The organism is Myxococcales bacterium, from assembly GCA_022184915.1.
Lineage (GTDB): Bacteria > Myxococcota_A > Polyangia > Fen-1088 > Fen-1088 > JAGTJU01.
In genome coordinates this window covers 1-56948 of sequence record JAGTJU010000008.1, presented here as the reverse complement: position 1 = coordinate 56948, position 56948 = coordinate 1, and the positions used below count along the sequence as shown (strand labels likewise).

At 63.2% G+C, this 56948-nt stretch carries 55 protein-coding genes and 4 pseudogenes (1 of these 59 running past the window's edge); 37 read left to right on the top strand and 22 right to left on the bottom strand.

The features are described from left to right. The 6 genes in view from KA712_23815 to KA712_23790 are tightly spaced (at most 23 nt apart) and all read right to left on the bottom strand, a layout consistent with a single transcriptional unit that may run on beyond the window. Nucleotides 1-703 carry the 5' portion of a MotA/TolQ/ExbB proton channel family protein gene (locus KA712_23815; GenBank protein ID MCG5055993.1) on the bottom strand. The gene continues 32 nt to the left of window position 1, outside the view, so only the first 703 of its 735 coding nucleotides appear in the window; the start codon lies at nt 701-703; the stop codon falls past the left edge of the window. Nucleotides 704-711: 8 nt separating this feature from the next. Further along, nucleotides 712-1347 (bottom strand): tetratricopeptide repeat protein, encoded by a 636-nt coding sequence (locus KA712_23810; protein ID MCG5055992.1) that lies wholly within the window; start codon nt 1345-1347, stop codon nt 712-714. Further along, complete coding sequence (locus KA712_23805; GenBank protein MCG5055991.1) at nt 1344-2300, bottom strand: hypothetical protein; 957 nt, start codon at nt 2298-2300, stop codon at nt 1344-1346. Before KA712_23805 ends, KA712_23810 begins: the two co-directional genes overlap by 4 nt. A gap of 23 nt (nt 2301-2323) precedes the next feature. Then, nucleotides 2324-3520, bottom strand: a complete 1197-nt coding sequence (locus KA712_23800) for a hypothetical protein (protein ID MCG5055990.1) — start codon at nt 3518-3520, stop codon at nt 2324-2326. Further along, nucleotides 3517-4155: a hypothetical protein gene (locus KA712_23795; GenBank protein ID MCG5055989.1), complete on the bottom strand. Its 639-nt coding sequence runs from the start codon at nt 4153-4155 to the stop codon at nt 3517-3519. The genes KA712_23800 and KA712_23795 overlap by 4 nt, the downstream gene beginning before the upstream one ends. Next, nucleotides 4152-4904 (bottom strand): hypothetical protein, encoded by a 753-nt coding sequence (locus tag KA712_23790; protein MCG5055988.1) that lies wholly within the window; start codon nt 4902-4904, stop codon nt 4152-4154. Before KA712_23790 ends, KA712_23795 begins: the two co-directional genes overlap by 4 nt. A 174-nt stretch (nt 4905-5078) precedes the next feature. Between KA712_23790 and KA712_23785 the strand changes: the two genes are divergently transcribed. Then, nucleotides 5079-6581 carry a transposase gene (locus KA712_23785; GenBank protein MCG5055987.1) on the top strand — a complete coding sequence of 501 codons (1503 nt, stop codon included), beginning with the start codon at nt 5079-5081 and terminating at the stop codon, nt 6579-6581. 264 nt (nt 6582-6845) lie between these two features. Here KA712_23785 and KA712_23780 read toward each other — a convergent pair. The 3 genes and pseudogenes from KA712_23780 to KA712_23770 all read right to left on the bottom strand — a co-directional run bounded on the left by KA712_23780 (nt 6846) and on the right by KA712_23770 (nt 9220). After that, nucleotides 6846-7037: pseudogene (locus KA712_23780) on the bottom strand (LuxR C-terminal-related transcriptional regulator). Nucleotides 7038-7076: 39 nt separating this feature from the next. Further along, nucleotides 7077-8315 carry an ISAzo13 family transposase gene (locus KA712_23775; GenBank protein ID MCG5055986.1) on the bottom strand — a complete coding sequence of 413 codons (1239 nt, stop codon included), beginning with the start codon at nt 8313-8315 and terminating at the stop codon, nt 7077-7079. 689 nt (nt 8316-9004) lie between these two features. Continuing rightward, nucleotides 9005-9220 carry a DUF4266 domain-containing protein gene (locus tag KA712_23770; protein MCG5055985.1) on the bottom strand — a complete coding sequence of 72 codons (216 nt, stop codon included), beginning with the start codon at nt 9218-9220 and terminating at the stop codon, nt 9005-9007. A 13-nt stretch (nt 9221-9233) separates the two neighbouring features. Here KA712_23770 and KA712_23765 point away from each other — a divergent pair, with 13 nt between their 5' ends. From KA712_23765 to KA712_23750, 4 genes are read left to right on the top strand one after another with little or no spacing between them, the layout of a single operon-like run. After that, the gene (locus KA712_23765) at nt 9234-10178 is read left to right on the top strand and encodes a DUF692 domain-containing protein (protein MCG5055984.1); all 945 of its coding nucleotides are present in this window, start codon (nt 9234-9236) and stop codon (nt 10176-10178) included. Beyond that, nucleotides 10175-11059, top strand: coding sequence for a DNA-binding domain-containing protein (locus KA712_23760; protein ID MCG5055983.1), 885 nt, complete (start codon nt 10175-10177; stop codon nt 11057-11059). The genes KA712_23765 and KA712_23760 overlap by 4 nt, the downstream gene beginning before the upstream one ends. Then, nucleotides 11053-11514, top strand: a complete 462-nt coding sequence (locus tag KA712_23755) for a hypothetical protein (protein MCG5055982.1) — start codon at nt 11053-11055, stop codon at nt 11512-11514. The genes KA712_23760 and KA712_23755 overlap by 7 nt, the downstream gene beginning before the upstream one ends. Further along, nucleotides 11511-12311, top strand: coding sequence for a hypothetical protein (locus KA712_23750; GenBank protein ID MCG5055981.1), 801 nt, complete (start codon nt 11511-11513; stop codon nt 12309-12311). The genes KA712_23755 and KA712_23750 overlap by 4 nt, the downstream gene beginning before the upstream one ends. Here the strand turns inward: KA712_23750 and KA712_23745 are convergent. Further along, complete coding sequence (locus KA712_23745) at nt 12236-13267, bottom strand: DUF3570 domain-containing protein (GenBank protein MCG5055980.1); 1032 nt, start codon at nt 13265-13267, stop codon at nt 12236-12238. The genes KA712_23750 and KA712_23745 overlap by 76 nt on opposite strands. Nucleotides 13268-13579: 312 nt before the next feature. Here KA712_23745 and KA712_23740 point away from each other — a divergent pair, with 312 nt between their 5' ends. The 3 genes from KA712_23740 to KA712_23730 all read left to right on the top strand — a co-directional run bounded on the left by KA712_23740 (nt 13580) and on the right by KA712_23730 (nt 15567). After that, the gene (locus KA712_23740; GenBank protein MCG5055979.1) at nt 13580-13936 is read left to right on the top strand and encodes a DUF2271 domain-containing protein; all 357 of its coding nucleotides are present in this window, start codon (nt 13580-13582) and stop codon (nt 13934-13936) included. 131 nt (nt 13937-14067) lie between these two features. After that, complete coding sequence (locus KA712_23735; GenBank protein MCG5055978.1) at nt 14068-14946, top strand: hypothetical protein; 879 nt, start codon at nt 14068-14070, stop codon at nt 14944-14946. 108 nt (nt 14947-15054) lie between these two features. Next, on the top strand, nt 15055-15567 hold the full coding sequence (locus tag KA712_23730; GenBank protein ID MCG5055977.1) for a FixH family protein: 513 nt from the start codon (nt 15055-15057) through the stop codon (nt 15565-15567). Nucleotides 15568-15859: 292 nt separating this feature from the next. Here KA712_23730 and KA712_23725 read toward each other — a convergent pair whose 3' ends face one another. Further along, entirely contained in the window at nt 15860-18382 is a 2523-nt protein-coding gene (locus KA712_23725; protein ID MCG5055976.1) for a fused MFS/spermidine synthase, read from the bottom strand. Between the two features lie 255 nt (nt 18383-18637). On the opposite strand from KA712_23725, the pseudogene KA712_23720 reads away from it, so the two are divergent. The 4 genes and pseudogenes from KA712_23720 to KA712_23705 all read left to right on the top strand — a co-directional run bounded on the left by KA712_23720 (nt 18638) and on the right by KA712_23705 (nt 22782). Further along, nucleotides 18638-19906, top strand: a pseudogene (locus tag KA712_23720) (ISNCY family transposase). Between the two features lie 526 nt (nt 19907-20432). Next, entirely contained in the window at nt 20433-20693 is a 261-nt protein-coding gene (locus KA712_23715; GenBank protein ID MCG5055975.1) for an AbrB/MazE/SpoVT family DNA-binding domain-containing protein, read from the top strand. Between the two features lie 41 nt (nt 20694-20734). After that, nucleotides 20735-21061 carry a type II toxin-antitoxin system PemK/MazF family toxin gene (locus KA712_23710; GenBank protein ID MCG5055974.1) on the top strand — a complete coding sequence of 109 codons (327 nt, stop codon included), beginning with the start codon at nt 20735-20737 and terminating at the stop codon, nt 21059-21061. Nucleotides 21062-21543: 482 nt separating this feature from the next. Continuing rightward, nucleotides 21544-22782, top strand: a complete 1239-nt coding sequence (locus KA712_23705) for an ISAzo13 family transposase (protein MCG5055973.1) — start codon at nt 21544-21546, stop codon at nt 22780-22782. A gap of 30 nt (nt 22783-22812) precedes the next feature. Here the strand turns inward: KA712_23705 and KA712_23700 are convergent, their stop codons facing one another. Further along, nucleotides 22813-22950 (bottom strand): hypothetical protein, encoded by a 138-nt coding sequence (locus tag KA712_23700; protein MCG5055972.1) that lies wholly within the window; start codon nt 22948-22950, stop codon nt 22813-22815. Nucleotides 22951-23239: 289 nt separating this feature from the next. Here KA712_23700 and KA712_23695 point away from each other — a divergent pair, with 289 nt between their 5' ends. The 12 genes from KA712_23695 to KA712_23640 all read left to right on the top strand — a co-directional run bounded on the left by KA712_23695 (nt 23240) and on the right by KA712_23640 (nt 36036). Beyond that, entirely contained in the window at nt 23240-25840 is a 2601-nt protein-coding gene (locus tag KA712_23695; protein MCG5055971.1) for an esterase-like activity of phytase family protein, read from the top strand. Nucleotides 25841-26290: 450 nt separating this feature from the next. Next, nucleotides 26291-27169, top strand: a complete 879-nt coding sequence (locus KA712_23690) for a DUF692 family protein (protein ID MCG5055970.1) — start codon at nt 26291-26293, stop codon at nt 27167-27169. 807 nt (nt 27170-27976) lie between these two features. Further along, entirely contained in the window at nt 27977-28180 is a 204-nt protein-coding gene (locus KA712_23685; protein ID MCG5055969.1) for a pentapeptide repeat-containing protein, read from the top strand. A gap of 1 nt (nt 28181) precedes the next feature. Then, on the top strand, nt 28182-28883 hold the full coding sequence (locus KA712_23680; GenBank protein MCG5055968.1) for a hypothetical protein: 702 nt from the start codon (nt 28182-28184) through the stop codon (nt 28881-28883). A 36-nt stretch (nt 28884-28919) separates the two neighbouring features. Further along, nucleotides 28920-30815 carry a B12-binding domain-containing radical SAM protein gene (locus tag KA712_23675; protein ID MCG5055967.1) on the top strand — a complete coding sequence of 632 codons (1896 nt, stop codon included), beginning with the start codon at nt 28920-28922 and terminating at the stop codon, nt 30813-30815. Between the two features lie 22 nt (nt 30816-30837). Beyond that, nucleotides 30838-31656, top strand: a complete 819-nt coding sequence (locus KA712_23670; GenBank protein ID MCG5055966.1) for a hypothetical protein — start codon at nt 30838-30840, stop codon at nt 31654-31656. A gap of 4 nt (nt 31657-31660) precedes the next feature. Then, nucleotides 31661-32452: an aspartyl/asparaginyl beta-hydroxylase domain-containing protein gene (locus KA712_23665; GenBank protein ID MCG5055965.1), complete on the top strand. Its 792-nt coding sequence runs from the start codon at nt 31661-31663 to the stop codon at nt 32450-32452. Beyond that, nucleotides 32449-33054 (top strand): chloramphenicol phosphotransferase CPT family protein, encoded by a 606-nt coding sequence (locus KA712_23660; GenBank protein MCG5055964.1) that lies wholly within the window; start codon nt 32449-32451, stop codon nt 33052-33054. Before KA712_23665 ends, KA712_23660 begins: the two co-directional genes overlap by 4 nt. Then, nucleotides 33054-33992, top strand: coding sequence for a 50S ribosomal protein L11 methyltransferase (locus KA712_23655; protein MCG5055963.1), 939 nt, complete (start codon nt 33054-33056; stop codon nt 33990-33992). The genes KA712_23660 and KA712_23655 overlap by 1 nt, the downstream gene beginning before the upstream one ends. Before the next feature lie 288 nt (nt 33993-34280). After that, nucleotides 34281-34991 carry a hypothetical protein gene (locus KA712_23650; GenBank protein ID MCG5055962.1) on the top strand — a complete coding sequence of 237 codons (711 nt, stop codon included), beginning with the start codon at nt 34281-34283 and terminating at the stop codon, nt 34989-34991. A 242-nt stretch (nt 34992-35233) separates the two neighbouring features. Then, nucleotides 35234-35482: a hypothetical protein gene (locus KA712_23645; GenBank protein ID MCG5055961.1), complete on the top strand. Its 249-nt coding sequence runs from the start codon at nt 35234-35236 to the stop codon at nt 35480-35482. 20 nt (nt 35483-35502) lie between these two features. Beyond that, nucleotides 35503-36036: a DinB family protein gene (locus tag KA712_23640; GenBank protein ID MCG5055960.1), complete on the top strand. Its 534-nt coding sequence runs from the start codon at nt 35503-35505 to the stop codon at nt 36034-36036. 331 nt (nt 36037-36367) lie between these two features. Here the strand turns inward: KA712_23640 and KA712_23635 are convergent, their stop codons facing one another. Both KA712_23635 and KA712_23630 read right to left on the bottom strand, forming a co-directional pair. Continuing rightward, nucleotides 36368-36865, bottom strand: coding sequence for an aminotransferase class I/II-fold pyridoxal phosphate-dependent enzyme (locus tag KA712_23635; protein ID MCG5055959.1), 498 nt, complete (start codon nt 36863-36865; stop codon nt 36368-36370). 63 nt (nt 36866-36928) lie between these two features. Continuing rightward, nucleotides 36929-37207 carry a hypothetical protein gene (locus KA712_23630; protein MCG5055958.1) on the bottom strand — a complete coding sequence of 93 codons (279 nt, stop codon included), beginning with the start codon at nt 37205-37207 and terminating at the stop codon, nt 36929-36931. A gap of 883 nt (nt 37208-38090) precedes the next feature. On the opposite strand from KA712_23630, the gene KA712_23625 reads away from it, so the two are divergent. The 7 genes and pseudogenes from KA712_23625 (at nt 38091) to KA712_23595 (ending at nt 43597) form a co-directional block, all read left to right on the top strand. Then, nucleotides 38091-38375, top strand: a complete 285-nt coding sequence (locus KA712_23625; GenBank protein MCG5055957.1) for a type II toxin-antitoxin system prevent-host-death family antitoxin — start codon at nt 38091-38093, stop codon at nt 38373-38375. Next, the gene (locus tag KA712_23620; GenBank protein ID MCG5055956.1) at nt 38372-38776 is read left to right on the top strand and encodes a type II toxin-antitoxin system VapC family toxin; all 405 of its coding nucleotides are present in this window, start codon (nt 38372-38374) and stop codon (nt 38774-38776) included. Before KA712_23625 ends, KA712_23620 begins: the two co-directional genes overlap by 4 nt. A 313-nt stretch (nt 38777-39089) precedes the next feature. Next, on the top strand, nt 39090-40640 hold the full coding sequence (locus KA712_23615) for an ISNCY family transposase (GenBank protein MCG5055955.1): 1551 nt from the start codon (nt 39090-39092) through the stop codon (nt 40638-40640). 331 nt (nt 40641-40971) lie between these two features. Then, nucleotides 40972-41229: pseudogene (locus KA712_23610) on the top strand (dihydrofolate reductase family protein). A 234-nt stretch (nt 41230-41463) separates the two neighbouring features. Next, nucleotides 41464-41796, top strand: a complete 333-nt coding sequence (locus KA712_23605; protein ID MCG5055954.1) for a helix-turn-helix domain-containing protein — start codon at nt 41464-41466, stop codon at nt 41794-41796. After that, a complete protein-coding gene (locus tag KA712_23600; GenBank protein ID MCG5055953.1) occupies nt 41793-43088 on the top strand; it encodes a type II toxin-antitoxin system HipA family toxin in 1296 nt (431 codons plus the stop codon). Before KA712_23605 ends, KA712_23600 begins: the two co-directional genes overlap by 4 nt. 290 nt (nt 43089-43378) lie before the next feature. Further along, nucleotides 43379-43597: pseudogene (locus tag KA712_23595) on the top strand (transposase). Here KA712_23595 and KA712_23590 read toward each other — a convergent pair. Both KA712_23590 and KA712_23585 read right to left on the bottom strand, forming a co-directional pair. Next, a complete protein-coding gene (locus KA712_23590; GenBank protein ID MCG5055952.1) occupies nt 43510-43761 on the bottom strand; it encodes a class I SAM-dependent methyltransferase in 252 nt (83 codons plus the stop codon). The pseudogene KA712_23595 and the gene KA712_23590 overlap by 88 nt on opposite strands. A gap of 321 nt (nt 43762-44082) precedes the next feature. After that, complete coding sequence (locus KA712_23585) at nt 44083-45144, bottom strand: TIGR04222 domain-containing membrane protein (GenBank protein MCG5055951.1); 1062 nt, start codon at nt 45142-45144, stop codon at nt 44083-44085. 176 nt (nt 45145-45320) lie between these two features. Between KA712_23585 and KA712_23580 the strand changes: the two genes are divergently transcribed. Together KA712_23580 and KA712_23575 are read left to right on the top strand one after the other, a co-directional pair. Further along, the gene (locus tag KA712_23580) at nt 45321-46736 is read left to right on the top strand and encodes a DUF692 domain-containing protein (protein MCG5055950.1); all 1416 of its coding nucleotides are present in this window, start codon (nt 45321-45323) and stop codon (nt 46734-46736) included. Beyond that, the gene (locus KA712_23575) at nt 46733-47464 is read left to right on the top strand and encodes a nucleotidyltransferase domain-containing protein (GenBank protein ID MCG5055949.1); all 732 of its coding nucleotides are present in this window, start codon (nt 46733-46735) and stop codon (nt 47462-47464) included. The genes KA712_23580 and KA712_23575 overlap by 4 nt, the downstream gene beginning before the upstream one ends. A gap of 475 nt (nt 47465-47939) precedes the next feature. Here KA712_23575 and KA712_23570 read toward each other — a convergent pair whose 3' ends face one another. Together KA712_23570 and KA712_23565 are read right to left on the bottom strand one after the other, a co-directional pair. After that, the gene (locus KA712_23570) at nt 47940-48344 is read right to left on the bottom strand and encodes a VOC family protein (protein MCG5055948.1); all 405 of its coding nucleotides are present in this window, start codon (nt 48342-48344) and stop codon (nt 47940-47942) included. Nucleotides 48345-48378: 34 nt separating this feature from the next. After that, the gene (locus tag KA712_23565) at nt 48379-48798 is read right to left on the bottom strand and encodes a hypothetical protein (protein ID MCG5055947.1); all 420 of its coding nucleotides are present in this window, start codon (nt 48796-48798) and stop codon (nt 48379-48381) included. Nucleotides 48799-49028: 230 nt separating this feature from the next. On the opposite strand from KA712_23565, the gene KA712_23560 reads away from it, so the two are divergent. Together KA712_23560 and KA712_23555 are read left to right on the top strand one after the other, a co-directional pair. Next, nucleotides 49029-49748 carry a hypothetical protein gene (locus tag KA712_23560; GenBank protein MCG5055946.1) on the top strand — a complete coding sequence of 240 codons (720 nt, stop codon included), beginning with the start codon at nt 49029-49031 and terminating at the stop codon, nt 49746-49748. A gap of 42 nt (nt 49749-49790) precedes the next feature. Further along, the gene (locus KA712_23555) at nt 49791-50960 is read left to right on the top strand and encodes a superoxide dismutase family protein (protein MCG5055945.1); all 1170 of its coding nucleotides are present in this window, start codon (nt 49791-49793) and stop codon (nt 50958-50960) included. Nucleotides 50961-51760: 800 nt separating this feature from the next. On the opposite strand, the gene KA712_23550 is transcribed toward KA712_23555, so the two are convergent. From KA712_23550 to KA712_23535, 4 genes are all read right to left on the bottom strand, one after another. After that, entirely contained in the window at nt 51761-53044 is a 1284-nt protein-coding gene (locus tag KA712_23550) for an IS4 family transposase (GenBank protein MCG5055944.1), read from the bottom strand. 73 nt (nt 53045-53117) lie between these two features. After that, entirely contained in the window at nt 53118-53525 is a 408-nt protein-coding gene (locus tag KA712_23545; protein MCG5055943.1) for an SGNH/GDSL hydrolase family protein, read from the bottom strand. Between the two features lie 481 nt (nt 53526-54006). Next, the gene (locus tag KA712_23540) at nt 54007-54342 is read right to left on the bottom strand and encodes a DEAD/DEAH box helicase family protein (GenBank protein ID MCG5055942.1); all 336 of its coding nucleotides are present in this window, start codon (nt 54340-54342) and stop codon (nt 54007-54009) included. Between the two features lie 97 nt (nt 54343-54439). Further along, nucleotides 54440-54754 carry a hypothetical protein gene (locus KA712_23535; GenBank protein MCG5055941.1) on the bottom strand — a complete coding sequence of 105 codons (315 nt, stop codon included), beginning with the start codon at nt 54752-54754 and terminating at the stop codon, nt 54440-54442. A gap of 238 nt (nt 54755-54992) precedes the next feature. On the opposite strand from KA712_23535, the gene KA712_23530 reads away from it, so the two are divergent. Next, a complete protein-coding gene (locus KA712_23530; GenBank protein MCG5055940.1) occupies nt 54993-56159 on the top strand; it encodes a hypothetical protein in 1167 nt (388 codons plus the stop codon). Nucleotides 56160-56211: 52 nt separating this feature from the next. Further along, a complete protein-coding gene (locus KA712_23525) occupies nt 56212-56718 on the top strand; it encodes a hypothetical protein (protein MCG5055939.1) in 507 nt (168 codons plus the stop codon). The last annotated feature ends 230 nt before the right edge of the window (nt 56719-56948 follow it).

Genomic DNA, 56948 nt, shown 5'->3' with positions numbered 1-56948 from the left:
TGGCCCGAGAACCCGAGTCGATGGCGCTTTTTTCACAACGCTCGAGAACCCCCAGCCGCTCGTCGAGCAGCCGGTTCAGGTGCTGCGCGATGGGCCCCGCCACGCCGGCGCCGAAGGCCACTCCGTACAGCGTGGCCAGAAGCGCCAGGGACATCGCGGCGCCGATGTTCAGGTTCTCGGCGCTCATGTTCTGAAACAGACGGATCATGCCCGTGATGGTGCCCACCATGCCGAAGGCGGGGCCGAGCTTCGACAACATCTCCCAGTTGTTGATGGCCGGTTGCAGCCGCGCGATCTCGGCGTGCCGCAGCTCCATGAAGGTCTTGGTGGCCTCGCCTTCCGAGGCCCGGCCGATGAGCAGCTCGATCATCCGCTTGACCGGTGCAAAGCGGGTGCGCTCGGCCAGGGCCAGCGCCTCGCGCCGCCGCGCTCCCTCCCACGCAGCGCTCGCTTCGCTGCGTTCCGCTTCCATGGCGGCGCTCGCGGCGCCGTAGCCGCGGAGCCCGGGCACCAATTCGCGCAGCGACGTGAGCGTGCTCAGCGCATCGCGCCCCCGCGAGCTGACGAGCACCGCGGCGCCCGAGCCCACGAGGACCATGACCAGCGCGTGTGCGTCGAAGGCCGAGATCGCCTGGTCGCTGCTGCGATCCCGAAACCCGAACCAAACGATGAAACCCAAAAGGGCCAATCCAAGAAGCTGCATGTCTCTTCCTATCTTTGTTGACGTTGAAGCTCTTCCAGCTTCCTGCGGACCGCCGGGTCGCTTTCGATCGCTTCGACCTGCTCGTAAATCTCGATGGCCTTGTCACGTTCGCCCATCATCAGCAGCAAGGAGGCCTTGGCGCGGAGAAACTCGGGGTGCAATTTATACCGTGCGAGCACCGTTTCGCACCACTCGAGCGCCACGTGATAGTTGCCGCCCTTGATCGCATCCTGCATCAAGGCGCGGGCGCGCACGATGCTGACCTCGGGCGCGTCCTCGTCCACCCGCAGGCCGCGGGCGCGGTACGCCTCCACGAGCGCTTCGTCCGCACGCGTGGGCGGCGGCGGGACCACGCGGGTCGCGGGGATGGTCTTGACGTCCGGGCTGCCGGCGCCGTGTTCGATCACGATGCGCTGGCCGGTGGCGAGCACCGGAACGTCCACCTCCGTGATGACGTTGCCGTCATTCCACCGCACCTTCATCACGGTGGTGCTTCCGAATCCCAGGGGACGCGTCAGCACGCCGCCCTCGGTCAGCGCCGGATGCGTGGCGGGCGGGGGATCGAGCAGATAGTAGGTGTAGTTGCGCCCCGCGCAGCCGCACAGGACAAAGACAACGAGCAAGGCGATACGCGCGTTGGTCATGGCACGAAGGGGAGCAGCGAGGTGTTCATGAGTGAGATTCCGATGCCGATGCGTCCGTTGGTGGAGGCCGACAAAATGACGCCGTAGTTGGAACGTCCGAAGGGCACGCGGGCGAGGAACACGCCCGTCAACAGGGGATCGACGACGTCGTCTTCGCCCCCGAAGGCGCGCACCAGGGCGGTGGGAAAGGCCATGAGAACTTTGGCGCCCACGGAGATGTTCATCGCATCCGGCAGGGCGCGGTAGTAAGCGCCACCCAGTCCCAAAACCGGATCGAAAAAAGAGAGAGAAAACCCGGACAGGTTGCTGTTGGTGGTGCCCCACTGCTCCGCCCAATCGAGCGACAGGTGTTGGCCGGGGTAAACGGCGAGGTCGACAAAGGTGTGGGTGATGCTGTCGCCGCGCGATCGGCGGTCGAGCTCCTGGGCCAGCGTGAACGAGCGCCGCGTGCGGGCGGTGCGCGTCAGCAGGGGGTCGATGTTCGCGGCCAGGATGATGCGCCCGTTTGCGAGGTTCACGATCCGCAGGGACACACCCTCGGGCGTTTCATCGAGCCAAATCGCCGTGCGGGCCGGGGCCGCCTGCCCGCGGCTGCCTTCATCGAGGCGCACGATCTCGTCCAGGCTGGGCGCGGTGGACACTTGCTCCACCCGGCCCGGCTCCACGTAGGTGCGCGGGGACATGCAAGCCTCGCAGGCGCGCAACGCCGCGCTGCCGAACACACGCGCCAGCGACGAAAGCGCCGCGTTGGGATACCAGGTGGCGCTGGCCTCCCACGCGGGGGTCACGCTCACGACGATGGCGGGCGTCAGCTCCTGTGGGGCGAGCCCCTCATCCGTGAACTTCATGACCAGTGTCTCTTCCATGCGCGCCAACGCCTCGCGCGTGGTCTCGGTGGCGGCGGACGCGGCCTTCGGACACAGCGCCGCCAGCAGCGTGAGCACGTACGCCACGCGGCCCGGGGCTCGGCCCCGCCTCAGAAGCAAAAGGACACCTCCACGCCGTACGACTGAAACGCCACGATGCCGAGATCCAGATACGTTCCGATCGCGTCGGCGTCACTCAACGCGGGCGCCGACTCGAGATACACGCCCACGCCGATGCGGTTTTTGACCCGCAGCTCGAGCCCCAGCGGGAACGCAGCGAACGTTTCCTTGGGTTCGACCCGGTTGACTTGTCCCAGCAGGGTTTCCAGCGAGGGAACGCGGTTGCGAAAGATCGAGGAGCCATCGCCGTGAACGGAGATGATCGAAGCGCCCACGAACGCGTAAAGGTCAGGGCGCGTGAGCGACGTGGCGGCGCCGCTCAAAAGCCGTGAGATCCGCGCCTGCGCCAACCACCCCCAGTGGGACTCCGGCGCCCACGAAAAGCCAAGCGCAAAGCCCGCCGTCCACAAACGGGCCTGGCTGAGCGCGCCCTCCACCCCCATCTGGATCCAACCGAAGGGTTGTGCCACCACGGGCACGTCCTCTGCCGCGGCATAAGCGCGCAGACCCATGCGCAACGGCACCAGGTACCAGCTGCGGCCTCGCAGGGCATCGTCGAACTCCTGGCGCGCTTCCCGGGCGCTCTTGAGGCGTTCGCCCGTCCGGAGGAGCGCCGGGGCGGAGGTGGTGGTGGAGAGGGTCTTCGCGTAAACGATGGGCAGGGTCGGCTCGAGCCGCGTGATGCGTGCGCGCAGGACCAGCGCCGTGCCCTCGGCCTCGAAGTCCACGAAGAGCGCGTGGTGGCTGCCCAGCGAAGCTCCCGCCTCGGCGAGGGCCGCTGGATTGTCCACACCGCGGGAGATGACGGTGCCTTGGGCGCCCGAGTGAATCACGACCGCCGTGCAGCGTGGGCAGTGCACGAGCACGGCGTTCGTGCGCGGGTTGTCCACCAAAAGGCCCGCGAGATGGGTCTCGACGAGCGCCTTCATGCCGCTGCCGAAGCCCACGGGCACCCCAATGTCTCCCAGCACGACGGGCGTCTGCTGGTCGAACACGGGGCGCTGGAGCCAGCCGTGGACCAGTTCGTCGAGCAGGTCGTAGGCTTGCAGCTGGATTCCGGCGGCAATCTCTCCGCGCAACGCCTCCATCTCCGTCCGCTGCGCCGGCGAGAGCTCCGCGTCGTTGGCGTGCGCGGTGGATGCCACGAAGGCGAGCGCCCAGGCTGCGAGGAGACGAGGGCGTTTCACCTCAGCCACCTCCAGGTGCCTTGCTGGCAAAGGCCACCGTGGAGCTGCGTCTCCTGCTCGTCCAGCAAGGCGATCGCAAGCAGCACGTCCCGCGGACCCAGGGAGCCCTCCGCAAAGTAGCGGACGCACGCCATCGGCAAGGACCGCACGGGGGACAGCTTGCCGAACACCGCCAAGTCGCCCGCGGCGAGCAGGGGCACCCGGTCCGACACCGAACGGCCGGTCTCGACGAGGTTCGTTTTTGCGGCCACCGCTATCTTCGCCGAGACCAACAGGTCCGGGTAAAAGGCGTCGACGTGCCAAACGACGTCACCCGCCACGGCGGCGCTGGCTTCGCGGGTGATGTCACCCACGTGGCGCCCGAGCGAAGACAGCACCGCTTCGTCGCGCGGGTCCCGCTCGCCAAGGCGCACGTAGCGCTGCCGGCAGACGAGCGCCGAGCCCCGGTCCCAGGTGACCCGGGGTGAGGGCTCTGCCACTTCGCCAGGCCGGCGGTCGTGCGCCACGGCCTGACTGAGCCGCGTGCATTCGAGGTTCCTGACATCCGCCTTGCCATGGACCACCCCGGGCGAGGGATCGGCGTGGCGGCCCGACAGAAAGTGATCGAGCAGGAACAACAAAAAGTACGTGGTCATCGTGGTGCCGCCGATGACAGGGGGGGCCGGGGAGGGGCGTTCGGCCGCGGGGGTTCGTCGAACGCACGCATCACCCGGGCGCGCAGGTGCGCGTTCAGCGCGATTTGACTCAACTGCCGATAAAAATCCTTCGAGAAGTCAGTCTTGGCCGTGTCGCCTGTGAGGTGTTCGTCCTCTTCGCGGACCAGCAGGTCCAGCACTTTGTTGACGCTCCACACGCCCGCCCCGAAGTACGTGACGAAGCGTCCCTCGAGGGTCTCCGAAGCCAGTTGAAAGCCATCCGCGTCGAGCACGACCACGTCCTGCGCGAACGAAAAGCTGCTGATCGCGGGAATCAGCGTGAGCGAGAGGCCGGACAGGATGCTCAGCCAGACGTTGCTTTCTTTGTGAATCAAGTGGCTCCGCAGCTCGAGCACGAGGTCGACCGCCCCCGCCTGCGCGGGCGGCCCACCAAGCTGGGTGCCGGCGCGGGTGAGCGCCATCTGCACCTCGGCGCCTTGCCCCGCAAACAACGCTTGCACGCGCGCGCAGAGGCGCTGGGTGTCGCGCGGGTCGAGGTAGCCGCCGGGCAAGCAGCGCAGCACCATCCGCCGGCCCTCGAAGTTTCTCCGCTCGGCGCTGATGGCCGTGGGGCGTGAAAGGCCCGAAACAGGCTGGTAGGTCACGACCGAGCAGGCCGCCACGCTCATCGCGAACGCGGTTGCCCACCCACCTCGGCAGAGGACTTGGGCAAGCGTCTGCGTCCACATGGCGGCCTTTCTATCAGGTGCCGGCCGGTCCTGGAAACAGGCGTTCTCCTGTTGGGGGGCCAGAGGCTTCGTTTGGCCGCCCGGCAGACCGGGTACACCCTTCCGTCTCCTGTCAGGCTAGCCTCTTCGGGGCTCCAGGGGGGCGGGTCTCGTTTGCGGGCGCGATAAGCCCGGGTGGTCGACAGAGCCGCAGGGAAAGTCTCGGGGTATCGGCGCCGGGAGCCTGAAAAGACGCAGCTTCACCGCGTGGTGCAGGACACCTGGCTCACGTTCCGCGACAATCTGCAAGGCGAGGGTGGTTTTCTGCCCGCCTTCGTGGCGGCGGAGTTCGAGGCGTATCTGGGTTGCGGGATTCTGGGCAAGGGGTTCGTCAACGTTCGTTGCGAAGCCTGCGCCGAGACGCGGCTCGTGGCGTTTTCGTGCAAACGAAGAGGCTTTTGCCCCAGCTGCCTTGGGCGGCGCATGGCCGAGACGGCCGCGCACGTGGTGGACAACGTGTTTCCGGCGGTCCCAGCACGCCAGTGGGTGCTGACGGTGCCGCACGCGCTTCGCTACCGCATGGCGCGCGAGCCACACCTGGCCAGCGTGGTGCTGAGGGTCTTTCTGCGCGAGGTGAGCCGGTGGTACCGAAAGCGTGCGCGCAAGGCCGGAGTGCGCGGCGCGCTCGCCACGGGCGCCGTGACGGTGATTCAGCGCTTCGGCTCGGGCCTTGCGCTGAACGTTCACTTTCATTCCGTTGTGACCGACGGCGTGTTCCGTGTCGACACGCCCGGGCGGCCCGCGTTCTTCGCCACGCCACCTCCGCGCGATGAGGAGGTGGCCGAGGTGACCGCGCGGATCTGGGAGGGTGTAACGCGGGCGCTTGCCTCGTCAGAGGAACGAGACGCTGCCGACGCCGAGGCGCTCTCCGTGATCGCAGGCGCTTCGGTCAAAGCCCTCATCGCCACGGGAAGGCGCCGAGGACAAGCGGTCATGCGGCTCGGCAACGATCCGATCGCGTCGTGGGAACCCTACGTGTTGGGGAAGCAGTGCGCGTTCGTGGAGGGCTTCAACCTGCACGCCAGCACGCGCATCGCAGCCAACGACAGGGACGGCCTGGAGCGGCTGATTCGCTACATCGCACGGCCACCGCTGAGCGAAGATAGGCTTTCGGAGTTGCCCGACGGGCGAGTGGCCGTCAGGCTCAAACGGCCGTGGCGCGACGGCACCACGCACGTTGCGTTTACGCCCGAGGAGTTCATCGAGAAGCTGGTTGCGTTGGTGCCACGTCCGCGCGCCCAACTGGTTCGCTACCACGGGGTGTTCGCGCCTGCGGCGGCGGATCGGGCCCGCATCGTGCCGGGAGGGGCAGGGCGCAAGGCGCGACGAGGGTGTGGCAAGCGCGAGGGCGAAGGTGATGGGGGTGAGGACCACGTCACGGAGCTACGGGAGCGAGGCGACGCAGCGGCGATGAGCTGGGCCGAGCTCATGCGGCGCGTGTTCGCTCACGAGGTGCTGGTGTGCCCGCGCTGCGCGGGGCCGATGAAGGTGCTGGGCCCTGTGCAAGAGCGGGGGGCTATCGAGACGATCCTGGCCTACAAGGGCCTCTCAGCGGAGGTGCCCACGTGGTCACCGGCGAGGGGACCGCCCGGAGGCACGGGCGAGACGGGATGTGATTCGGATCTGTGGCCGGCTTGAGGTTCTGTAGGGAGCCGAGGGTGGGGCTGGAGGGGGGAGATCTGACCGCGCCATGCAAATGTATTGTGAAATACTGATTCAATACGGCTTGATTCTCGCGTGGTCCTTGTTTTCGCCCGGCAGTAAGGCTAAGGACGCAAGGCGGCTTACGTTAGTTGATAGAACATGTTTTATCAGACAAATTTGCCGCGGAGGGACGTGGCGCTTGTAGTTCCTGTACGCACGCCAAAATAGGACACATGGACGTCTCGCGCTTGGAACGTCCTAGGCACGGCCGCTTGTGCGTGGGTCTGATAAATAGTTATCTGGGCTTTCAGTCATCATTTCAACAAGCTGGCCTACAACAGCTTCCCGGCTATTGCAGCCAATCTTGACGTAGATCCGCGCCCAATACTGCTCAACTGTTTTCACGCTTATGTCAAGAGTGGCCGCGGCCTCCTTGAGTGCTTTACCCCTGAGACTAAGGGGCTGCCGCGAAAAAAGTCGATCGTCTCGTCATGTCGGTACGGTCGGGTGGATGGTGTAGTTCCACTCGCCGTGGAAGACGTTGGGATCGAGATTCACGAGTGCGAGGTCCTTGTCCGAGACGCGGCGACCCTTGGCGTAAGTGCGACTGTCGACTCGGCTCTTCACGAGCAGTCCGGTCGTCGTCGTCGTCGCTGCGATTAGATTGACGATGACTTGATGGGTGACCAGAGGCTTTCCGCGCCAGTTCTGGGTGATGAAGGAAAACAAGCGGTGCTCGATCTTGTTCCACTTGCTCGTTCCCGGAGGCAGATGACAGACGGTGATGGGGAAGCGCAGGTCGTCGACGAGCTTTTGTAGCTCGAGCTTCCATAGGCGCAGCCTATAGCCGTTGCTTCCACCTCCGTCCGCCGTGATCACGAGCGAGGTCGCGTTTGGATACCTCGAGGCGCCCATCTCGCTCCACCAGGTGCGGATGCTCTGCACCGCGAATTCCCCCGTGTCGTGGCTCACGCCAACGCTGACCCACGCCTCGTTCTTCTGGAGGTCGTAGATGCCGTACGGTGTGGCGCGTCCCTTTTCGTCGTCGACGAAGTCGTGCACGTTGACATCGACCGGATCTTCCTTCCCGCTGAGCTCGCGGCCGCCGTTCTTGTACGGTCCGACAAGCTCTCGTTTCTTCGTGTCCACAGAGATCGCCGGCTCGTTCGTTTCGAGCTGTCGACGGAGTGTCTCGTTGATGTGCTCAAACTGAGCGTTTCGATCTGGATGCTGCGCGCCCTCAAGCCGCTTGCGATTCGCCTGGAGACTGTAGCCGAGCTCCTTGAGCAGTCTTGAGACCATCTTCATGCTCGTTTGGTGCCCCTGCTTCTTGAGCGCCTCCACGAGATTGCGCTGGCTACGAGCTGTCCACAGAAGCGGCGACTCGGGATCTCCGCGTGTCGTCGATTCTACAAGCTTCTTCAGATCCGGAATCAATCTCGGATCCTTCTCGGTTGCCTTCTTGCGCCCGGCGCCTGGTCGACGGCTTCGCGTTGGCGGTAAATGCCTCGCCGTCCCGTTTTCGATCGCCCGTACTTCGGCGATCCCGCGCCCCACCACGCTCGGTGCCATACCCGTCGCACGAGATGCAGCGACAATGCCGCCGTAGCCAAAAGCGATCGCCTCGTTCGCCACGAATAGCCGCCGAGCTCTCTCTGTCAGACTCCCCTTTATCTTGCCGTAGCGATCCCGTATCTCGGATTCACGCCGCGATCGTTCCTTGGTCATGCACCTCCAATGGAGATCCTCCTCGCAGATAAAGTCAACCTATTTATTTCGCGGCAGGCCCTTTCTGACGATTCCTTTGCCCGGCAGCCAGCTTAGGGCGCAAGGCGGCTTACGTTAGTTGACAGAACATATTTTATCGGGCTTTCTGACTCGACGCGTTGTCTCCTTTAAACTTCCTATCCACCCCCCTGCGCATCGGTGACGTGGAAACGCAGGGAAACCACGCGTTGCATGAGCTCCACGAACCTCTGCAGGCGCTCTCGGATGATCGGCTCGCCACTCATCGACACGTCCACACCACGCAGTTCCCTCGGAACCCGAGCGTCGCCCGAAACGGACGGATTCACAAGCACACTTGGAGGCCAAACGCCTTTGCGACGGCGTGTGGGCGGCCTGGTGCTGAACACCATTTCACGTTGGCGCGAGCCCCGTGGCATGGCCATCACCAGATAGAGGTGACGTCAGCGAACCCGTGGATCCTCTCATCTTTGGTCAACAAGGGGAGGCCCTTTCCCAGAGCGGTGGCAACGATCACACGGTCGGCACATGACCATGACCATGGTCATCGTAGTCTCCGCGGAGACGGTATCGAAGAGCGCCCTCAGGTCAAGCTGAACACTGTTGACGTCTCCGCCCAGCGTGACGCATGCGGCCGTGAGACCGCTCGAACGTGCGATGCGCCCGGCGCGTCAGTTGCACCCGCAACCTCCACTTCGGACCTCTCCTCCCCCACTCGCACCTTCTCGGTAGGCCTGCGCGTGGCGTTCCCCCGCTCGAAGGGCGGCCTCCCGCCCCAGGGTCATGTCGCGTCGGGCCAGGGTCTCTCGCAGGTAGGGCGGAACACGCAGGCAGCCCGTGAGGAACGAAAGAAGCGCGCAGGCAAGAAGGCCGAGACGTGTGCGCAAACTGCGATCCTGCATGCCACGAGGGTGCCGCCAGCCAGCCCCGGGGGCAAGGTCAGGGGGTGCGACCTATTGCCGCAGGGGAGGCAGAACGATCCTGAGGTACCCTCCCGGGCTCGTGTCTCCAAAGGCCAAAGACACCGCCAGGCCTGCCCTCGCCCGCGACGCCCTGGGCGTTGGGCTCCGGCCCCCGTTTTACGACGCACTCCAGACGACCAAACCACCCGTTGATTACGTCGAGATCATTACGGAGAACTATCTTCGTCCAGACTCACCACCCAACCGGCATCTGGCACGGATTCGTGCCCTCTATCCCGTGGTCATGCACGGGGTGACGCTGAACCTCCTGGGACACGCGCCTCTCGACGAAGAGTACCTGCAGAAGGTCACCGATCTGGCCAATGCTCTCGCGGTGCCTTTCGTCACCGATCACCTGTGCTGGTCGGGGGCCGAAGGCGTCTCGCACCACGACCTGCTGCCCACCCCTTATGTCCCCGAGCTCGTCGAGCTGGCTGCAGAGCGTGCTTGTGAAGTGCAGCGCCGGCTTGACCGGCCCTTTGGCATCGAGAACCTGTCCACCTACGTCGCATTCGAGCGCTCCTCCATGCCGGAGTGGGAGTTTTACTCCCGCGTCGTCAAAGACTCAGGCTGCTGGTTCATGTTGGACATCAACAACGTGTACGTTTCGAGCGTCAACCACGGCTTCGACCCACGGGTGTACCTCGAGGCGATCGACTACTCGCGCGTGCTGCAGGTGCACCTCGCTGGCCACACGAAACAGCCGGATGGAACGATCATCGACACCCACGACCAACCCATCATTCGGGAGGTTTGGGAGCTCTATCGCTTCGCCTGGGCTTTGGGGGGGCCCTTTCCTACGCTCGTCGAGTGGGACGCAGCGATACCACCCCTCGAGGTCGTCATCGAGGAACTCGCCGAGGCACGAAAGGTCCGCGCATGACCCTGGCAGGCCCTGCCTGGCTCGCGCAGTTTCAGAGAGACTTCTCTGACGTCCTGAGAACGCCCCTGGACCGCAGGTCGCGGACGCTGCGAGCCCGTCCTGAAGACTATCCTCGTCGACTGTTGAACGAGGCCAAAGCGGGCCATGGGCTCAGTCCCGGCGAAAGGCTGGCGGTCTACCAGCGACAGTACTGGTTTCGTTTGTTCGCGGTCATGCAAAACGAGTATCGCCTGGTCGCGGCACTGGCGGGGGCTTGGGGCTTCAACGGTTTGGTCGCAGGCTTCCTGGAAAAGCACCCACCCCGGGGGCACGACCTCGGGGAGGTTGCCCTCGGCTTCGACGATTGGCTCGCGCAAGGTCACAACGCAGGACTCCCGCCGTTCGAGGGTGCGGCCGTATCCGCCACGGCGCTCGTCCAGGCCGCTCGCATCGATGCTGCGTACCGTGCAGCTTTTTGGGCCCCGGAACCCCGGGCGGAGACGTCGCGTGCGTTTCAGCGAGTCGGCACGGACCAGCTGGCCACGGGCCGCCTTCGTCCCTCGGGTCGGTTCTTTTTGGTCGAGGAAGACTGGCCCCTGCTCGCGTTGCGCAGCCGCTTGACCTCACTCCCTCCAGAAGCCCCCGTGCCCCTACCCCCGCAACACCCCCGGCGGGTTCACGCCGCCCTCGTAAGGGGCGAAACCGGGCCTCGCCTGTGGCTGATCGACGAATTGCAGGCACGTCTCTACGAACGCTTGTCGGAATTGCCGCTGGCCGAGGCCCTGGCGGCTCTCGAGCGTGAAGCCATCGCTTTGCCCCCCACTCGTCTTTCGCACCTTGTGAAGGCCTGGCTTGCCGAGTCGGTGAAGTTCGGCTTCTGGGAGGGCGTAGACCCATGCTGAGGCGATGGGGCGCGTGCTTCGTCGGCTCGATCCTGTGGGCCTGCGCACCCCCTCCCGAGGAGGCGTCCCCCCCCCGCCCCGACCCTGCGGCGTTTGCGTCCACCGTCTATCCGATTCTGCTCGCCGACTGCGCGTTCTCGGGTTGTCACGGAAACGAACAGCGCTTCTTTCGCGTGCACGGCCCCGGGCGCACCCGGCTCGACCCAGCGACGGCCCTCTTCGATCCTCCCACGGCTGAGGAGCTGGCCCTCGCGTATACACGAGCGGCCTCCATGCTGGCGGGCGAATCCGGCGTCCGGCGCGGCCCCCTCCTTCGAAAACCGTTGGCCGTGGAGGCAGGCGGTGCAGGTCACGCGGGTGACGACCCCTGGGGCCAAAGCATCTATCTGACAAAGAGGGATCCCCGATGGGAGGCGCTCTTTTTCTGGGCCGTGACCGCGGAGACTCTTCGATGAAGCCACTGATGGCCGCGTTCTGCCTCGCAGGTCTTGCAGCTCCTTCATCTGCGCAGGCGTTCTCGGACCCCGGGCGCTTCGCGCTGCCGGCGCTGGAGGGCGGTGGCGGGGGCAGACAATTCACGGGAGCGCCAGGTGATGGGTTTGGCTGCGGTGTATGCCACGAGGGAGGCCCCGAGCCGGTCGTGGCCATCGCCTGGCGGAACCTCACGAACGACGCCCCCGTCGAGAGCGCCCTGCCCCGCACCTTCATTCCCGGCGCCACCTACAATCTCACTCTGAGCTGGCCACCGGATCGGGGCTCTCACGCACTGCAAATGGAACTGATGGATGACCTCGGCCGTTCACCTCCCGTGACATTGCCCCCTGCTGCCGAGGCGAACCCAGCATCCCGCTGCGACGAAGTCGGTAGCGCGCCACCTGCGTTTTACGCGCATGACCTTGGTTTCCGGCGCGTGGTGGGTGTTCTCGACTGCGGCGCCAGCGAGGTCTCGCTCTCCTTTACAGCGCCCCCGACGAAGTCGCTGACCTTCGCACTCGGGGTGGTGCTTTCAAACAGCGCAGGCGACAGCCAAGGTGACGGTGTGCTCGAAGTTCGTCACGAACTGCGCGCCGAAGGCACACCCCTGGCGGGCTGTTCACTGTCCGCCGCCGGGGGGAGCATCCCGTCTGTGCCATGGGCTTGTCTCGCCCTCGTTGCGGGTCGTCACCTGCGCCGACGTCACTCGAAGCGCAAGGCGACGTACGCCGTGGTCTCGAGCACCGATACCCGTTCAAGCCCAAGGAACTCCAGATAATGAAATCGTGTAAAGGCGGCACGAGCCCCCAGTTGCAGGACCGTACCCTCGTCGCGAAGCCTCAGATCGTGAACGTAGGAGAGTCCCACACCATGGTACGAGAACGTCGAGAGCTTGCGATCACGCGTAAAAAATCCTTCACTGCCGTCGAGACCAAGGTAACGAGCGCGGTAAAAGTCAGCCCGTCCTTGCGTGTGATGGCGAAAGCTTACGCTCAACGTTCCCGACCGCCCCATCAGCCAGGCAAGGTCAGGTTCGATGGTGTGGGACTGCAAGCCCCAAGAATCGAAGTAGAAGCGATAATCGCAACCCAAAGAGGCGCGGGTGGAGAGCGCCTGGCGCAACCGGATCGAGGGTGCGTTGCGCAGACGACCGTCCGGTACATGTTCGGGCAGACAGAACACCGCTCGCCCCCCACACACGCCATCGCCACCAACGCCCACGAAGCGATAGGGACTCGCTTGATATCCTTCGAGGCGAACGCTCTCCCACTGCAACTCGGCCAGCGTCGAACGCGTCAACACCTGCGTGACGGAGACACGCCCCCCCAGCTGCACGACCCCGCGGCGGAAGCCTGGATCTCCCGCACGTCCCACTGCATCCGTGCTTCCAAAACCCACCAAAGCCAAGGTGGTGTTGCGCTGGAAGACGTCAGCCGCCAGCCGCAGCGAGCCCCCCAAAGACCCGTAGTCGTTCTCGAAAGAGTGCCGAAGCCCCAGGGCGAACGCCCAGAGGTCACCCCTGTAGCCCACCTGGGCGTTCGTCTCGAAGCGCCGCTCGCGGATGGTGCCGGTGGCAGCCGTGATGACGTCGATCGAGGCGCCCGTCCACGCATCCACGACCTCGGAGGCCTCGACGGTGACCCTCTCTCCCACCGCGGCCGCGGCGCGAATCTCCGGGGAGACGACGGTGGTGCGGTCGGTATCCGCCCGCACGTAGACGGAGGACGAGGCCAACGTGGTCCGAGCAGGCCCCCCGCAGGAGAACGCCCCCACGACGAACGAACCCAGAAACAGGGCGCACCCGCTCGCGCGTCGTGGCTTTCGGCTCTCGTCCTGGTTTGCCTCACGGCCTGCTACCCGACAGACCCAGCCAAAGACTTCCTTGACACCGACGCGCTTACCCTGCCTACCGAGCTGTTCGTCCGAGATGCAGGGTCTGCGGACGCTCCGGACAACAATCCGGCGTGCGCGGTTCCACGATCTGAACGCACGCTCACCTTCACGGTCCGCACGGCTCCCCTGGGAGGCCGCTTCGCACCCAAGAACGTGGGCGCCATTTGGATGGAGACGAGCCAAGGGCAGTTCGTCCGTACGCTCGCTTCGTGGGGCAACGTGCGCGCCAAGTGGCTCTCGGCCTGGCTCGCCGTCTCGGGGGGCAACGAGGTGGATGCCATCACGGGTGCTACCTTGACGGGACACACGGTTCACGAGGTTGTTTGGGACCTTCGGGATTTGCACGGGTGTGAGATCGCTGCAGGGGGTTACGCACTGAGAATGGAGCTCACCGATCGCAACGGCGCGGGGGCTAACCACACGGTTTCGGTCGATATCGGGACCGAGGGGTTCGATGTGTCTCCGCCCGATACGGCGGGTTTTCGAGACATGCGCGCCATCTTGAAGTGAGTTCCTACGATCCGCAGCGGAAAAAGCTCCCTGCGACAAAGTGTCGCATTCCCACGAACCGCCATCGCGGAGAGGATGCGCACTTCACGTAACTTGGGCCTTCCGGGCCGTCAACGACTACAGAGGAAACCATGTCCCGTAGAGCTCGCCTCTTCAGCCTCATCGCACCGGCCCTTCCCTCGAACGTCGCGAGCACGCCCACGCGTGCCCTGATGACCAGCGCCCTGACCGGCTTGCTGGGCGTCGGGGCTCTGGGATGCAGTGACGATGCGACCATGGAACCCGACCCCGTGGTCCTCGACGCGTCGTCGATGTGCTCCTGCCCTCCCCCGCAAGCCGATGCCGGGCCAAGCGATGGGGGAGTTTGTTCGCTTCCCGACGCGGCCCCTGCCCCTGCGGACGCGGCAGCTCCCGTGGGACCCATGGTCACTCTGGAAACGGAAGGCACCCGCACCTTCGCGGAGATCAAGCAAGCCTGTGATCAGCGCGCAGGCTACACGCAGGTGCACGCCGCCTGCGCGGGCGTCAACAGCTGCGCGGGCTTTTCCTACGGGGACTGGGATCCCGGCGTCACGACCGAACACACCTGTGCGGGAACGAATGGCTGCAACGGGATTAGCTGCGTCGTGTTGCCTGCCGACGCGGGAAAAACGGGTAAAGAGGTCTACGAGGCGATGCTGCCCGAGACCGGGCCCCGCGCCTGCACGAATTGCCATGCGGATTGGTCTGGCCAAGCTGTCGACCTGACCAAGTTCAAAGTCTACTTCATGCCCGGCGAGCAGGAGCAGGCCGGCGGTCGCACCATCGCGAACTGGCTCGAAAAGCGTTCTGCCGCGGAACAGGCGCGCATGGTAGCCTTCGGGTCCATCGGTCGCCTGCCCGATGGTTCAGCTTTCTCCCACATGTCGCCGTACCACAAGGTGTTTTCGCGGGCGGAGATCGAGCGGGCGGTCCAGTATGTGCGGACCCAGTTGCAACCCGTAGCCGCGACCATCAAGGTCTCGGATTGATGTTGCTGCGCGCCTTGATTCGCAGAGGAAGGCCCGGAAGCCGCATCCGCCGGGGGGAGTTCCTCGCTCTGGCGCCGCTCTGGGCCCTGCTCGTCCTGGCCGGCTGCGATGACCCGGCCCCCTCCCCGACGGATGCGGCTGGCCCTGCGCCTCTCGGCCAAGGACCAACCGAGGACGCAGGGGAAAGGAACGACGAAGGCCTGGGGCAAAGTCCGCCGGGGGACGCGGCCCCCCCCGCTTCAGGTGGACCCACGCGACGCGCGGGCGCTGGTCTTCGTTCCCGGCATGGTGGCAACAGGTGAAAGAGGCCTCATTGAGGTCACCCTTCTCGAGGCGACGCCTCCGCCACCCCTGAAGGGACAAAGCCAGTGGTCGTTGCTCGTGAGGCCAATCGACGGCACGCGGCCCGAGGGGGCGAGAGTTACGGTGGTGCCTCGCATGCCGGACCATGGACATGGGTCCGGAACGACGGTCGTCGTGACGTCGGGGCCTCAGTCAGGTCAGTATCAGGCCGCGCCCGTGAATTTGTTCATGCCAGGGTACTGGCTTACGACCGTGAACGTGGAGTTGGCCGATGGCCGCACTGATCAGGCGCGGTTCGGCTTTGTAATCGGTGGCTAGCCGCCATCACGGCCATGGGCGGCGCCGGGACGCACACGTAGAGGGTCCCCCTCCTGCTGGGGAAGGAAACTGCGCCGGGAGTGGCCCCACACCCCGCCACGGACTTTTCACGAACCCTGGCTGACCCGCCCCTGCCGCCCGACGCTCATGTACCCTAGCCCGCAGCCCGAATTAATGCAACTCATTCATTTCTGCATTTTATTTATATTCTGCAAGTCAATTGCGTAAGAACGGTTCGACACAGGGACTTCGGCCGCGTGCAGTCGCTCCTTCGCCTCGAACCACTTCCGTCTCAGCGCTCGAGTTGCCATCGGCCGAGTCCGGGCCAATGTGACCAGTCCGCGCCATGGTCGGCGGCCACCGAGCGCGGAAACGCCTGCGCAATCTGCCGCTGCAGATCCGGGGCCGATGCATGCCCTGTGCGACGGGCTATCTCCCAGTTGGTGAGCATGATGCCGAGACGGGCCCACCTTCGCACGGCCTCTGACCGAGTGAGTTCAGCCGCGCCCGAGCCCAAATGTCGGTAGCGGCCTTCGAGGAACGTGGTCCAGTTGCGATTGTAGAGATAGAGTCCCTGGCCGCCCCCGGAAAGACGGACCTTGCTGGCATCGCGCTCGAACAGCATGTTGGCCAGCGTGTTCACAGGCGTCGCGGGCTGCACCAGCGGCGCTGCAGGGCCAAGGTGAAGCAGCGCCAGGGCCTCTTGTGAACGCACGCTCGGGTCCTTGACGTCATCACGCGCGCGCAAGGCGTCGGCGCGCTGGCGCACAACGTTCCAATCGAGGCCGGGCCCCTTGAGGCCGATCAGCGCAAGCGTTGGCCGGTCGGGATGAAACCCGCCGCGAAACAGCTCCGCCTCGGGGAACACCTGAAGGAAGGTGTTGATGATGAGGGTGAGCTGATCGCTCGTCAGCTGGTAGGCCGGCAACCACTGGCAAAACAGCCCTCCCTCCCGAAGGGCACGCTTGACGGCGCGAAAGTGTTCAAGGCTGTAAAGGCTTCCCGCCCCCGCGCCCCACGGCAAAAACAGATCCCCCGCAACGACGTCGAAGGCGTCCTGTGCAGCGGCCAGATAGCTGCGTCCGTCCTCAACGGCTACCGTCACCTTTTCGTGATCCAGCACGTGATGATTGACATCGCCGAAGTGCTGGCGGGCCATACGTGTCACCACTTCGGAGAGCTCGATCGCCTCGATGGCTTGCACCTCGGGATGCATCAGCGCCGCCCCGGGCGTCATGCCAGTGGCTACCCCGATGAAGGCCACACGCCGCGGGAGCGGATGCAGCAGCAACGCGAGGTGGGCCTGGCGTTCTTGATCGTGGCGAGCGCTCGTGCTTCCGAGCACATACTGGTTGTCGACCAGCATCAGGCGCCCCATCTGCGGGTGGTCGGCCACCACCAGCGTGCCCTCACGTCCACTTTCCTGCGCGATGATGGCGAAGTTCATGTGGGGGTTCACGATGGGCAGATTCCTCAAGGGCACGAACACGAGCGCCACGACCCCAGCGAGCACCGGGGCCGCCAGAAATACGTGCCGCATCGACTTTGCCAACGCCGCCATCAAGGCACCGGCCACGACGTAGAGCAGCCCGACAGCGCCCAACGCGACGTGTGGTCCGAGCCAGGGCAACAGCCCTCGATACGCCACTTCGGCGCCAATCAGACCGCCCAGACCGTTGGCCGCGAGCAACCACGCGAGAGCCGAGGCATGACCGTTGCGACCACGTGCCAAACGAAACAGGTTTGGAAACACCGTTCCCGCAAACAACACGCCAGGGCCGATCACCGCGAGCGTGAGCAGAGCCAACCGCGCAACGAAAGCGCCCGCCCCCGCGGCGCTGAGCCAATCGGGATGGGCCGCCACTTGGACGAAGAGAAAGGGCGCAAGCGCGAAGCACAGGCCCGCGGCAACCAGCGCGAACGCCGTCACCGCCTGCAGGGACAGGGACGTACGCACGAGCGGCGTTGCAAAGGCGGCCGCGGCCAGCGCGAGGATCACAGCGACCAGCACCCCGAACGGAGCGTGCAAGGAAGTGGTGGCCAGGAGCATGAGGAGGCGTAGCGCGATCACCTCAGCGGCGAGAATTCCGAAGCCCGAAAAGGCCGCCAGCGCGATGACCCAACGAGGGGGGCGTGTTCCCTCGGCCACGTCGCCGCGTGGAAGGGGCCGCGCCGCAGCCGCCCGCGGGCGGGAACGCGCGAACCCAAAGGCCACCCCCGCCACGATCGCATTGAGGAGGATCATCGTCATCGCGCCCCGCACCCCTAGCACGGGCATGAGCACGAGCAGCACCAGGATGAGACCAAGCACGCCTCCCGCCGTGTTTGCGCCGTAGAGCCAAATCCCATGGCGTGCCATATTGGGCTGCGCATCCACCGCGGCAGCGGCCAACAGCGGCAGCGTGGTGCCCATCATCACGGCGGGTGGGCAGACGAACACGATAGACACCAGGAGCTTGATGGCCCCTCCCGCCGCGCCCGTCAGAGGCGCGCGGCCGAGCCAGGGCCAAATCCAGTCTGTGAATTCTGGTAGGAAAAGTAGAGGAGCGCTGAGCGCGGCGATCGCGAGCTCGGCCAGTGCAAGCCAAAGCCAGGGCCGCCTCGTGAAGACAGAGTGCCGCGCGATCACGAGAGCGCCAAGCGAAAGACCAAGGAAAAACGCGCCAAACACGCGCGTACCCGACGCGGCGCTGCTTCCCGTGACATCCAGCAACCGCCGCGTCCACAGCAGCTCGTGACCCAGCGCCGCAGCGCCGCTCGTCAACGCAAGCGCCAGCGCAGCGGCGAAGGGCACAGACGTGCGCGGTGGGGTCATAGAATTCGGAGTCTCGGCATCCATGAGTATCTTGCGCCCGGAAGAAAAGAAAAACCCCGTCTGGTCTGACGCCGAGGCGCCCGGCAGCCAGCTTAGGGCGCAAGGCGGCTTACGTTAGTTGACAGAACATATTTTATCGGGCTTTCTGATGTAGACGCAAAGTGAAAATGTCCGCTTTGTGCAACTTAGAAATGTCCTCTTTTGGGCGCCGCTGCCTGGCAGCCTCGGGCCGCAATGGCCAGGGATCTTGTCACGATGAGCGCGCTGGAAATGGACCGAATGCAGGTCGTCCAGCGAGTGTTGGAAAAGCGGCTGACGCAAGCAGAAGCCGCCATGGTTCTGGGACTTAGTCAGCGCCAGGTGCGCCGATTGTGCCAGTCCATGAGGTGTCAAGGGCCTCGGGCTCTCGTGTCGCGAAAGCGCGGACGCCCCAGCAACCGTCAGTTGCCGGAGGTGGTGCAAGAGTACGCCGTAGGTCTCATCAGTGAGCGCTACAGGGACTTCGGGCCGACGTTGGCTCACGAGAAACTTACTGAGCTACATGGCGTTCGTGTATCCCGGGAGACGTTGCGCAAGTGGATGATCGGCGCCGAGATCTGGACGCCGCGGGCGCAACGAGGGCCGCGCATCCACCAGCCGCGAAGACGGCGGGACTGTCTTGGTGAGCTGGTTCAGATAGATGGGAGCGATCACGAATGGTTCGAGGGCCGCGGACAAAGATGCACCCTGTTGGTGTTCATCGACGATGCCACGGGAAGGCTGATGGAGCTGCGCTTTGTGGAAGTGGAATCGGCCTTCGACTACTTCGATGCGACTGCAAGCTACGTACGGAAGCATGGAAAGCCAGCGGCCTTCTATAGCGACAAACACAGCATCTTCCGAGTAAACCAGGAAGGTTCAACAGGTGCGGCAAAGGGTGTCACGCAGTATGGTCGCGCATTGGGAGAACTAAACATAGACATCATTTGTGCGAACACAGCGCAGGCCAAAGGTCGTGTAGAGCGCATGAACAAGACGCTGCAAGACCGTTTGGTCAAGGAGCTGCGGCTTCATGGTATCAGCAATGCGGAAGATGCGAATGCCTTCGTCCCTGCCTTTATGGACGCCTACAACAACCGCTTCGAGCGTGCTCCTCGCAGTCTTCATAATGCCCACCGTCCCTTGCTTGAGGGCGAGGACTTGAATCTCATCTTCACGTGGCAAGAGGACCGAAAGCTGTCGCAGAGTCTGGTGGTGCAGTTTCAGAGAAACTCATATCTGGTCGAACCAACGACAGAAACGAGCAAGCTTGCGGGAAAGACCGTGCGCGTGCACTTGTGGAAAGACGGCCAAGTGCAATTGCGCCACAACAACCAGCCGCTTTCCTTTGCACTCTTCGACAAGAGTCCCCACGTGAACCAGGGTGAGATTGTCGAGAACAATCGATTGGGCACTGCGCTGGCGGTCATTCAGCAGCAGCAGCAGGTTCGAGATGAAGCCCGTCTTAGGTCCAAGAAGCTCACGCTTCGACAAAAGGAACGATTGCGTGCCCAACGCGCGGAGGCTGAATCAGCGGGACCAACGCCCACGGGCATTAACCCTGGCGCAGCGGAAGCCTTCGCCAGCTATTTGCAAGAGTTTGACCGGGAACAAAAAGCCAAGCAGCGTCGCTACACCGAAGCCGCACGCGCCCGCAGAGCCGCAGCCCGCGAGGCGTCGACCCCCCCCCTGGACCGGGGCACCAACGGCGCCACGTAGCCGTAGCGGCTGGCGTAGCTCACCAGCCGCTGCGGCATGCTTTTGGCCCTGCACTTGCCCACAGCTGCACGTCGCCACCTGCCCTGGGCATGGGCCGTGCCCGCCGTGCATCTATGGACAAGTGGCCAAAACCCCGCCTCCGCTAATACCCCCTGACGCGCCGCATGGAGGACATTTCTAACTTGCAGAAAAGCGGACATTTCTACTTTGCGTTGACATTTTTGATGCGATAGGACGCAGTGTTTGTCCGTCCTATCCCCATCTAGGTGCGACCCTTGCCGCGGCCGGCTTTGGTGTATATACTTGTATCTACATGGCCAACGCAAAGCGATCAACCTCAACAGTCCAGCAGTGGGGGAACAGCTTGGCGGTTCGGATTCCCGCTGCAGTGGCGCGCTCGGCGCACTTCGAGATTGGCCAGCCAGTGGAAGTTGTTGCGGAAGAATCAACAGTTGTGGTGCGGTCTTTGGGGAAAGCCAAGCTCACCCTCGCACAGAAGCTAGCTGCCTTCGATCCAGTCAAACACGGGGGCGAGGTGATGGCTACGGTGCCACGCGGGAAAGAAGCATTGTAGTGGCTACGCCCAAAGCGTCCTGGTGTCCGGATAGACGAGACATGATTTGGATCGATTGCAATCCGCAGGCGGGAAGAGAAATGAAGGATATTCATCCTCTTGTGGTGCTTTCTCCGCGCGAGTTCAACCTGCGCACCGGGATCGTCATAGGATTGCCGATGACCACGGCTGCGTTCAATGAGACAAACCCGTTCGCCGTGCGATTCAAGGGCGCGACGGGTGTGACAAGCTACATTTTGGGGCATCAGCCTAAGTCGTTCGATTGGCGCGCACGCAATGCCAAACCGCATCCCTTAAAGCGGGTTGCACAGGAGCCCTTCGATGCGGCCTGCGACACGCTGGAGCAGATCATTGCGATCGGCCGTTAGGCGGCTGGGACGAACATGTGAGCCTGACCGCCGATAAAGCCCCGGCACCACGAACAGGTGATGCAGGCGCACCTCGGCAGCTTCCCGCAAAGCTGGCAGGACGATGCTAATGGTCGCTGCTTGCCTCGCCACGTGACCGCCGAGCTGCGTGAGTTCTATCGCCAAAAAGCCTTGGCAATTGAATTTGATTCTCATATTCGCTTGGATCGAAGCACAGGCTACCTTGCCACGCCTGACTCACTGCGAAGCTTCTCGGTTGTCTCAACGCACGCTACGGCGATAGGCCGTGGCCAGCGCGTCGGCGTATTCGTTCCAACGGTTGCCCGAGTGGGCGGCAATCCAGCGCAGCGACAATTCTTTGCGGCGCTGCACGATTTCGTAGAGCCGGCAGCAAGCTTAGGGCGCAAGGCGGCTTACGTTAGGGCCTGCCGCGAAATAAATAGGTTGACTTTATCTGCGAGGAGGATCTCCATTGGAGGTGCATGACCAAGGAACGATCGCGGCGTGAATCCGAGATACGGGATCGCTACGGCAAGATAAAGGGGAGTCTGACAGAGAGAGCTCGGCGGCTATTCGTGGCGAACGAGGCGATCGCTTTTGGCTACGGCGGCATTGTCGCTGCATCTCGTGCGACGGGTATGGCACCGAGCGTGGTGGGGCGCGGGATCGCCGAAGTACGGGCGATCGAAAACGGGACGGCGAGGCATTTACCGCCAACGCGAAGCCGTCGACCAGGCGCCGGGCGCAAGAAGGCAACCGAGAAGGATCCGAGATTGATTCCGGATCTGAAGAAGCTTGTAGAATCGACGACACGCGGAGATCCCGAGTCGCCGCTTCTGTGGACAGCTCGTAGCCAGCGCAATCTCGTGGAGGCGCTCAAGAAGCAGGGGCACCAAACGAGCATGAAGATGGTCTCAAGACTGCTCAAGGAGCTCGGCTACAGTCTCCAGGCGAATCGCAAGCGGCTTGAGGGCGCGCAGCATCCAGATCGAAACGCTCAGTTTGAGCACATCAACGAGACACTCCGTCGACAGCTCGAAACGAACGAGCCGGCGATCTCTGTGGACACGAAGAAACGAGAGCTTGTCGGACCGTACAAGAACGGCGGCCGCGAGCTCAGCGGGAAGGAAGATCCGGTCGATGTCAACGTGCACGACTTCGTCGACGACGAAAAGGGACGCGCCACACCGTACGGCATCTACGACCTCCAGAAGAACGAGGCGTGGGTCAGCGTTGGCGTGAGCCACGACACGGGGGAATTCGCGGTGCAGAGCATCCGCACCTGGTGGAGCGAGATGGGCGCCTCGAGGTATCCAAACGCGACCTCGCTCGTGATCACGGCGGACGGAGGTGGAAGCAACGGCTATAGGCTGCGCCTATGGAAGCTCGAGCTACAAAAGCTCGTCGACGACCTGCGCTTCCCCATCACCGTCTGTCATCTGCCTCCGGGAACGAGCAAGTGGAACAAGATCGAGCACCGCTTGTTTTCCTTCATCACCCAGAACTGGCGCGGAAAGCCTCTGGTCACCCATCAAGTCATCGTCAATCTAATCGCAGCGACGACGACGACGACCGGACTGCTCGTGAAGAGCCGAGTCGACAGTCGCACTTACGCCAAGGGTCGCCGCGTCTCGGACAAGGACCTCGCACTCGTGAATCTCGATCCCAACGTCTTCCACGGCGAGTGGAACTACACCATCCACCCGACCGTACCGACATGACGAGACGATCGACTTTTTTCGCGGCAGCCCCTAACGTAAGCCGCCTCGCATCCTCTGCCTTGCTGCCGGGCCGTAGCCTGCGCCCGCCAGCATGCCAAGCACCATCCCGGTGTCGGCCACGTTCATCTGGCACCCGTAGGTCTCCACGGACGCCAGCCGGCGGCTCACCAGAGGACGCGGGCGCCGCGGCCTCGGAGGGGCGGCGGATCTGCACGAGCGTGGACATGGGGAGGCGCCTCTGATAGCCGAAGTAACCCTTCGGAGCCAATCGGCCGGCGTTCGACCGGACCGCTCGTTGAGCCGACCGCAAGCGGTAACCTCGCGAATTTTTCTACAGGTTCTTGTCAGACAGGAAACACTTTGTCGCACCCGGACGTAAGAAAGATCATCGCTGTTAAGGTCGCCGCGCCTTCCCCTTGGGGAGCGATCACGAAACGACGTCAGGAAAGGTTACAGAATGCTTCGGCTGAAACAGATCGTGCTTGCGGTGCCCCTGCTGCTGTCCCCGCTGGTGGGATGCTCGGGATCCGATGGAGAAGACGGAATGAACGGTCCCGCGGGCCCCGCAGGACCCGTTGGTGGTGCGGGGCAAGCCGGACCTCCGGGTGACATGGGGGCGCCGGGCGCCGCTGGACCTTCCGGTGCCATGGGCGCCAGCGGACACTCCGGTTTGACCGTGCAGACCGTTCTCGCCACGGGGGACGCACACTGCTTCGACGGCGGCATCCGCTTCGACAGCGGCGCCGATGCCAACGGCAACGGACAGCTCGAGGCGACCGAGATCGTTTCCACGTCCTTCCTTTGCGCTCCCACCAGCGTCGACACCGGCAAGAACTTCAACCGCATCGCCGTGCTGCCGGTGTGCAGCCAGATCGACGCAAACTGCGATGACGATACGCAGACCGCCGCCGAAATCGTGGCCGCCTCCGCCGACGGCATGACCCTCATCTACTCGGACAGCCCCCGCAAGGTCGTGGGCTTCGTGGACATCACGGATCCGCGGGCTCCCAAAGCGGCGGGCACCCTGGATCTGGCGGGGGAACCCACGTCGGTGGCCGTGGTGGGCAACTACGCCCTCGTGGGAGTAAACAAGAGCGCCGGCTTCATGAACGTATCGGGCGAGCTGGACGTCGTCGACGTGACGACGAAGATGTCCGTGCGCAAGATCGATCTTGGGGGGCAGCCCGACTCGGTGGCCGTGAGCCCCGATGGCAAGTACGCCGCGGTCGTGATCGAGAACCAGCGTGACGAAGACCTGAACGATGGCGCCATCCCTCAGCTGCCCGCGGGCAAGCTGGTGGTGGTGAGCCTGGAGGGTATGCCCAGTGCCTGGACCACCCGAGACGTGGTGCTCACCGGTCTCGCTGGCATCGAAACCCCCACGGATCCCGAACCCGAGTTCGTGGACATCAACAGCGACAACATCGCCGTGGTCAGCCTGCAGGAGAACAACGGCATCGTGTTGGTGAAGCTGAGCGATGGCAGCATCGTGCGCAGCTTCAGCGCCGGCAAGGTGAACCTCACGGGCGTGGACACGAGGGACGACGGCATCATCTCGTTGACAGAGACGAAGATGGACGTGCCCCGAGAGCCCGATGGTGTGGCCTGGCTTTCGAAGGATCTCTTCGCGACGGCGGACGAGGGCGACCTGGCTGGCGGCAGCCGTGGTTTCACCATTTTCGATACCAACGGCAACGTCGTCTACAGCTCTGGTCGCGAGATGGACGTGATGGCTTCGCGCCTCGGGCATTATCCTGATGGCCGATCGGACAACAAAGGCAACGAACCTGAGAACGTGGAATTCGCGGTGTTCGGGAACAATCGCTACTTGTTCGTGAACTCCGAGCGTTCGAGCCTGGTGTTCGTGTACGACGTGGCCGATCTGAGGAAGCCGGTGTTCAAGCAGGCGGTGCCTGCCGGGATCGGTCCCGAAGGCGCCCTGGCGATCCCATCGCGCAACCTGCTGGTCGTGGCCAGCGAAGAGGATAGCCGCGAAGATCTCGTGCGGTCGGTCATCAACATTTACGCCTACGAAACCGCGCCCGCGGCCTACCCCACGCTGATCTCGAACGACCGGTTGAACGGAAACCCCATCCCGTGGGCAGCCATGTCGGGCCTGGCAGCCGATCCGATTCACGGAAACATGCTCTACGCCATCGAGGACAGCGCCTTCGAGGCGAACCGCATCTTCGCCATCGACACGGGCTTCCGGCCTGCGCGCATCGTTCGCGAAATTGCGATTCGCGACACGAACGACGTGTTCAAGGCGGTGGCGGCCGTGGATTTGGCTGATGCCACCGTTCCGGCGAACGACGCCACCCGCAAAGACGTCTTCGATGAGGCGGATCTGGCGGCCATGATCAACCCAGACAAGACGGTGAACATCGATCCCGAAGGCATTGCCGTGGCGGGCGATGGTGGCTTCTGGATCGCATCGGAAGGGGCGGGCACGGTCGGCGAAGCCGCGCGGCCGGTCAACACCCTGAACTTCCTGTTCAAGACGAACGCCAATGGCGTCATCGAGAAGGTGGTGAAGCTGCCGGATGCCATCAACGCCAAGCAGATCCGCTTCGGCTACGAAGGCGTGTCGGAACACGCTGGCAAGGTGTACGTGGCCTTCCAGCGGGTCTGGCAGGGCGATGCCAACGCGCGCATCGGCATCTACGATGTGGTGTCGGACACCTGGACCTTCGCCTTCTACCCGCTCGAGGCACCGGCTTCGGCCAACGGCGGCTGGGTGGGCCTCTCCGATATCAGCAGCCTGGGTGACGGCAGCTTCCTGGTGGTGGAACGCGACAATCAGGGCGGTCCCGACGCCGTCATCAAGCGGCTCTACCGGGTGACGCTGGCAGGCGTGGCCGACGGCGCCACCGTGACCAAGACGCTGGTTCGCGACCTGGTGCCTGATCTCAAGCGGCCGGCGGGCCCCGTCTACGAGAAGATCGAAGGCAGCGCGGTGACCCGCACCGGCGATGTCTGGATCGTCAACGACAACGATGGCGTCGACGACAACAGCGGCGAGACCCAGCTCATCAACCTGGGTCGGCTGCTGCCCTGAGAGGCAACGAGATAAAACGGATCACCGGCGTGGTGGGCCAAGGCTCCACCTTCGCCGGTGACCGAGGTTCCGTCCGGCGCTCGCGATCCTCCTGGGCTCGTCCCGTGCATCGGGGCGCTCGCCGCCCGCGGCTCGTTTAGACCTTCGGCACGTTGCCCTGTGCGACGTGTGCGGCGATGCGGGCATAGGCGTCGTTGAGGCGATGGCTTTCGTCGGCGGCCACCGCCCTGATCTTGGGACCCGCCTGCGTGTCCGGTCGGCGTCTCGCAGCATCTTGACCATCTGGTCTTCAGTGAATCTGCTCTTGCGCATCCTCGGGACCCTCCTAGTTTCGAGTCACCCAGAGGTTCTACAAGCAAAGCGCGCCCGTGTTTCCTGTTGCCATGGCGCGAAGCCGCAGATATTATCCGGCGCGGATAGCATCGTCACTGGATGCCGGAGGTGTTTGGAGTGTCAGATTCGAGTCGGATCCAAGCGGGAGCGCTTGGCGTGGGTGTGGCGAACGATTTGTGCGAGCCAGGGGTCATTGACGTGGTAACCGAGTGTTACCGGCGCGGCCTTTGTCAGTATCTGACGGTCTACGCCTACGAGAACTACTCCCGCGGTTTCATGGAGCGGCTAAAGGCCCAACTTCCCGCAGGATTGAAGTACGTTTGGCACGCCAGCGGGGACTTCGAGCTTCCCTTCGATGGTACGACGATCACGGCGAACTGGAGCAGAATCCATGAGATCGTCGACATCTGGCGGCCAGAGTGGGCCACCGAAGACGTCATAGTCACCAACTTCGCTCGCTCTCGTCCGCAAGGCCACCCCAACTACGTGCAGCCCTTCCTCACGGAGGAATGCCTCTCGGTTTGTATTCGACGGATGCGCGAGGTGAGCGAACGAGTACCGGTGTCGCTCTTCCCAGAGGTTCCGCACTTCTACATGCCCGGACCGGACGAGATGCACCTTTCCACGTTCTTCCGTTCGTTCGTGGAAGCCACGGGCGCAACGCTCAACTTCGATGTGGGCCACTTCTTCAGCTACAACCTGCTTCATCGACGCCCTCTCCTCGATCGCATCGACGAATTCCCCTTGAGTCACGTCGGAGAGATCAACACCGCCGGCGGCATGTTCGGAGATCCCGCCCACCTCACCTGGGTCGACGACTACACGGGTCCCCTCAACCCCATCACCGTCGAAGCCCTCCAACACGTGATTCCACGTTGTACAAACCTTCGCGCCGTATACACCGAGACAATCGGGGCAGAGCCCTGGGTCCTTTTCCACAACCTCGAGATCCTAAACGATCTCTTCCCGGCGGCGACCCGCGCCCGCGCCGCCTGACGCTGAGGCCACGCCATGAGCCTGGAGAATCTGCAGCGGCTCTTCAGTGAGCTGACGTTGGAGCGCATCGACCTCGACACCCTCGAGCGCTTGGCGAGGACCGAAAACGCGGCCGGCAGGGCTGGCCTCACGGGTCGCGAACTGGCCTCATTGCGCGCGATCGACTGGGAAGTGGCTCGTCGCGCGCTGGACGCACACCGTCGCATCGTCGAGACCACCTCCCGAACCCGATACGTCCGTGATCCGCAGACGGGCAAGCTTCTGCATGCCGAATATCCCTACCCAAATCCCATTGCCGCTCAGGAGAACGTGATGAGTCAGGAAAAGGAATTCAAAGTAGATCCACACCTAGGTGCTCTGGAGCAACCTACGAGATACCCGCCCCAGGACGCCTACAACCCCGCGGCCGTCCGTTGCGCACCCGCCATCGACCCGTCCATTTACAACCCGGCCGCCGTTCGTTGCGCGCCCGCCATCGACCCGTCCATTTACAACCCGGCCGCCGTTCGTTGCGCGCCCGCCATCGACCCGTCCTTCTACAACCCGGCCGCCGTTCGTTGCGCACCCGCCATCGACCCGTCCATCTACAACCCGGCCGCCGTTCGTTGCGCGCCCGCCATCGACCCGTCCATCTACAACCCGGCCGCCGTTCGCTGCGCACCCGCCATCGACCCGTCCTTCTACAACCCAGCCGCCGTTCGCTGCGCACCCGCCATCGACCCGTCCTTCTACAACCCAGCCGCCGTTCGCTGCGCACCCGCCATCGACCCGTCCTTCTACGCGGCTGCGGCGGCCTACCAGGCAGCGATGGCGACACCCAGTTTCCCCGTCATTCAGCTCCGCGGCGCTGTCCTCAAAGGTGCGGACCTCTCGAACCAGGATCTTCGTGGCGCCAGTCTGGCAGGCGCCGACCTGACGGAGGCCAACCTGAGCAATTCGGACCTCCGTGGTGCAAATCTCGATGGGGCCATCCTCACCGGAGCCAAGTTGGACGGGGTGAGGTGGAAGTGACGTGATCTCGATGCTCTCCGTGATCGGCCTTGGATTTGGCTCCGGAGATCAGCTGACTCTGCAAGGGGCGCGAACGCTGTCGGAATGCAGGTGGGTGGGACACTTCGGTTTGCCGCCCGTTCTGTCACAAAGGCTTCATCGATTGGCGCCAACGGCCATCAACCTCGACCAGGCTGTCTTCCGAGACGCCGGCCCCTTTGGAGTGACGGCGAAAGCCGCTCAGCTCGCGGTCTCTGCAGCACGGGCCCACGAGCGAGCGGCGGTCGCCGTGTTGGGTAATCCTAGCTTCGGCAACCCCTTCACTCCTGTGGCCGCGGCTGTGGCGGCGCAGCAGAACGTGACCTTCGAGGTGGTCGCCGCGCCCTCGGCGCTCGACAACTACGCAGGCCTTTTGGGCAACGATCTTCTTCGACCCGCCACGCTGATCGCAGACGCTCGCGACGTTCTCGATCATGGCTACCAGCTCGACCATCGCGTGTCTTTGGCGCTGTGGAACACAGCTTACGTGCCTCCGGGTGGCCGCCTTGCCCTGGCGACGCGCCTCATCCACACGTGGGGGGCCGACTGGACGGTTCACGTCTACCGCGCGGGAGCCGCGGCGCCACGAGATTCCCTACTTGCCATGCCCCTGGCACGGGACGATCTTTGGCTACGGGCGAACATCGAGGATGCGATGTTGTTGGTTCCCGCCCGACGTCATTGAGCCCACCGAAACACCCCAAACCAAGGAACAATTCGCATGCGCATCGCCCTCATCTCGATGCCCTGGCAGGATCCGCTAAGCCCATCGATTCAACTGGGAACCCTCAAGGCCTGGATGGAGCGACACCGTCCCGACATCGAAGTGGACACGTATGAGCTGTTCCTGGAGTTGGCTGATGCTGTCGGGATCCATTTGGCCAAGCGAATCTCGGTGAGCTGGGTCGGCGAAGCCCTGTTCGCCTACATCTTCTTTCCCGAGCGCGCGAACGCCATCGCCCACTATCTCGAATCGTCGCGAAACAGCGATCCAGCCTTCCGTGAGTTAGACTTCGGAAGCGTCATCGAGACCCTACGGTCGAGCCTGCTCGACAGGCTCGACCGGACTGATTGGTCACAATATCGGCTCGTGGGTTTCAGCGTGGTTTTCGCCCAGATGATTCCAAGCCTGCTCGCCGCACGCGAAGTCAAGCGAAGAGCCCCCTCCACGGACATCGTCCTGGGAGGTCCAAGCTGCACGAACCTGATCGGGAAGACTCTGCTAAAGGAGTTCCCATTTTTGGACTATGTCGTCAACGGTGAAGGCGAGAGTCCCCTGTTGAATCTGACTTCGGCTTTGGAGAAGACAGCCCCTGGCGAGACTGTGGAGGTCAAGGCGGTCGTACATCGCAACTCACCCGAGGCGGCCTTCGGCGAGGTTGACCAACTCCCAAACATGGCAGATCTACCTCCACCCAACTACGACGGATACTTTCGCACTCTGCGTTCCTGCGGCAACTCCCAGGAGGAAATCGGCCGCATCCGTATACCGGTAGAGACCAGCAGGGGGTGCTGGTGGGACCGAAGCCATGTCGACCCCATGCTGAGCTGCACGTTCTGCAATCTAAACCTGCAATGGCATGGGTATCGGGAGAAACCCGTCCAGCAGTCGATCGAAGATATCCGCGAACTCGCAAGAAAGTACGAGTGTCCCGATTTCACCGTCGTCGACAATATCCTTCGACACCGCGAAGCGGATGGGTTCATCGAGGCACTGACCGCGATCGGTGGCGGCCTCGACTTCTGGATGGAAGCGCGTGCGTCTGTACACCCCGACCAGATTCGACGACTCAGCCGCGCTGGAGCCCGTGTGGTGCAGTTTGGTATAGAAGCGCTCTCGACGTCTGTTCTCGAGAAGATGGTGAAGGGAACGACGACCTTACAGAATCTGCAGGCGATGAAGTTCTGTGAGCAATACGGCATCAAGAACACGGCAAACTTGATCGTAGACTACCCGGGCATGGACGAAGCAGACATCGCCGAAACACTGACGAACATCGCGTTCGCGCGAGGCTATAGACCGCTTGACATCGCCGACTTCTCGCTGGTGTATCAGGCACCAGCATACAAGGCACCAGAGACGTTCGGAATCCGCAACGTCCGCAACTATCACATGTATGGCATGCTCTTGCCGCCGGACCTGAACCAACGGCTCTTCCTGACCGAGAAGTCTTTCGACAGCGCCCAGTTGGACGCGCTTCGCCCCCTTTGGCGAAAGGTGAAAGAGGCCCTGCGGGAGTGGCGGAATCACTACGACTCACTGCGACCTCACGTGGAGGGAAACCTATTGCTTTCCATGCAAGACGGACGGGACTATCTCAAGATCCGAGACTTTCGCGGCAAGAATGCACGTTTTCACTGGCTGAGGGGCCCTGAGCGGGACGTGTACTTGGAATGTGAAAGGATCATCTCGATCGCCGAGCTGCGACGCAGATTCCCCGGCATCGAAGCGGCTGTCATGGACGAGTGGATCTCGTCTTGGATGGAGAACAAGCTCGTTTTCGTCGAGAAGGGCAAGCTCCTTGGGCTCGCGGTGCCCTGGGGGGCGATAGCAGAGGACCGGCAGATCGCGCCCAAAGCGGTCTCGAAACGAAGACTGGAAGTGGTGAATGCCTGAGCCGAAGACTGAGACCAAGAACATGTCCAAACGGCACGAGATCATCATTTGCGGCGCCGGGATGCTTGGCAGCCACCATACGACTTTGGAGACCGCTGACGTCGTCGCGAAGGCTGACGTCGTCTATCACCTCGTGTCGGGCGTGGAAGCTGTCGCTGCCCTTCGGCGTCTGAACGCCAACACGCGAAGCTTGATCGACTTCTATCGCGAAGGGGATCTCGACCTCGAGGTGTACGGTCGGATCGTTTCGTTCCTGATCGGGGAGGGTTTGCGCCACGCCTCTGTGGTTCTCGTCGTGATGGGTCACCCGTCCATCTACGTTTCACCAACACATCTTCTCGTCGAGCATGCCCCACAGTACGGCGTCTCGGTTCGGGTGCTTCCGGCGCTGTCTGCCATCGACACGCTCCTCACGACGATGCCGTTTGACATCGCCAACACTGGCCTTCAGGTTCTGGACGCCAACCGCATGGTCTCCTACGCCCTGCAACCAATGCGCAATGTTCCTTTATTGATCTTCCAAGTTGGTTGCTTTGGGTCGGGATTCATCACCCGCGTAACGCCGAACCATGCCGAACGGCTGCGGCCTTTGGCCGAGTACCTCATGGGGTTTTATCCTCCAGGTCACATGGTCGAGCTGGTCGAGTGCGAAATGGGTGCCCCTCACCGGGAGGTCAGAATCTCGATGCCGCTGGCGGCGTTGGCCTCCAGCGGCGACAAGATTACCTACAACACCACGCTCTTCGTACCCCCGTGCGAGCGGCTCCAGGTGCGAAACGCAGCCTTCCATGCCAATCTCGTGCGTCCAGGCGTGGTGAACCACCTGATCCGACAGGCTTGATGTGATGAGAGATCAAGCCCGCGAATTGAAGCGCTCTGCCGACGCACTTTGGGCCGAGTCGTGCGCCCGCTATCCTGGGAGCGAACTCGAGCGGCTCGAGGTATTCTTCGCCGTGGCCAGGGGTGAGGCTACCCCACCCGACCCAGGCCCTCAACGCGCCTTGCATTCCCGCCTGTACGTACCAGGGCTCACAGAGAGGCCTTGGTGGGATGCGCATGCCTTTCCGCTCGCGAGACGTCTCGAGAGCCGGTTCCCCCTCATTCGGGAAGAGGCGGTGCGGCTTCTGAGCAAGCCGTGGGTCTTCCGTTCACATCCGGGTCGATCTGGCAGCAGCCCGGCGAAAGACCCGCAATCGCCGCTCGAGGGTGAGTGGAGGGGATACTACCTGCAACGCCACCTTCGCCGCGTCCCCTCCACAGCGGCGGAGGCACCCGTTGCGCTGCGCACCCTCGATGAGGTTCCTCCCGCGCGCGAGGCGCTCATGTCCTTCCTCGGGCCTCACTCCCGGATCAAGGAACACAGTGACAAGGTGAATTTCGTGGTCACTTTGTACTTGCCCCTGTTCTCGGATGGAGCCTGGATCAGCTTCGGGGGTCAACGACGCACCTGGATCGATGGACGATGCATGGCCGCCGACAGCAGCTACTACCACGAGTCTGTCAACACGAGCGACGTTTGGAGAGGGCTCATGCTGGTGGATCTTTGGCATCCGGAGCTCAGTGAGATCGAGCGCACCGTTCTGGAACGAGCGGTTCCGCGTCTCAACGACGTTCTGCTGTGGGGTGCCCCCAATTGAGCTCCGTTCTGATTCTGGAAGGCGTCACGGGGGCGGGAAAGACGTCGGTTCTGCGCGCGATGGAGAGCTGCTTTTCCCATCGACCCTCGCTCATCCCAGAGGAGGACACACTTGGGGACCTGATGAACCAGGTGCGCAACCCCGCCTGGAGGGAGAGGCCCAGGTTTGAGGCCCTCGACGCGGTCCTCGCCAGAATCGAACGACACCGGGACGAAGGGGCGGCGGGGCTGCTCTTGGTTGAGCGGTTTCACCTGACGGCCTACGCCCTCTTTCCTCGGTGGGAACTTCTCGACCAATACGACGAGCGCCTCGAAGCGCTCGACGCCTCTCTCGTTCTGTTGACCTTTCCTTCCGAGCTTGCGGAGACACGTTCGATAGAGCGCCCCGACAGGCTGGAGTGGGCCCAAGACATGGACGCATGGTACGGCTCCCGAGAAGCTGCAATCGAAGCCGTCCGCTGGTCGCAGGCGCACCGATGGGACGGACTAAAGAAGACACGCCTCCCCTTCTTGCACCTAGATACCCGTCGCCAGGATTGGTCCCGTTACGCACGCGCGATCAAGGCCTTCGTCAAACCGCCAGGAGCTGTCAAGTGGACGTAATGCTGCGTGAGTTCGGACGATACGTGGCCGACCTCGAGCGGACGGATGCTTACGGCCGCGCGATCCGGGAGCAAGTCAGAAAGGGCGACGTGGTCGTCGACGTGGGGGCCGGATTCGGACTGCTCTCGCTGCTCTGTGCCCGGGCCGGGGCACGACGCGTTTACGCCATCGAGCAGGGCACCTACTGCGAGCTCGGGCGCGCCATCGCGCAAGACAACCAGTTGGCCGATCGAATCGTGTGGGTCTCTGCAAACTCCCTCGCCGTCGACCTGCCGGAACGCGCTGACGTCGTCGTCTCGGAACTATTCGGACAGTTTGCGCTCGAAGAGTTCGTCGTCGAGTACCTTCACGATGCACGTCGCCGTTTTCTCAAGCCTGGCGGCCGCATGATCCCGCAAGAACTTGCGCTCGCGCTGACCCCGATCGAGCACGAAGGGCTGAGGCACAGGTTGCTGCCTACGCATGGGCAGTGCTGGACCAACGTCGCTGGTTTCGATCTTCGCCGCCTACAGCAAGCGGTGCTGGTCAACGAGGCATCGCCCTACGTGGTCGAAGCCTGTCGACAGGCCCGGGCCTTGGGACCGACCGTTCCATTCATGCACTTCGAGCTCGGCGAATCGACCAGCGGCAGGTTTCTTCGAAGGGTTGTCTGCCCAATTGACAGGCCGGGTGTTCTGGACGGCATCATGGGCACCTTTTGGGCGAGGCTGTCTCCCAGCGTCGAGCTGTCGACGGCGCCGAATGCGCCTCCCACTCACTGGAGCCAAGTCGTGTTTCCGAAGCTTCCTCGCACAGTCGTGGACCCAGGCGATGTTGCCGAGGTGGAGATCGGGTTTCATCCAGGTGGACGCTGGTCGTTTGGACTGGTCGAGTTGCGGGGTCATGGGGATGTTCGGCGACAGCCCGGGCTTCGAAGCGCGCTTTGCAGTCACCGTTGAACGGAGCACGGAGGCGCCCCTTGGCCAGCGTTCCCTCCCGGCGCGGGCACGTTGTAAAGAAACCTACTCTCGCCCGGAACCGGCTGGCCGCACTCGAGTCGACCGGGGTGCACCGTTCCGAGAGCGGGATCTTGCGGGGCGGGCCAGGCAACCACGCCAGTGCGTTCGGGGCATGAGTCGGGGTCGAACGCGCTGTACGACAGGGTGACCTTCGCTCCACCATCACCTGGCACCGTTCGAGCGTACTCGCTTGTTTTGCGGCTGGCAGCCGCCTAACCTCGGGTCATCATGTACGTAGCGTCGACCCTCCGTTCTACGTCTTGGTTGCTCGGCCTGGCCCTTCTTTCAGCTCTTGGACCCGCCTGCGACGACAGCGAAGAAAAAGCCTGCACTCGCACCACCCGAATCTGCGAGTGGAATGAGATCACGCAGCAGTTCGATAGGAACTGCAAGTACGAGCCCGCCTGCGGCGCCGACGCCGCGGTCGATGGATCCTCATCGGGCGGTGACGCCCCTGTCGACGGGTCGATGACCCTGAGCTGCACTGATCGCAGGGACGGCTACACAGCCGTCATCTCAGCGGCCAAGAGCTGTCAGGCGGCCGCCGACTGCCATGTGCTCTACGGCCACTGCGGAATCGGGTTGGGCGGGTGCTATGCCCTGGTCAACAAGAGCCTGACGCAAGCGACCCTCGACGACCTTGCCACGGGGTATCAGGAGGCCAGCTGCGGCGGGCCCGTGTGCGACTGCGCGCCTGCGCCCCCTGTCGACTGCATCCAAAGCCAATGCGCCAATCCTTGCCCCGAAGAAGTCCTGCCGAACTGCCCGCGAACCTGCGGCGCTGCCGACCAACCGGGGACGGCCTGCACGGCGGGCGACGTGTGTGGCAACGAGATCGGTAATGCTTGCACGTGTGCCAATGGCAGCTGGGCCTGCACCGTGCATCCGCCCTTGGGTTCGGGATGCAACCTGGTGTGCGTGCGGCGCTCACGCCCGTGAATCTTCGTCATGAGCGCCGGCCCTCAGAGCCGAACAGCGGCGTTGCGTGGCGGCTCGGCGTTCTCCGAGGCTGTCCCGGGCTGCTGGTTGTGGTGACGAGGGCGACCCCGGAGGGAAGCTCGATGGGGGCGGCTCATTCGGCGGCCATGCTGTCCTACGTGGACGGGTGCAACAAATAGAACCTCGGGCAGGGCTGGACGGGCAACGCCTTCGCACCTGGTGGCTGCTGCAACTGGTGGCTGGTGGGTGACTCCACCGCGGACAAGAAGGTGGGCTTGCCGGGCAACGTCGGGGTCTTTGCGGGCAGCGGTGCCTACGCCGAGTTCGAGGACTGCGTAACCGCGAGCAAGCTCCTGCCGCCGGTCACGTACGAGCACCCCGGTGGGAAACTGGGGATCTGGCTGCAAGACTCGAACTATCCGGACAACGTCGCGGGTCTCGACGGGCGCAATCCCAAGTGGAGCCTCAAGCGTCTCGGCGCTTGCGACTGAGGCTGGGTATACTCGTGCCCATGGCGAGCCCCGAATGGTTGAGTTCCCTTGCGCGATACAGCCGCTGGATGAACGACAAGCTCTTCGAGCGCGCCTCCACGCTCAGTGACGAGGTTCGCAAGAAGGACGCAGGCGCGTTCTTCCGCTCGATTCACGGCACGCTCAACCATCTCTTGCTGACCGATAGAGTGTGGCTCGCCCGGTTTGAGGGTAAGACCCTGCCCGACGGCTGCATCGGCCCTGGGGGCATCCGCTCTTTGGACCAGGAGCTCTACGGCAGCTTCGAAGAGCTGCGCCTCGAGCGGCGGCGTACGGACGAGGCCCTTTCCGCATGGGTCGCCGGGCTCACTCCGGAGAGGTTGACGGGGCCACTCGTCTACCTGCGGCTTGGACAGCGGCAGGAGGCGCCACTGTGGTGGGCCGTCTCCCATCTCTTCAACCACCAAACTCACCATCGCGGCCAGGTGACCACCCTGCTCACGCAACAGGGCTGTGACCCGGGCGTCACGGATCTTTTTGCGATGCTGCGCGAGGAGGCAGCCTCGGTTTCGTAAGGCAAGCATCTTGAATTCGCCCAGCACGCGACGCGGCATGTCTGGGTGAATTGAAATAAGCCAGACAGGCCAACCCGCCCCCTTCGGGGGTATTGCAATTCGAAAATCGGGCCCTCGAGGGGCCCCGAGCCAAAAAAGAATACGAATCTCGGGGCCTCACGTTCGCCGGTGGCGCGCTTTTGGTCGCAGGAGGTGGCGGTGAGGGTGCGGTGTCGCGGCGGCAAGCTGGCAGCGCGAGCACGGCAAGCACGAGCCCCGTGATGCACGCCCGGCTCGCAACGGCTCCGCTTCTGGGTGTCGAGGGCTTGCCCCGAAGCCAGCTCGGGCAGGTTCAGGCCTCGACCCAGGCGGTTTCAGCCAACCGTACCGCCCGCCGCAGTTCACGTTCGTCGAGGCGTGTGAAGCCCATGCGAACGAACGGCACGGGCTTGCGAAACACGTGGTAATCGCGTCCCGCGCCGAACGTGACACCGCACTCCCGTGCCTTTTTCGCCCACGCGACCGGATCGTCGCCATGAACCTGTACCCATAACGCCATGCCGCCCTGGGGCACCTCGAACGAAACGCGTTCACCCAGCGTGTCTCGAAGCGCCGTCATCAGCACGTCGCGCCTTGCCTGATAGACCTGGCGCATGCGACGCGAACGGCGGGCCAGATCACCATCTTCGAGAAGCTCCGCCACCGCCGCTTCGGCCACGTTGTCGCCCTGTCGGTCGATGGATGTCCGCAGGGCCGCCATGCGTTCGAGCACGGGCACGGGTGCCACCGCGTAGCCAATGCGCAGCCCTGGGGCTAGAACCTTCAGCAGGCTGCCGACGTAGATGACCACACCGTGCGCGTCCTGGCTGGCCAGGGGTAAGCGGGGACGCCCCGTGAAGTGAAACTCGTGTGACTAGTCATCCTCGATGAGGGCAAAGCGGTGCCGCCGGGCGAGCGCGAGCAAGGCCAGGCGACGAGGCGCGATGAGCGAGGCCGTCGTCGGGTATTGGTGGCGAGGTATCAGGTACGCCGCCACGAGGCCTCCCGCCGCCAGGGCCCGTTCGAGTTCGTCGAGGCGCACGCCTTCGGCATCTACGTGCAGGGGCACGAGCACGGCACCCGTCGAGAGAAGCGCCTGCATGGCCGGCGGATAGCCGTAGGTCTCGACGCCCACGCGATCGCCAGGGCGCAAGAGAGCCTGCGCCGCCAGCCAGATCGCCTGCTGGCTGCCCGCATGAGGAGCACATCGTCGGACGTGGCGGCCAGGCCGCGCGTCTCGGCCAACATGCGGGCCAGCGCCTCACGCAGCCGCGCCTCCCCGCGAGCGTCGCCATAGTCGAGCAATCGGGGCCCTGTTCGCGCCAGCACACGCCGGTAGGCGCGCACGAGCGGCACGTCGGGAAACAGCCGCGGATCCGGCACGCCCCCCCCCGTGAGTACCAGCTCTGCGTCCCCCGGGCGCGTCCCACGGGGCCCGCCAGGAGCGGAGGCAGAGAGAAACCGGGGTGCGCGGCGAGCCTAGGGCGGTGCGTTTGGGCTCGCCGCCTGGGGAGCGGATCGGAGACGTCACGGGCGCGCAGTGTACCGGAAGTTTAAGCGCCACATCCGTCCGCATCAAAAAACGCCCGATATAATATCTTCTGTCAACTAACGTAAGCCGCCTTGCATCCTCCCTTGCTGCCGGGCTGCAGCCCGCGAGGCGGCGCTGAGCCCCACAACAGTCCCGTGAGGCAGAGGGGGGGCGGTCGCTATCGTGCCGCGCCCCTTTGCCTAGCTCACCACCCCCGCTGCGGCATGCTTTTGGCCCTGCACTTGCCCACAGCCGCACGTCGTCACCTGCCTGCGCGCGGGCCGTGCCCGCCGTGCATCTGTGGCCAAAACCCCGCCTCCGCTACCCCCTCCACGCCGCGCCGCACGGGACATTTCTACTTTGCAGAAGCGGACATTTCTACTTTGCGTTGACATCTGACTCATGGCGTCGTCGCGCTTGAACTTCCTATCCACTGGCGATGTGATTTCCTGCCTCGATCTTCAGACCTCTTGACCAAACTAGTAGCAAGTACTAGTTTGACGAGATGGCCATTGTCTCGGTTACAGAACTCAACCAGCAAACAGCCAAGGTGCTTGAGCGGGTCAAAGCTGGTGAATCGCTTGAAGTCCGAGAGTACGGCCGCCCCATCGCTCGTATCGTCCCCGTTCTCTCCAACGCATCGGTCATCGACCGGCTCGTCAGTGAGGGGCGGGCCATCGCTGCAACCAGCTCTACGGATGCTCTGTTAACACCACTTCCTCCGCCCTCGGGCACTGGCCCGTCGCTTTCTGAAGTGCTCGATCAAGCGCGCCAGGCAGAGCGGTCGTGATCTATCTCGACACCTCTGCCCTGGTGAAGCTCGTGGTGCGCGAGGCAGAAACCGTAGCGCTGCAAACTTGGATCAGGTTGCGCGCGGGCGAGACGTTCTTCTCGTCGCAGCTTGCGCGTGTTGAGCTTGTTCGAGCTGTCAAGCGAGCAGCGCCGGACCATCTTGATCGTGCGCGCGGCGTTCTAGCGGCCGTTGCCCTACTCAAAATCGACGATCGGATCCTTGAGACCGCGGAGAACCTGCCTCCGGACGTACTGCGAAGCCTCGACGCCATCCACCTTGCGACGGCCTTTACGCACCTGTCTGATGTCAGCGCCTTCGTGACTTATGACGTTCGCCTGGATGAAGCCGCGAGATCGTTACGGATCCCCGTCGAATCTCCTTGTTCGCAAGAGCGTTGAGGCGCCGGTGGCCGAGATTGCGGGAACACAAGACCTCCGCCGAATCAGGGGATGTAAGGTGCCGGAAGATTCACGGGAAGAGCGGTGACAGGATGTTCTGCATGACAAGCACCTTTTGGAGCTCAGCGATGCAGTCCCGGCAGCAAGGCTGAGGATGCGAGACGGCTTACGTTAGTTGACAGAACATTCATATATCGGGTAGCGGCGTGTAGCGCCCAAGTTCAAATGTCCCCTTCGGCCCAAGTAGAAATGTCCCCTTTGAGCCGCGTTATGCGTCCTCATGGGTGGACTCATGCCGAAGGGATTCGTAACCATGTCCAACCGAGAGATCGATCGAGGCGAGATGATCCGTCGGGTACTCGAGAAGCGTCTGACACAGTCCAAAGCCGCGGGCCTGCTGGGGCTCAGCGTACGCCAAGTAAAGCGCCTTTGCCGGCAGTTCAAAGCGCAAGGGTTGGCTGGGCTTACGTCGCAGCTGCGAGGGCGTCCGAGCAATCGCAAGCTCGCTGCTGAAACGAAGGCAATGGTTGTGGCTCTCGTACGCGAGCGCTACGCGGATTTCGGGCCGAAGCTGGCGCACGAGAAGCTCGTTGAGATCCACGGCATACACGCGAGCCGTGAGACTGTCCGTGGGTGGCTCGCTGAGGCCGGACTGTGGCTCACCCGTGGGGAGCGCAAACGGCGTGTTCATCAGCCCCGGCACCGCCGCCAATGTCTTGGCGAGCTGGTGCAAATTGATGGCTGCGACCATGAGTGGTTCGAGGCGCGCGCTGATCGCTGCACGGCATTGGTCTACGTGGACGATGCGACGGGACGGTTGATGGAACTGCGTTTTGTGGTGAGTGAATCGGCCTTCGACTATTTTGCCGCCACGCAGTCGTATCTAAGTCACTACGGAAAACCGGTGGCGTTTTACAGCGACAAACACAGCATCTTCCGCGTGAACCAGGAAGGCTCGAGCGGCCGTTCCGCCGGTGTTACACAGTTCGGTCGCGCGCTGGGCGATCTCAACATCGAGATCATCTGCGCCAATACGCCGCAGGCCAAAGGCCGTGTCGAGCGCATGAACAAGACCTTGCAGGACCGGCTCGTCAAGGAAATGCGTCTGCGTGAAATAAGCACGATGGCGGACGCAAACGCGTATGCACCGGAGTTCATGGTCGACTACAACCGCCGCTTTGCACATGCGCCGATGAACCCCCATGATGCGCACCGCCCGGTGCAACCAGGCGAAGTCCTTTCGGAGGTTTTCACCTGGCAAGAGGAGCGCACGATGACGCGCAACCTGGTCGTGCATTATCAGCGGCGTACGTACCTGATTGTGCCCAGCCCAGAATCACTCAGCCTCGCCGGACGTCGCGTGCGCCTCTTCGAAGCGGCGGATGGTCAGGTCGAGATCCGCTGCGCCAACCATCTTCTGACCTATACCGTGCTCGACAAGCAACCTCTGGTGGCTCCCGGTGCGATTGTCGAGAACAAGCGGCTTGGCGCCGTGCTCTCAACCATCCGAGCAGGCCAGGAGGAGCGCGACCAGCGTCGATTGGCCTCGAAAAAACTTACGCTTCGACAAAAAACGCACTTACGCGAGTCGCGCGCAGAAACCAATCGTACTGCTGATGTGATCCCATCAGTCCCCAACACTGACCGACTGGCTTCAGCCATTGCGGCCACGCAAGGGTCACCTGAATGCGGGACTGAAATGGCAAACTTCTTCGCCAAGTTCGAGGCCGAACAGAAAGCACGGCGAAAGCGATACAACGACGCCAGTAAGCAGCGCAAACGCGACCGCGAACAATTGGAGATCCAAACCCGAGCCAAGGCGGCCGAGTCTAGTGCGAGGGCCGCTGACGGGGGGCGGCGATGAGCATCAACTCAATGGCAACGGGTCCGCCGGCCTGCGGGCCATTGGGGGCCCGCTGATCGGCCGACTCCGCACCCGCCGCCCCCAAGGTGCTACCATCCCTCAATACCCATAAGGGGACATTCCTACTTTGCAGGAATGGGGACATTTCTACTTGGGCCTAACAGCGGCGTGTAGACGCAAAGTGAAAACTCACGAAAAACCTGCTGAGCTACATGGCGTTCGTGTATCCCGGGAGGCGTTGCGCAAGTGGATGATCGGTGCCGAGATCTGGACGCCACGCGCGCAACGAGGGCAGCGCATCCACCAGCCGTGAAGACGGCGGGACTGTCTTGGTGAGCTGATCACGGGCGTGCAGAAGCTCAAGGACGCAACCCCAGCCGGCGTGCTCGTCGGTAGCGGCAAGCTCGCAACCGAGCTGGACCGGCTGGATTTGATCGACGAGTACAAGTTTCTCGTCCACCCCAGGATCGCCGGCCACGGCCCAACCCTGTACGGAAGCGGGCTGCCCAGCACGCGACGGCTCGACCTGGTCTCGGCGACGCCACTCCGTAACGGCGCGCTCGCCATGCACTACCGGCGCGCGCGCTGATGACATCGTTCAACCAGAAGGTGGTGTTCTTTGACTCCACCGCGCGCAAAACCCATGGCTCGAAGGTCATTCCTGGCCACCAGAGTAGACGCTCATATATGAGCTATTAATTGAACTAATTCGCTCATATATAAACGACATTGTCCGCGCAGCAGGGCGGACTTGTTGTTGTGCACCTAATTGAGCATATATGCGCTATAATGGCCTCCTGGAATCTCTATATAGGTTGTAATCATGCGCTCCAGGGTCACTGACACACTGCCGCCGCGGGTTCGGCGGGGGCTTGCGAAGTTTGGCTTCGACCTTGGCGTGGCTCGCAAGAAGCGTCACCTCACCGCGGCGATGATGGCCGAGCGCATGGGGGTCGCCACAAGCACCTATCGTCGCGCCGAGAAAGGCGATCCCACCGTCTCCTTGGGTGTCTATGCGATGGCGCTCTTCGTGCTGGGATTCGGCGACGCCTTGAGCGAGATCATCGACCCGCGGCGGGATGACCAGGGGTTGCTTCTGGATCTCGAACGCTTGCCAAAGCGGATACGCCCGAAGAAAGCGATCGAGCCGTTGTGAAGCGCACGTTGTGGATCCATCTTGGCGATGGCGCGCGCCCCATCGGGCTTCTGCGGCACGCGCAGGAAGGCGGGCGAGAGATCGCTGCGTTCGAGTACGATCCGCTCTGGCTGTCGAGCGGCGAAGCCTTCGTGGTTGATCCAGCGCTGCCGCTCGTGGCAGGTCCTCAGTATCGCCGCAAGACGGAAGGAGGATCGCTGTTTCACCGCGCCATTGCGGACACGGAGCCAGACGGCTGGGGGCGAAGGGTGATTGCGCGCGATCATGCCAAGCGCCGGCAGCAAGCCAAACATGCAGGCTTACCTGTGCAGACGGCGCCACTGAACGCGCTGGATTTCTTGCTGGCCGTAGATGATGGGAGCCGGATGGGCGCCCTGCGGTTTCGCGACGAGCGCGGAATTTTCGAGAGGGCCCCCGAAGAAGGGCGTCGCACCGCTCCTCCCCTGATCGAGCTCGGCACGCTTCTGGCCTCGAGCCGCGCCGTGGAGACGCAGACGGAGACGTCTGCCGACCTGGCTTACTTGCGCGGAAGAGGAACTTCGCTCGGTGGGCTGCGGCCGAAGTGCACCGTGATTGACGACGACGGCGGCTTGGCGATCGGCAAGTTTCCGAGCGTGAGCGACGAACGTGCCGTCACGAAAGGAGAAGTGCTTGCCCTGCGACTTGCTGGGTTGGCTGGCATCGACGCCGCCGTAGCCAGGCTGGTCGACAGCGACGGTGCGCCGGTCGCTCTCATTCGACGGTTTGATCGGCACCCGGCGGGCGGTCGTCTGATGTACGTCTCGGCGGCTACGATGCTTGGCGCTGATTTAAGCGACTCTACCGAACATACCTACGCCGAGATCGTCGACGCCCTTCGTCAATGGGGCGTGCGGCCGCAGGCAGACACGGAAGAATTGTGGCGGAGGATGGCTTTTTCGATCTTGATCACCAACGTGGACGATCACCTCATGAACCACGGGTTCCTGCATGTTCAGCGCGGACAGTGGCGGCTCGCCCCCGCGTTCGACGTAAACCCATTTCCCGAACGGGTGCGCGAGCTCAAGACCTGGATCTCCGAAGAGACCGGTCCCGATGCGAGCGTCGACGCCTTGTTGTCCGTCTGCGCTTATTTTCGTCTATCGCCGAATCGGGCGCGCGAGATCCTCGCAGAGGTTGAAAGTGCGGTTGGCCGCTGGCGGACCGAAGGCAAAGCGCTGGGCATGACGAAGCAGGAGCTGGAAGCGTTCGCCGATGCCTTCGAGCATGAGCAGCGTGTGGCGGCGCGGAAGGTGGCTGGGCTTGCGGGGTAGCGCTTCCGTGGCCGCGGGCGTTCGCTGCAAGCGCGGTGAGAAGTTCAGGTGTCCCACTTCAATGCACCCTATCTCCGGCACGATGCGAAGATAGGCAGCGCACCCAAAGCTTGTCCTTGATGGTTGCAAACGGAAAAGAACAGCGGATCCGTGCTGCCCGCCCAGGCATCAACCCATGCTTGGTACGCTTCCGCTTCGGGGAAAGGACCGTACGGGGTTGACCCGATTCAGTGGACACCGGCGCTCAGTTGTAAGAGCGTGGAAAGGTGACCACATGAGCAAGGCAAAGACGAACCCGGCGGGTCCATACCCCGGAGTTCAAGAGTGAAACAGTCGCCCTCGTCCAGAGCGGACGGCGGGGGATACCGGAGGTGGCTCGGGACTTGGGCCTCGCCGAGAGCCTCGTGCGGACGTGGATCCGTCAGGCAGATACCGATGCAGGCCGAGGCCCCAAGGGCGCTCTGACGACGGCTGAGCGTGAGGAACTTTCGACCCTTCGGCGCGAGGTAAAGACCCTGCGCATGGAGCGTGAAATTTTAAAAAGGGCGGCCACCTTCTCGACCTCGAACACCGTCACACCCTCAAGCATCTGCCGGAACCAGTGCGCTCGGCTGTCGAGCCCTGCGCAGAGAAGCACGATCTGCCTGGCACCACGTACGACAGCGCCCTTCAGTCTTTCGTCGAAAAAATGTGGCGCACAGGAAGTTCAAGCACGAAGTCCACTCGCGTCAAAAAGTGATCAATTTCGAGCAATGTATTCTGTCAACTAACGCAAGCCGCCTCGCATCCTCAGCCTTGCTGCCGGGTTCTGGCGTCCGAGCTCTATTGGGCCCGAAACTCACCTGATCTGAAGGAGCGTAAAGCGCCTTGCTGCACAAGTGGCCCGGCCTCGCCTACCGCGTGGAAGAGATCGCAGGTTGTATGGGCGTGCTCACCGGATACCGAAAGTACCACGGCCCCGATCCCAGGCGCTGATTCGAGTCTTCACGCCCCGTTACCCACCACAGCCCCCGCCCCCTCCACAGCCACCACCACCGCCGCACCCGCCACCGCCTCCGCAACTGGAGCCCGAGCTACAGCTACTCGTGCTGGAACTGCAGCTGCTGGTCGAGCTGCTCCCACAGCTTTGTCTCGAACCGGCAGAGCGCGGTAGCGACTGGAAGGACGCAAGAGGATATCCCAACGAACTTGGCAAGAGCACGGCGCCTGCGCAGGCGACCGCCAGCGACAGGTCCCAGGGCGTGTTGCGCCGGCCCTCGTTCACGTCTTCGCGCAGGCTGTCCGTCACGTCTTCGAGCCACTTCAGGTACGCTTTCCCCTTGCGCGTGACCCGCCGCCGCCGGCGTAACCAGCGCCAACCGAGCGGCACCACCACGAACATCTCGATGACCAAGAACGTGAAGGGGCGTCCCAGCAAGGAACCGCGAACCGCGCGCGCCAAACCCAGGGCCAAAACGAGGCCCAGCGCCAGAGCATGCAGGCCGGCACGCACCCGGCCGCCCACCCCCGAAAACAGGAAGCCAGCGCGTTCGAGGTCCTCCTTCACTTCGGACTCGAGACTGTTCGCCACGGAGCGGGCGATCCGGGCGACGTCCGCGCCGGTCAAGGGGTCGAGCGCCGCCAGTTCGTGGTGAAGCACCCGCTGGTCCGCATCGAGCGACGTGGGCTCGCCGTCTACACGAAAGCCCTCGCCGCTGCTCAGCAGCCACTTTGCGGCCAACGCGCGAGCCACCAGGGTCTCGGCCACCGCATCTCTTCCGCCTCTGAGAAACGCGATGGCCAGGTGCCAAGCGGGTCCAGGTGGCAAACCGATCTGGAGCCTGTCGCCGAAACGTGAGGCCTCGGGCTCGCGGTAGGGAGCTGACGCACGCGCAGGCGCAGGCGCAGGCGCAGGCGCGGCTCGGGTGAGCACGTCACCAAGCAACCACCCCAGCCCTGCGCCCAAGCGCAGCAGGACGAATGCTGCCACAGGGTAGACAAGGAGAAAGAGCGGCCCGCTGGACACGTTGAGCGGGTAAAAGTCGACGGCCTGAAGGAAGGCACCCTGCCAAGTCATTGTTGGGTCTCTCGCAGCGCAGTTTACGGCGATGTGCGCCCCGATCGAACAATTCCAACGACGACCTCACAAGACATATTTTATCGGGCGTTTCTGCCGCGGAGTGACGTGCTTCCAGGTGAGCCCCGTCCTGGAATCATTCCCCCTTTCGGGGTGTCGCTATAAGATGCGCCCCGATGACTCTCGCGGCAAACGCCGTGGCAATCGGGTGGCGTCCAGAACTGGCCGGGGATCTGCTGGCCCAGACGGGCACGGTGGGCTTCGTCGAGGTCGTGGCCGAAAACTGCCTCGCTGATTCACGCATCGCACGCGAGGTCCAGGCGGTGGCTCAGGCCCTCCCTGTGGCCCTTCACGGCGTGAAGCTGTCGCTTGGAAGCGCAGAGGGCATCGACGATGGCCGCGCCATCCGGCTGGGTCGCCTGGCCCGACAGCTCGACGCCCCCTTCGTCTCCGAGCACGTGGCCTTCGTCCGTGCAGGGGGCCACGAGATCGGCCACCTCACAGCCCTGCCCCGCACGCGCGCCGCCGTGGCCACGGTCGCCCGCAACGTCGCGCGGGCCCGCCGACATCTGCCCGACATTCCCTTGTTGTTGGAGAACGTGGTCTGGACCGTACCCTGGTCAGGCGACCAGATGCGGGAGGAAGATTTTTACTTCGAGGTTGCCGAGGCCACCGGGTGTGCGCTCCTCCTGGACGTGGCAAACCTTTACGCCAACGCGATCAACGAAGGCGAAGAGCCTTCCCAGCGCCTGGCGCGCTTCCCGCTCGACCGGGTGGCCATGTTGCATGTGGCGGGCGGCCTGCGCGAGGACGGCTTTTACGTAGACACCCACGCGCACCCCATTCCGTCCGCGGTGTTTGCGCTCGTCGAGCAGGTCACCCGCGCGGTGGGCCCACGGCCTGCCGTCATCGAACGGGACGACAACTTCCCGCCGTTTGACGAGCTGTGCGCCGAGCTGGCAACACTCGCCCGTTGCCTGGCCACACCCCGCGAGGGTCCGCAGGTCCCGGTGCGCTGCGCGTCCACGCGGCCGGGGTCCGGTTGGCTCGAGGGCTCGCAAACCGACTTGGCGATCGACCAGGAACGGCTCGCAGCTCTGCTCACCGCCGTGCCGCCGCCCGGCGGGGGCGACGTTTCGGTTCGTCATGTCGACCGGACCCGAAGGCTGCTCGTGCGAAAGCGCGTCGACGCGGCCTTGCCGCTGTTGCCCCGGCTTCGCCGCGCCGACCACAACATCGTCCATCTGGCCATCGACGCGCTCAGGAGTCGCCCTCGGGCCGGCCGATTGGCCAGCGTCGATGACGCCCTCACCGTGGCTCACGCGGCCGCGGCTGAGCCGGCGTTCGCGGCGGAGGCCCAGCTCGATCTTCTGAACCTGCGGGCCCGCTTTCGGCCCCTTGGCGGCGGGCGCGGATGGGCCCCCCGGTGGACGCCCTTTTTCGGGCGCGCACGCCTTCCCGGGGGCGATTGCGCCTGGGCATTCAAGGGCGCAGGCTTCGGCCGCCCCGTACGGCTCTGGTTGCCGCCCCATGCACTCCACCGGCTGGCAACGCAAAACACCGCAGCACCGCTCGAGAGGATGACACGATGACCGTCACGGCAGTTTGGCCTGGCGAAGCACTCCCGCTTCCGGCACCCACGAAAACCCAGCTCGAAAAGCTCAGTCAGCAACTCCAGACGATGTTGCAGGACAACCTGGTGTCCCTGGCGGTCCACGGCAGCGTGGCCCGCGGCGAGTACCGCCCGGGCAGCAGCGACGTGGATCTGATCATCGTGCTCGAATCGCTGTCGGTTCCCCTGTTGACGGAACTGCGGCAACCATTGCGACTGGCCCGTGATGCCGCTCGCATTGAGAGCATGCTCCTCTTGCGCGGGGAAATCGCCCGTTCCGCCGATGTCTTTCCCCTGTTCTACGATGAGATCGCCGCCTGCCACGTCGTGCTGGCGGGCCGCCCGCCCCTCGAAGGCGTAGATGTTTCGGACGAGCACTTGCGCTTGCGAATCGAGCAGGAGCTTCGCGAGATCAACACACGGCTGCGCCGCCTAACCATCGATGCGATGGAACAGGGCCGATTCTTCGTGAATGCGCTCGAACACAAGCTCCGTCAGGTCCGCTACCCTCTGCTGGCTCTCCTTCGCCTGCGCGGCCTCACCGTGCCCGACACCAAGTTGCGCACGGTCCTGGCGGCGGCGACGAGGCGCTGGCCCGCACCGCTCGATGCGCTCACCCACGTGTCCGACAACCCGTCCGGCGCCCTCGAGGCGCTCTTCACGCTTCTGGGCCACGCCATCGAGGACGTGGACCGAACGGATCCGTGACGGCCGCCTCCGCGCGGGAGCGTACAGGAAGTTCGCGACGCCCGTCGACGGCGGGGTCGGCGGCGCGCTTCTGGCGCCAAGAGTCGGCGGCGATGTCGATGATGTGGCAGCGCTCGACGAAGCGGTCGACGAGCCCGCCGACGCAGGCACCTTGCCCTTCACGGAGCACGAGGCCGAGCAGTAGAGCTGGCCATGGAAGCCCGGCAGGCAGATCAAGACCGCCTGAAGACACCAGGCGTAGCGCGGGTCCTCGAATACGATCTCTTCGTCCATCTGCTCGCGCGAGCAGAGTAACTGGACGCCGGAGGCTCGCCAGGCGATCGTCCCGGCGCGCGATCCATCGGTGCACGGGGGCCGGGTGTACGAGACCCGGTCCCCCAAATCCCTCTCGAGCGGCCCGCCCTTACCTCGCCGCGCTCGTGGATCAGCTCACTCCCGGAGCCGGGCTACCTGCGCCAGCCAGCGGTCAGGCGCCTCACTCGCTCTGGTGACAGACGATCTCGATCCGATTTCCGTCCGGATCCTTCATGAACGCGGCGTAGTAGGTCGGATGGTATTCGGCGCGCAAGCCCGGACCGCCATCGTCGCGCCCACCCGCGTCGATGCCGGCGGCGAAGGCCGCCCGAACCTGCTGTCGGTTGACGGCCTTGAAACACCAGTGCAGTCCATCGACCGGCGCGACTCCCGACGAGCGTCGGACCGTCACGTACGATCCGCCACTGCTCTCTCCGCTGCACCGTTCGCCGTAGCCGATGGCGGCTTCGTGGTCGTACACCTTGCGGGCTCCCAGCACAGCCATGATGGCATCGTAGAACGGCCGAGCGCTCGACAGATCGCCGACCGCGATGGACACATGATCGAGGAGCGGAGTGGTTCGCATGGTGACCTGGGCAGGTGTTTCGCCGATGAGACCGTCAGGGACGGGCGGAGTCGGCATCCGGAACGATCACGCGCCGAACGGCGCGTCGATCCAGTTTGAGGTTACGCGCCAGCATGCCGTTATCCATGCTGAACGGCTGGGCCAGGACGACGTGATCCGCGATCCTGATGCCAGACGGAGCCAGGGCGTTCGCGCGCGCGATGGCGGCCCGCACCGGTTCCTGGTGTTCACCTTGCGCTTGACGGCGCACGACGATTGCCGCAGTCAGAGTCTCCCCGTCAACCGACAGCACCACCGCTGCGCGCTCGATGGCAGGACAGTCGTTCAGGATGGCTTCGAGCAGCTCGGGGTGGACCTTGTGACCGCTCGCCGTCACGATGATCTCCTGCCTGCGGCCGTCAATATACAAAAAGCCATTCCGGTCGAAGTGTCCGATGTCTCCCGTGCGGACCACCCCGGGCGCTTCAGATGGCTCAACCGGCGCTCACAGAAACGCTCCTACACATGGGAACAATTCAAGCGCAGGTTACACTTTCACCCTCTACCGGCTCCTCCCCGCGGTGTAGAACTTCTTTTCCTCTCCTCAGAGCATGGTGCCCCGAGGAAACACAAAACAAAGAGCCGTATGCCTAATCGCACCTACGGTTCTGTGAGGAGCGCCGGACTAAATCCGGCGTTCACTTAATGAAGAAAACAGCCAAGGCCACTCCCACGAAGGAGGAGGCGGAGTCCGACGAGAAGGTGCGCGCCTACATGCTGGCGGCCGTGGACACGCTCCGTGGCGGCAAGACCGAAGTGCTCGACGCGCTCGAGCGCATCAGCGCGTACATGAAGCGCCACGCGCCCGATCGCCTGCTGGCCACTCAGCTCTTGGCCGTGAGGAAGTACCTACGCAGCAAGCGGCGAGGCGCCAACCTCGAAGCGATCTGGTCGTGGACCGATGCCGACATCGATGCCCAAAAGAAGCTCGAACCCACGAAGTCGCTATACGAAGAGGCCGCGAAGGTTCAAGCCAACTTCAAGAAGGCCAACCCCGACTACCACCTCGTGCTGTCACCCGTGCGCAGCCTCGAAGCCCAGGTTCGCCTGTGGGGCAGGAACTCGACCGTTGGAGAGGCCGGAGCAAAGCTGCTGGCGGAAATGAAGGAGGTCCTTTCGTCCGACCAATACCCCGCGGCTCCGACGACCGCGAAATCGTTCGACTTCGCCGAAGCTCTTCGGCAAAAAAAAAGTCTCACCGGAGCCAACAAACGCTGTTCCAGGCACGTCCGATCACGGGCGCGGCAAGGCAGTAGACTTCGTCGTGATGAAAGGGACCGCCATCGTGGCGCCCATCCGCTCTTCCGCCGTTCAACCGATCTGGAAGAAGGAAGGGTGGGAAGACAAGCTCGCTGCTGCCTGTGAAGGGACCAAGCTGGTAGGGCCGCTGAAGCATCCGTACGAGTCTTGGCACTGGTGGATGAAGTGACGATCAAAATTTCAACAGCCCTAACGGCGTCAATCGCTTGCTGGCTCACGGCAGGGGTGGCCTGCAAGACGAACCCCCGCGAACAAGCGTCTGGCACATCCAACCCCGCCGCCCCACCAAAGCCTGCCAATGAAGCCGAGCCTCCCGAATGGTTTCGCGGTCCGGATCTCTCCTCGCTTCCAAATGAAGGCCAGTTCAAGCGCCCACCTAAGGAGATGGAGTACCTTCAGCCATTCGGAACTGCCGCCTTTCTTGCGCCTGAAGGTGCAACACGCGCCTTGGGGCTCGCGCACTTTCAAGACACCACCGACGGCCTCCGCGTAACTGTATCGGCGCAAGGCCTTGAGCCGGGCATCTACGTCCTTCGTGCCGATGAATTCTTCTATGATCCGCGCGAAGGCGATAGCTGCGCCGACGCTCAAAAAACGAAGGACCCCATTGACCAACCTGTGCCCTGGACGATCGGCCCCCTGAAGGCGGGCGGCGACGGCACGGCTCGCTTCGACAAAGTGTACGCCGGCATTGGCAACCGATTCGGATCGTACCGCGTGCCAGCGCAACCTGTTCATACCAAGGACAGCGCGTTTGTCAGCATCAACCTCAAGCAGTTCGGGCTTACCGGCAGGAAGCTCACCCTGCACAAGTGGAACCCGGATGCGCAGCCGCAGCTCGGCGACCCCGTCGCGTGCGCCATCATTCAGGGCGACCGACCCTTCGGCGAAGCCACGATGCAGCCTTTGCCAGGCCAGAGCATCAAGGGCACCGCATACTTCGAGCAAGACGAAGGCAACCGCACCCTACTCGAACTTGAGCTTTCGGAGCTTTCACCTGGAAAGTATCGCCTGGTGGTGCACGAGTTCGCCGACTGCGCCAACGCTACCGGAACAGGTGTCGGAGAGCCATACCAGCCCGACAACGCTCAGCTGGTGACCGAACCCAACTATGTTTGGCCCTTGAAGCAGGGTGACTTAGGCACCTTCACCGTTGGTAAAGACGGCATCATCAGCAAGAAGAAGCTCTTTCATCACCCTCTCACCAGCGGAAGCCCGCATATCATTCGCGGCCGCGCCATCGTCGTAGAGCGTCTGCCTGAGCCGCCGGAGCAGACACCAACGCCAGTTGCTTGCGGCATGGTGACGGGCTTCTGACGCTTCCGCGGACGAAGCCTCAGCCGGTCACCGGAGGGCGCATCGGCGGCAATAGGCCGAGTTGCCTAAAGGCCTGCTGTCATAGCGCCTCTGCAAACGTCCGCGATAGCGCCCTTCTCGTCGTCTACCACGAAGTGATTTCCAGCGACTATCCGCAGGTCGAAGGCGGCGGTAGTTTGCGCCGCCCATCCTTCGAGCATCGTGCGGGAGGTGAACGGGTCGGCCGTTCCGCCTATCGCGGTGATGGGGCACGACAGCGGTGGGTGGGGTCGATAGTGTCTCGACGAGTTCGAAGGCGGCGCGCAAAGTCGGCATCGCGCTGCGCAGCACATCCTCCGACTCCATCAATTGCGGGACCCCTCCGTAAGCTTTTTTTTCGCCCCAGGAACTCTCAGTCCGGCAAAGCGAACAATCTCGATGACCTCTTGCATCTGCGGTGCGATGCGTACCGCTACGAATAGGTGCGCAATGTTGGTGCCGTCGGAACTGAGGCGATGGGATAACTCGAAGGCGATGAGACTAAGTCGAACCAGTTCAGCACGACCACTCGACTCTCCGGTAGTCAAGGCAGGCGTTGCGGCTCGCACGCGCTCTCCGGTACAAGCACTGGGGTAACAGAGCGGGAATCGCCCGGCAGAGCGGCGACCAGGCTCTGTGCAAGCTGCCGCCCCCACTCTTCGTATCCAGATGGCGAAGGATGAAAGCCGTCGCGGGCGAGCCTCGAAGTCTGTACCGGGAACACGATGTCGCTGTAAACGACGCCGTCGGTTTCGTCCGCCACTAAGCGCAATGCTGTTCACTTAAGCACCACCCCTTTGGATGGTGCGACCGAAGGGACGTTTGCACTCCCTCGGATAGTGCCTGTCTTGTTGTGGGGCGTACGCGAACATTCGAAGGGCAGCGATGTCATCGTCCATCTGTTCAAGGATGGATTTTCCTGAAAGCATCGCAAAGAGCAGATCACCGGCCGCTCGTAGGCAGTCTGCGCGAACGACGCGTCGGCCATCAAGGGTACGCTCCGCTTCTGCTTGAAGGAACGATGCCAGGGCTATCCAGATCATCGCGGAAATGAGTTCCTGTTCACATCCTTGGACGCTCTTGCTGTGGAAGTCCTCGGTCTGCATGAAGCTCTTCATTTCCTTGAAGAGAGATTCGATTCCCCATCGAGAGGCGTAGAGCTTGATGATGTCTTTGCGATCGAATCCGTCCTTTCCGCTCAAGGTGGACACGATGACCATCCTTTCGTTCTTCGTGCCTTTCCTCGGGCGGCCTGGCTTTGCGTCGCGCTCGACGACGCGCACCTGAAGCTCAATGTTCCCTCTCGCCCCCGGAAGCGTCAGTGTCACTTTCGCGGTCTTCTTGTTTGAAGACAAGAATGGCTTGAGCTCTTTCCACGCCGTCGCCTTCGATGCGCTCATTCTCGCAATGATGTCAACGCCATGTTCAATCAAGGCTGAGAACAGGTGGCGACTCGGAAACCCTCTGTCCATGACGGCCACGTCGCCTGCCTTGAACGGCAATCGGTGAACCAGCTTCTGCATGGACGTCCTCTCGCCGATGCCTTTTCCGGTCAGGGACCAATCCAACGGAAGACGGCGAAACACATCCGCAGCCATCACCACCAACCCTTGTGGATTGTGCACCGACGTCCCATTCGGCCGCTTCGGCCGCGCCATCTTCCTCGCTGTATCCGCGCTGCGCGGCAACACAACCCGCGTTCCATCGAACGCGATGAATCGACGTTTCCCCCACGGGGTTTTCGGAGTCGGCATGATGGACTCGCACCGCTCGACCAGCTGGTGCAGCAACCCACGGCATGTCTCGATCGAGACCTTCTTTCTTGCTTCACTGATGGACGACAACGTCGGTACCTTCGCCCAATCGAACACCTTGCGCCCGTAGTACGCCACGATCCGCAAGCTCCGTCGATAGCTCATCTTTCGGTCCGGCATCGTCAGGACCATCAGCCACATCAAGACGCTGCGGGCGCTCCATGTCCGTGTCCGGTCGAACTTGTCCGCACAGCCACTGGTCAGTTTGAAGAACGCTCGAAAGTGATCGCCAGGTCCACGAAGCAGGCTCATGAAGGCCGGCGCTCGCAGCCTCGGGCCTTGTCAAGATGAATTGCACAATATTTTCAGATGGTTACGAGGTTTCTTAAGTGAACAGCATTGCCACTAAGCGCAGCTCCCGGTCCAGCAATCGCGAGTGTGTCCCAAGAGCCGAGCGCAGTGGTTGTGGCAGGGCAGGAAGTTGCCCTACCGGCGGTATCGCCGAGACGATCACTGGGCATTGAACGTGCAGGTGTATCTCCGCTAGGAGCCCTCGAGTCTCCTGCCGAAATGTCCTTCGTGACGTCAGCCGGATGGTGTCGTTCACGCCCATGATCACTATCACGACGTCAGCCCCCACGCCTTTCAACTCAGGGGCAAGACGCTCCCGCGCGCGACGCATCGTCGTGCCGGTCCGCGCGACAGCCCGCCATGAGACCGCGCGCCCCAGCTGCCCGCTGAGTGCCTTGGCCAACTGCCCCGCAAGTGCCTCCTCGTGGTTATCGGCACCCACTCCCGCAGCTGTCGATTCGCCTACAACGACGATTCGTAGGTCGTCGCCGCGCCCGTCGCGGTGTCCTTCCCGGGGGCCTCCAGCCTCAGGAAGCCGCACCGTTCTCCTGCGTACCCGAAACGCCTGCCAAAACCAAACTGGGCACACCAGCCATGAGCCCAGCGACGCGCAGTAAAGCCGCCATAGGGGTGGGGGGAGTGATCGCTTCATGGAACGCGTGTCCTCAGCAGAGCGGTGGATGTGGAGTAGGGCCCAGCCAGCGGGTCCATCCGCTGGCTGGCGCCCCCTCATCCCACCGGACGAGCGGATTTCCCGCATCCGGCGGTTCGACCGGATTCGTCAACGCGCCCACGCGGTGTCTTGACTCCAAGGTTGCACAGGAGTGAGCCTCACCACGAGAAGTGGACACCTGGAACTATGCTGCCTTCTTACTGAGAGCGGAAGCGATTTCGAACTCGATGGGACTGCGGTACCCAATAGTTCAGTGCATGCGTTCGGGAATGTAGAAGTCCTCGATGTAGGACCTAAGCGCGATCACGGTGCGCGTTTTGCCGGCCCCGGTGGCCATGACCAGCAGGGCTTTGCGTTCGTTGTCGCGCTCGAAGGCTTCGGCTACGCGGCGAACGGCGCGGGTTTGGTAGTGGCGTTCGACGGGGCGATGGGGCTGAGGCTGCGGTCGTGGCGGTAGGCCCACATCGGCCAGTTCGAGGGCGCGGCGGGCGTAGAAGCAGGCGGTGCGAGGTTCCGGGAACGCGGCGTCGGCGGCCTCGTGAATTTCGGGCCATTCGGCCTGCAGGAAACCGAACACGTCACCCATGGTAACCGCTTTGCGCAATTTGTGGCGCGGGTTTGGCGCAAGTTTTGGCGCAAGTTTTGGCGCGAGTTTGGCGCGAGTTTGGCGCGACGCGCCTCTCTCACCACTTTCCGGACGGCGTATAGGCGGCTTTGTTGGTGCCGCCTTCTCGCGTGAGCAGCCCCATCGCCTCCATCTGGGCAAGGTCCCGCTGGAGGGTGCGCCGGGGGGATTCGGGGCACAAGGCCTCGAAAGTGCGAATGTCGATGCGGCCGTGTTCGAGCACGTGCTCGACGGCCTGGGCCTGGCGGGGGTTCAGGCGGTGGGCGTTCACCAAAACGTCGCGGCGAATGGCGAACTCGCCGCGCAGCTTGACCTCGGCGAGCTGGGTGGCGAGGCCTTCGACGAAGAACTCGAGCCAGCCGGTGAGGTCCATGTCATTTTCGCGCACGGCCTGACAGATCGCGGCATCCGCGTAACAGTTCCCTCCCCATGGAGCGCCACTGCGCCACGCGTCGCGCCAGCGGTGCCAGTTAGGGCCCGACCATCTTGATGTCGAAGTTTGGTTTATTTTCGCAACAGGACGCTCGACATGACCGATAACCCCGCAGGCCTCTCAGGGCGGCGTCTAGCGCGGCCCAAGCCGTGAATTTTCAAGCTCCGAGAAGGGTCAGATGCAAAAGCGCAGAGATGACATCATCCACATTGGATTAAACGAAGACTCAAAGCGAGAGGTTGAAGAGCTGCGCCGTTTGGGTAACAGGGTCTACTCGATTCAAGATTCCCGACTGCCTGACAAAGTTCGCGTCGCGGGCCAACTTGTGGACCTCGATACCCCTGAGGGCCAAGAGGGCTTTGCGCGGAGCCTACACCTGCAAACCAAGCAGGCGGATGGGGTGGTCGCCGCGCTGCGGGTGGGGCGGCTCGACACGAGAGATGAAATCAGCCAGCTAGTGCAGCTGTTTTCGCGAGTCGAGCGCGGGGTCATTTCTGTCGGTCGCATCGTGGTGTCGGGGCACCACGCCCGCTCCAACAGGTTTTGGGGAGACGATAATGGAACGCTGGAGCTCAAAGATTTCGATGCAGTTGCCAAGGTCTTTCCCAAAGCCGCCTCGGCTATAGAGGACCTTCATTTGTCTGCCTGCTACAGCGCCCCCGAGATGAAAGCGTGGCTTTCACCGTTCCCCAAACTCCTGACCATCTGGGCCTATGCGGGTTCGGCGCCGGGAAGTGTTAGCGGAGCCTGCGCACACCTGCGTGCGTGGGATAAAGCGACGAGAGGTGACAGCAGATGGATCGATCGGCTACTGGTAAAGAACACACGCAAGGGTCACAACGTGGCCGTGTGGTCAAGCGCATTTGGCTACCAAAGCGCAACCATAGAAGCGTTCGCAGTCATTCAGGAACGTATACAAGCCTTCGAGTCGACTTATCAGGAATATTTCTCTGGGCAACGGATCGTCGACAACCCTGATCAAGGGCCCTTGCGCGAGTTCTACAACGACCTCCAGGCTGCCTTACAACATGCTGACTGTTCACCTGCGGATCGAAAGAAGTTGGAGGGCCGCGTAGACACTACGATTCGGATCATCTTCTACGAACGGTCAATCCGGGCGAAGTTTGCCGCACACTACCGTTCCCAGATTTCTTCGGGATACATTGCGATCGGATCGCCCGCACCGGACTTTGCAGTATTGACTCGCAAGCAGGCTTTGGAAGCCATCGCGCAATTCGAGCGGTCTGTCGCGAGGGGCCCTGGCCCAGCAGCGGGCACGTTGATGAATATTCTCATTGGGCTTCGATCCTTAGACGAACGGATTGTTCCTATAGGATGGGTGTGAGGAGATGAGGAGGCGAAGCCCGTTTGTTTGTGTCGCGTTGGTTTGGCTTTCCATGGCTGCGCCCTCGGCAAATGCGTCTTCCGCAGCAAAGTGTCAATGCCAGGCGTGGGCAATAAAAACTCTCAAATCCGTAAAGCGTGTGCCGATGCGCAAAGCACGTGCGGTCATCATCGCTTCGTTAGCCAACGGGTGCGACGCCATACCCGCCGATCTCAAGGCCGCAAGTAGGCTTCGCACAGCCTCAGAACAGGCTCTTGAACTGGCAACCGCAGCGTCAAGAGTCTTAGGGCCGAACTGCTTGATCGCCGATCCGCTTGGTCCGGCCACGATGGTACCTGCGGCGTGTGAAGGCATGGGGCTCAAGCCATCTAACGTTGACGTGAAGGCAGATATGCGGGCTGCTGACTACGTTCTCTTCTTGGCAATGCAAAAGCTTTGGGAACAGCACAGCCTTTCCAACGATGCCTCGGAAAGACTTTTCGACACCTTCGAACTTTCCGCAGCCTTGTGGGGCGAGGAACTTCGCGCCGTAAAGTCAAAGGGGAGCAAGCTCCCATAAGAAAACGCCGAAGCTTGAGAGCTCTAAAAAATGCCCGGGTTCACGTGATTGCGAATTCCTGTATTCAAGATGGTTCCACCGTCTCGATCCAGATCAACAACGAAAGCCTAACGACAATCGACGACTTAAAATCGGGCTTAGCGTACAGATTACGGCTGAAGACGATCGCGGATTACGGCGCAAGCCGATCGTGAGCGTACGTAGAGTAGGGCCCAGCCAGCGGGTGTTAG

Excerpts from the sequence above, each read along its gene's own strand:
- KA712_23790 (MCG5055988.1), bottom strand. The coding sequence starts at position 4,904 with ATGTGGACGCAGACGCTTGCCCAAGTCCTCTGCCGAGGTGGGTGGGCA.
- KA712_23530 (MCG5055940.1), top strand. The coding sequence starts at position 54,993 with ATGCAAAAGCGCAGAGATGACATCATCCACATTGGATTAAACGAAGAC.
- KA712_23580 (MCG5055950.1), top strand. The coding sequence starts at position 45,321 with ATGACTCTCGCGGCAAACGCCGTGGCAATCGGGTGGCGTCCAGAACTG.
- KA712_23710 (MCG5055974.1), top strand. The coding sequence starts at position 20,735 with ATGATTTGGATCGATTGCAATCCGCAGGCGGGAAGAGAAATGAAGGAT.
- KA712_23755 (MCG5055982.1), top strand. The coding sequence starts at position 11,053 with ATGCTGAGGCGATGGGGCGCGTGCTTCGTCGGCTCGATCCTGTGGGCC.
- KA712_23675 (MCG5055967.1), top strand. The coding sequence starts at position 28,920 with ATGCGCATCGCCCTCATCTCGATGCCCTGGCAGGATCCGCTAAGCCCA.
- KA712_23570 (MCG5055948.1), bottom strand. The coding sequence starts at position 48,344 with ATGCGAACCACTCCGCTCCTCGATCATGTGTCCATCGCGGTCGGCGAT.
- KA712_23575 (MCG5055949.1), top strand. The coding sequence starts at position 46,733 with ATGACCGTCACGGCAGTTTGGCCTGGCGAAGCACTCCCGCTTCCGGCA.
- KA712_23535 (MCG5055941.1), bottom strand. The coding sequence starts at position 54,754 with ATGGACCTCACCGGCTGGCTCGAGTTCTTCGTCGAAGGCCTCGCCACC.
- KA712_23730 (MCG5055977.1), top strand. The coding sequence starts at position 15,055 with ATGACCCGGCCCCCTCCCCGACGGATGCGGCTGGCCCTGCGCCTCTCG.
- KA712_23735 (MCG5055978.1), top strand. The coding sequence starts at position 14,068 with ATGTCCCGTAGAGCTCGCCTCTTCAGCCTCATCGCACCGGCCCTTCCC.
- KA712_23665 (MCG5055965.1), top strand. The coding sequence starts at position 31,661 with ATGAGAGATCAAGCCCGCGAATTGAAGCGCTCTGCCGACGCACTTTGG.
- KA712_23540 (MCG5055942.1), bottom strand. The coding sequence starts at position 54,342 with ATGGGTGACGTGTTCGGTTTCCTGCAGGCCGAATGGCCCGAAATTCAC.
- KA712_23525 (MCG5055939.1), top strand. The coding sequence starts at position 56,212 with ATGGCTGCGCCCTCGGCAAATGCGTCTTCCGCAGCAAAGTGTCAATGC.
- KA712_23605 (MCG5055954.1), top strand. The coding sequence starts at position 41,464 with ATGCGCTCCAGGGTCACTGACACACTGCCGCCGCGGGTTCGGCGGGGG.
- KA712_23585 (MCG5055951.1), bottom strand. The coding sequence starts at position 45,144 with ATGACTTGGCAGGGTGCCTTCCTTCAGGCCGTCGACTTTTACCCGCTC.
- KA712_23705 (MCG5055973.1), top strand. The coding sequence starts at position 21,544 with ATGACCAAGGAACGATCGCGGCGTGAATCCGAGATACGGGATCGCTAC.
- KA712_23640 (MCG5055960.1), top strand. The coding sequence starts at position 35,503 with ATGGCGAGCCCCGAATGGTTGAGTTCCCTTGCGCGATACAGCCGCTGG.
- KA712_23760 (MCG5055983.1), top strand. The coding sequence starts at position 10,175 with ATGACCCTGGCAGGCCCTGCCTGGCTCGCGCAGTTTCAGAGAGACTTC.
- KA712_23750 (MCG5055981.1), top strand. The coding sequence starts at position 11,511 with ATGAAGCCACTGATGGCCGCGTTCTGCCTCGCAGGTCTTGCAGCTCCT.
- KA712_23550 (MCG5055944.1), bottom strand. The coding sequence starts at position 53,044 with ATGAGCCTGCTTCGTGGACCTGGCGATCACTTTCGAGCGTTCTTCAAA.
- KA712_23695 (MCG5055971.1), top strand. The coding sequence starts at position 23,240 with ATGCTTCGGCTGAAACAGATCGTGCTTGCGGTGCCCCTGCTGCTGTCC.
- KA712_23560 (MCG5055946.1), top strand. The coding sequence starts at position 49,029 with ATGAAGAAAACAGCCAAGGCCACTCCCACGAAGGAGGAGGCGGAGTCC.
- KA712_23725 (MCG5055976.1), bottom strand. The coding sequence starts at position 18,382 with ATGACCCCACCGCGCACGTCTGTGCCCTTCGCCGCTGCGCTGGCGCTT.
- KA712_23765 (MCG5055984.1), top strand. The coding sequence starts at position 9,234 with ATGCCACGAGGGTGCCGCCAGCCAGCCCCGGGGGCAAGGTCAGGGGGT.
- KA712_23615 (MCG5055955.1), top strand. The coding sequence starts at position 39,090 with ATGTCCAACCGAGAGATCGATCGAGGCGAGATGATCCGTCGGGTACTC.
- KA712_23715 (MCG5055975.1), top strand. The coding sequence starts at position 20,433 with ATGGCCAACGCAAAGCGATCAACCTCAACAGTCCAGCAGTGGGGGAAC.
- KA712_23655 (MCG5055963.1), top strand. The coding sequence starts at position 33,054 with ATGCTGCGTGAGTTCGGACGATACGTGGCCGACCTCGAGCGGACGGAT.
- KA712_23685 (MCG5055969.1), top strand. The coding sequence starts at position 27,977 with ATGGCGACACCCAGTTTCCCCGTCATTCAGCTCCGCGGCGCTGTCCTC.
- KA712_23670 (MCG5055966.1), top strand. The coding sequence starts at position 30,838 with ATGTCCAAACGGCACGAGATCATCATTTGCGGCGCCGGGATGCTTGGC.
- KA712_23650 (MCG5055962.1), top strand. The coding sequence starts at position 34,281 with ATGTACGTAGCGTCGACCCTCCGTTCTACGTCTTGGTTGCTCGGCCTG.
- KA712_23810 (MCG5055992.1), bottom strand. The coding sequence starts at position 1,347 with ATGACCAACGCGCGTATCGCCTTGCTCGTTGTCTTTGTCCTGTGCGGC.
- KA712_23775 (MCG5055986.1), bottom strand. The coding sequence starts at position 8,315 with ATGACCAAGGAACGATCGCGGCGTGAATCCGAGATACGGGATCGCTAC.
- KA712_23625 (MCG5055957.1), top strand. The coding sequence starts at position 38,091 with ATGGCCATTGTCTCGGTTACAGAACTCAACCAGCAAACAGCCAAGGTG.
- KA712_23795 (MCG5055989.1), bottom strand. The coding sequence starts at position 4,155 with ATGACCACGTACTTTTTGTTGTTCCTGCTCGATCACTTTCTGTCGGGC.